Here is a 56,095-nt window from a genome sequence, read left to right as displayed (position 1 = left end):
TCGCGATTTCGATCATTTGTTGTCGGCCAACACCCAGCGTGCCCATGATGGCGTCGGTTGCAACATCGTTCAAATCAAAGCGGTCGAGAATTTGTCTCGCCCGATCGGCAAGTTGGCGTTTGCGGATCACACCGAGAACGCTTGGCATTCGCGTCAGAAAGATGTTTTCTGCAACCGTAAGTGTCGAAACTTGATTGAGTTCCTGCTGGACGATTTGCATTCCGGCGCGTTCGGCCGTCTGTTTATCGCGCGGAAGATACGCGTCGGCTGCGTTTGACTTCTCGTTTGCGATCGACATTGCCCCGCCATCGCGCGTCAGCAATCCGGCAATGATTTTGCACAGCGTGCTCTTGCCCGCGCCGTTAGCGCCAAGCAATGCATGGATTTCCCCGGCGCGCACGTTCAGCGAAACACCATCGAGCACCGTGACGCTGCCAAATCGTTTCGTGATATCCGTCACAGTGAACAGCGGCTTCATTTCGCGTCCAGGTTTTCTTTGGCGACTAGCGTTTCTTTGATGACCAAATCGACTGGTGTTTCCACATCAACGACCGCTGTGGTTTTGTCTTCGATCAATTTCAATGCCGTCTCGATTCCGTAGACTGCCAACTGGTCGCCGTGCTGGTCCGCCGTGGCAAGCACCTTGCCATCGCGAATCGCCGTTTGCACCGCGGCGATGTTGTCGAAGCCGACAATCAGCAAGTCGTCACTGCGACCGACACTTCTGGCGGCCGCGATTGCGCCCAACGCCATGCTGTCGTTGGCAGCAAGAATCGCCTTAATCTCCGTATGTTCACTTAGCATCGACGATGCAATCTCGTTGGCCTTCGACATCTCCCACTCGGCCGACTGACTGTCCACGATCGTAACTCCGGCGGCGTTCATTGCGTCCTCAAAACCGGCTTTGCGTGCGCGACCGTTCTCGGAAGTTTGCAGGCCTTCCAAAATTGCAACCGAGTCACTTTTGGCAAGCTGTGTTGCCAAATAGTCACCAACTGCTCTTGCTCCCGCTCGGTTGTCAGGTCCAACGAACGGAATTTGCAGCCCTTCCTTGGACAACATTTCCGCATCCAGCTTGTTGTCGATGTTGACGACGATGATGCCCGCCTTGATGGCACGCCTGAGCGACGGAATCAATGCCTGAGACTCGGCTGGCGCAATGACAATGGCATCGACGTTGCTGGCAACCATTTCCTGCACTAAAGCGACTTGGCGACTGACATCTCGTTCGTCCTTGATCCCGTTGACGACCAATTCGTATTCTCCGCTGTCCTGCTGGTGCATTTCAGCGCCGCTGGCCATCGTCGAAAAGAATTCGTTTGCGAGCGACTTCATGATCAACGCAACTTTTGGTTTCGTTGATGAATCCGAGTTCGGCGCGTCTGTGGTTGCCGATCCTTTGCAACCGCTTAACAAGCAGAAACAGGTCAGTCCTGCGGCGATCGATAGTTGACTTATTTGTGGCATGTTTGAATCCTTAAGGCATCGATTTCAATTCGGTTGGCAAGACTTTGCTGGGCGCCAAACTTTGTGGCCGCCAACGCTCCTGCAATGCTGGCGAACCGAGTCGCCTGCAATAAGTTTGACGTGCGCGCCCACTCAACGGCGAGGGCACTCGCGAAAGCATCGCCCGCCGCTGTGCTGTCCACGGGCTGGATGGGCGTCGGTGCGACGTGATGAAACGTTTCCCCATCAAGCAACACGGTACCTTTCTCGCCCATCGTCACGGCGACGTTCTTTGCGCCACGTGATTGCAGTTGCAGTGCTGCTGATCGGGCATCTTCGATTGTGTTGATCTCGATTCCCGTGATAGCCGCTGCCTCGGTTTCGTTGGGGCAGACCAGATCGACATCAAGCAATTCGTCCGTCCAGTCCCTAGCGACCGGCGCGGGATCGAGGATGCATCGCACATTATATTGTTTGGCGATCCGAATCGCAGCGATCACGCTTGGTGTCGGAATCTCTAACTGCAACATCAACACGTCGGCGCACGCGATCACCTCGCGATGATCCTGTACGTCAGATACCGAGACCTTTCCGTTGGCACCTGGAACCACCAAGATCGAATTTTGGCCCGAACTCTCTACTGTGATGACTGCCAGTCCGCTGGTGCAATCGGCCGTTGTCGCAACCGTACTACAGTCAACGTTATGCTTGGCAAGATTGGCATGCAGACGATCGGCAAACGCATCACTGCCGACACGACCGATCATGCGAACCTGTCCGCCGACCATTGCAGCACCGACCGCCTGATTGGCACCCTTGCCGCCACAGATTTCAGACGCCGACTCGGCAGTGATCGTTTGCCCGGGTTTCGGCATTTCCTGACAGCAAACGACCAAGTCCATGTTGATTGAACCGCAAACGACGATTCGCGGCGCGGGTGTGCTTTCGTTTTCGGATTTCAATTGCCGGACCCTGCTGCGTGGCCTGCCGGAGGCTGGCTGGAAAGTTGCACCAGTGCTTCGCGAGCCCGACCCTTTTGTTCGTCTTTCAAGATCAAGTACCGATCACGACCGCCTGTCGATTCTTCAAACGTGGTCAGCCCATCGTCGGCGACCTGCACACGTCCCGCCGCCGATAGGTCGAAGTACCCATGGTCGGGACGAACGGCCTGCAACACCGACGTCAAATCCCAGGTCGGGCGATCGTGTGGCGGAGGAATGTAGAGCGTGTAGGCCTCGGGCAGCGGATGATGCGGCACGTATCGGTAGTCCTGCAAGATGCTTTCGTGCGGATACGTCAGATTCTTGCCGATCTCAAACCCGCTCCAGATAATCGGCGTTGGCCAATCTTGCACCAAAGCTTTCGCTGCTGGGATGTCTTTGACGATGTTGTATTCCTTGTGATCGTACAACTGACCTTTCTCGTTGGCGATTTGCCGGAACGCGCCTGCCATGACCGACAGCAATTTGACCTTCTTCTTTACCAGTTGCATGCCGTTCAAATCGCTGTGTTTATCAGCGGTCGACAGAAGCAAGTTTGCCAAGTTTGTCGAGAAACCAACTTGAGCAATCACCACGCTGCCGTCTTCTTGACCGGCCAGTGTTTCTCGCAGTACCGCAACCGCATCAGGGGCGTCTTTGCCGCTGCGCAAGTCGTGTGCGTAGCGGTCCTTTCCGTCATCTTGCTTGGCTGCCAAAACGTTGAATTTCCCGGGTTCGGGCGTGACGCCGCTGCGGCATACGCCGATTGGAATGTCGCCTCGTCCGTAAAACGTATTGACGACGTCCGTGAACGGAGCCGCAAGTTCATGATCCTTCGTGATCGTGACCGCCAGCAGCTCGCACTCGCCACGTGTCTGCAGTGAATGGATGACGCCCATGGCGAGCACGTCATCGCAGTCGTTGCCAATGTCCGTGTCGAAAATCAGGGGAACGGGACGGAATTCGCCTTCGGCGGCGACAGCCGTTGTTGCGAGAATGCAGCCGGCAATCAGGGTAAATAGTTTCATCAATCTTTCACGCTAGAAATGGAGTTTCGAATAATGACTTGTGTCTTGATATCGTGTCGTTTTTTTCGCTTCCTGCCTTTGGAATTCGTTAAGGCACGCAGAACCAAGTCGGCAGCAAGCTGACCGATGCCATCAACATCCTGGCAAACGGTCGTTAGCGGTACGTTCATCAAATCCGCATACGGAGAATCATCAAACGCAACAACCGACAGGTCTTGCGGAACGTGGCGTTCCGATTTGATTGCGGCGCGCAGTGCACCCATTGCGTTCGGTGTGCTGAAAGCAAACAAGGCCGTTACGTCTGGTCGGTCAGCGAGCAATTGCATGGCGGATTCGAAACCGGATGTTTCGGTAAAGTTGTTTCCCATCACTAAAGATTGATCAAACGAAATCCCAATCTCCGCGAGTGCTTCCGCATGACCGCTCAACCGCTGCTCGTTGGGCAGCGTTCCGGGTAACCCCTGCAACACGCCAATCACGCGGTGCCCCTTCGTCGTCAGCAGGCGTGTTGCTGTAACGGCTCCCACACGATGCTCTGAAGTGACCTGCAGTAATTCGCAATCGGGAAACGTACGATCGGCCAGAACAACTGGTGTACCCCGTTCGTTGATTTGTTGTAAATGTTTGCTCTCAGTTCCCACTGGGCAAACGACAAGTGCCTCAACCTGTCGGTCTTCGAGTTGCTGCAGCAACCGAATTTCGTGTTCCGTTTGTTCGCGGCTGTCGGCAACGATGACGCTGTAGCCCTCGGCCTCTGCCGACAGCGCAATCGACTGTGATATTGAAGCAAAGAAGGGATTCGACAGGTCCGGCACCACAACTCCTACCAGTCCAGTTTTCTTTAGCCGAAGTGACCGCGCCGTTTGGCTGGGGCGAAACCCCAACATGTCGGCCGCCTCTTTCACTCGCGTCGCCGTTTCATCGCTGATTCGGTATGCCTTCGCATGGCCGTTCAGCGATCGTGATGCTACCGAAACGCTGACACCGGCCTGTTCGGCTACTTGACTAAGGGTCGTCGTCATTGCGGCTAGGCTCCTTCAAAGACTTGTGCACAAACGATTGTGCTTCGGTATCTTATCAGGCGTTTTCGGGATTGCAACTCATTCGGTCGTGGTGAACGCTGCGATCTCTCGCATGTGGTCGCGGACGTCGGGATTGCTGTACACGTGTTCGGCCATCTTGGCGTACATCGTCGTGAACCGGTCATTCGTAGCCAGGTCACCGAAGACAGGTTTGAACTTAATGAACGACAAGCGATCCTCGCTGGTCGCCTTTGCTGCTTTGTGCAATTCGGCTTTCATTGCATCGGTGACTTCAAGTGGTTCGCCGTTTCGCTGCTGCGTGCATTCGCAACTTTTGCACATCGGTCGTGAACCGTCGTCCAGTGGTAACGGATGTCTTCAGCGTCTTGTTGGTTCAATGGGTCGCACCGCGCTAGCGGCGGCTTCGTCATCCACGAACCGGGGCTTTCGCCCAAGCGGCCAAACATTGTGAATGCAAACGTTGCAAAATCGACAAGTCGTTGGCGAGTTTCGCTGGGGCTAAGAATTTTCACTGCTAAGACTTGAGCTCGTCGCAGGAACGTATCCGCGAAACTTCTCTAGTTTGGGTTGTAATCGCGGGCGAGGTCGTGATCGTGGGAGTCCACCGCCGAACTGGGATTGGCTTCCTTGTTTTTGGAATTGCTGCTCTCGGTTTTTGCTTTCCAGTTGATCGACGCGGAGCATCAATTGCACGACAAGCACTCTTAAGTCGTGGTCGTTGATTTCGACCAGTGTATTGGCCGATGTTAACTAGGCTGCCAGCATTGCCGTCGTTTCGCAGTGCTGGCCGGTGAATCCATCGAAAGATTCGAGTTGCATTTGTTGTGGACTGATAGGTCTGATGAAGTCGTGGTTCTGCTATCGCAGCGTCGCTGCCTCGCAGGTGCAGTCGACGCGTGTTAAAACTGTCCAACCGTTAGTCGTTTCGATCGGAAATGTACAGCCAAGACGGCAAGGGGAATTGGATGTGTCTGACTGCCCCGAAAATTTTGTCCTGAAGTCAGTCGAGCGACGACATATGACAAGAGTTTAGTTGCAGGAGATGGGGATGAGTTGTCCAGCCGAAGAAAGTCAGGCTCTCTTGGCCGTCAAAGGCATTGGTCCGACGGTGGTGGATCGGCTCGAGCAGATCGGCATTTCATTGCTACGAGATTTGCGGCAATGCTTTGTCGACGAGATCACGGTGTCAGTGGCAACGAAGATGGGCACAACGTGGTGGAGGAACAGCCCGCAAGCGAAGCAGGCGATTCAGAATGCGATTGACGATGCACAGAATTCAGAATGAGCATTGTGCCAATGCCTCTTCTTGTCCGAATCGTGTCGCTGGTGTTGTTGCCGTCTCGTTTGTGAAGCTGGCTAGCCAAGTGGCCGTAATCGGAGAGTAGGACCGAATGAACAATTGTATTGTTCGTCAGCAAGTGGACGAACTGTTTCGCACGCAGTCGCGGAAGGTGTTTGCGTCGCTGGTTCGACTGTTGCGTGATTTTGATTTGGCCGAGGAAGCGATGCAAGAGGCATTTGCGGCGGCGATCTTGCAATGGGATGATGACGGCATCCCAGCGAATCCTGCGGCATGGTTGGTTTCGACCGGGCGATTCAAAGCGGTCGACATCATTCGCCGTCGCGAAAAGGTTCTCGCGATCGCCCCAGAGGTTACCCGGCGCATTCACGAAGTTTGCGAAGCCAACGTCCAGCGGGCTGGGGTGGAAATCGAAGACGACCAGTTGCGATTGATTTTTGCGTGTTGTCACCCGGCGATTGATCCGAAAGTGCAAGTGCCACTGACACTGCGTGAAGTTTGCGGCTTGACCACCGAAGAAATCGCCAAAGCGTTTCTCACGCCTCCAGCGACAATGGCCCAGAGAATCGTGCGCGGCAAAGCAAAGATTCGCGACGCTGGAATTCCATTTGTTATTCCAGGCTTGATCGACCTGCCCGCACGGCTCGACGGAGTGCTTTCGGTGATCTACTTGATTTTCAATGAAGGGTACTCTGCGTCGAGCGGGGATTCCTTGCTTCGCAGCGAGTTGTCGGAGGAAGCGATTCGTTTGTGTCGGCTGTTGCTGGAGTTGCACGCCGATGCCGAAGTGCTGGGACTGCTGGCGCTGATGTTGCTGCATGAGTCGCGGCGAGCGGCGCGAACGTCAAACGATGGCGAGATCGTTCTATTGGAAGATCAAAAACGTGGTTTGTGGGACCGCGAAAAGATTTTCGAAGGCAAGCGATTGGTCGAGCAATCACTTGCAACTCGGCGCTTCGGGTTCTACACATTGCAGGCAGCGATCTCGGCAGTTCATGCTGACGCGCGGACGGCAGCCGATACAGACTGGAACCAAATCGTCGCTCTGTATTCGGTTCTGGTTCAGGTCGACCCGTCGCCGGTGGTTGAGTTGAACCGAGCGGTCGCGGTGGCGATGCGAGACGGCCCCGATGCGGGAGTCATGCTCATCGACGTGCTTCTGGAACAAGGTGAACTTGCCGGCTACCATCTCGCGCACTCGGCACGCGGCGAGCTGTTGCATCGAGCGGGGCGAACCACCGAAGCGGTTGCGGCTTTCGAGCAAGCGTTGGAATTGACGCAACAGGAGCCGGAGCGTCGTTTCCTGAAGAAGCGGTTAGCTCAGTTCGGCTGAGACGGGCAATCAAAATAAAATTGCTGCTAAATGTCGATTTGTCGGCACCCCGTTCGACTACTAGGTAAATCACGGGAGAATGCATCTGACAAACACAGATCCACACGGAGAAACCAATGAAATACGTTTGTTTGGGCTACATCGAGGAAGGAAATTGGGATTCGCTATCAGAAGCCGACGGGCAGCAGGTCTTGGATGAGTGTTTTATGTACGACGATCAATTGCGCAGCGGTGGCCATTTTCTTGGTGGCGAAGCACTCGGTTCGTCACGCGATGCAGTGACTTTGCGGATCAAGAACGGGCAAGTCGATGTTACCGATGGGCCGTACGCTGAAACGAAAGAAGTGCTCGGTGGCATTCTCTTGCTGGACGCCCGTGACATGGACCACGCCATTGCCCTGATGTCGAAGCATCCGGGAGTGAAAATGGGACCGTTTGAAATTCGTCCCGCCGACCAACAGATCAACTCGCTGATTGCCGAACGCGGGGTTGGATTTGCGAAAACGAAAGAAAAATCGATAGCGACGAAGCCAGCGAAAAACACGATTTGTCTTTGGTACGACGGCGACGCCGAGGCGGCCGCTCGATTTTACGCCGAGACCTTTCCGAACTCTTCCACCGGCGCGGTGCATCATGCGCCAGGCGACTATCCTGCTGGGAAAAAAGGAGATGTACTGACTGTCGAGTTCACGGTGATGGGCATGCCCTGCCTCGGACTTAATGGAGGCCCCGGTATCGTGCACAATATGGCGTTCTCTTTTCAGGTCGCAACTGCCGACCAAGCCGAGACGGATCGCTATTGGAACGCCATCGTGTCGGGTGGCGGCGAAGAGAGCCAGTGCGGTTGGTGCAAAGACCGATGGGGAGTGAACTGGCAGATCACGCCGATCGTGCTGACACAAGGCTATACCAATCCTAATCCAGCGGTCGCCAAACGAGTCTTCGATGCGATGATGCAGATGAAAAAGATCGACGTCGCTGCAATCGAGGCGGCGATTCGCGGTTGATCCGAAACAATTCATTCTTCATCGAGAAAAGAAATGACGAAAAAGATATTCGTGAACTTCCCCGTCCTCGACCTCAGAGCTTCGATGGCCTTTTATAAGGCGATCGGATTCGAGAACAATCCACAGTTTACCGATGATACTGCAGCATGCATGGTGTGGAGTGATGTGATTCACGTCATGTTGTTAACACACGATAAATGGCGGACGTTCACCGATCGACCGATACCGCCAACAACCTCAAGCGAAGTGGCGCTGTGCATCTCCTGCGACAGCCGGGAGGCAGTCGATGAGATAACCGCACTAGCTGGGAGCCACGGAGGATCCGCCGATATAAACCCGCCTCAAGACCACGGATTCATGTATGGGCGAAGTTTTACTGACCCCAACGGTCACGTTTGGGAACCGATGTGGATGGATCTCGTGGCGATGCAGCAGTCGTAATTCGTTTTGAAAATCAAACCTGTTTGAGTCACGGGATATCAAATGAAAGTAGTCGTCTTTGTCAAAGCAACCAAGAGTTCCGAAGCCGGCGAAATGCCGGACGAGAAGCTGTTGGCGGATATGGGAAAGTTCAATGAGGAACTAGTCCAAGCAGGAATCGTGAAGGCAGGTGAAGGGTTGAAGCCGAGTTCGGAAGGCGTTCGAGTTCATTTCAGCGGTTCCGACCGAAGTTCAACCGACGGTCCATTCGCCGAGACAAAAGAGTTGGTCGCCGGTTTCTGGTTATGGGAAGTCGCTTCGATGCAGGAAGCAATTGACTGGGTCAAGCGATGCCCCAATCCGATGCTGGAAGATTCGGACATCGAGATTCGTCCGCTGTATGCAACGGAGGATTTTGCCGACAGCGATCCTTCGGGCGTGTTGAGCGACCAAGAATACAAGCTGCGCGAGACAGTCACGATGCAACAGGCCGTGGTTCAGCCCTACCTGTTCTTTGCCGGACGCTGTGAGGAGGCGCTGGGTTTTTACGAGCAAGCAATGGGGGCAACCGTTTTGATGAAGATGCGGTTTAGCGAAAGTCCTGATCCCGTTCCCGACGGTATGCTGCAGCCTGGGTTTGAGGAAAAGGTGATGCATGCCTCTTTCAAGATCGGCAAGATGACACTGATGGCGTCGGACGGTTGCGGAGACGCGACGAGTCATCAGGGATTTCGTCTGGCAATGTCGGTCGAGAATGAGGCTGTTTGCGATCGTGTGTTCACGGCGCTTGCCGAAGATGGCAACGTCGAGATGCCGCTGGGGAAAACGTTCTGGTCACCGCGATACGGCATGGTTACCGACAAATTCGGTATTGGCTGGATGGTGATGGTTCCCGGCGAACAGCAGTAGGCAGTCAACAGCAACGATGGAGGTTGTAAAATGACTAAAGTCACGGAAAGTGGTGATTGCGGAAACTCGCCCAAGAACCATGTTGTGCAGAACATCGCCATCGCGCTCGAGACTGGCAAAGTCTCGGAAATCGGATGAGTTGAGACCGCCGTTTGGCGGTAATCAGATAGTCGGGACATTGTCGGAGACGATGCTATTCTTGACGCGATAAAGATCGTGACAACATCGGACACGGTCACCGTGGATCATGCCATTTCGCACGGAAAGGTCGGCGCCGCCAGCGGAGTTAAGGTCATGGCTAACGGGCAAAGGCGACGTTTCTGTCATGTCATCGAATTCACAAGCACCAAGGGCAACAAAGCCGCCAGCATCCAGAGTTACTGAATAACCATATTGGGAGTTTTCGATGAAATACATGCTATTGATCTATGGTGCCGAGGATGGCTGGACCGAGGATGAACGCAAAGCCTGCATGGTCAAGTCCATGTCGATCTGCGAGGAACTTGAAAGGGAAGGCAAATGGATCGCTTCCTCGCCACTGCGGTCCGTGACGACTGCAACCAGCGTCCGCGTTCGTGATGGCAAGCGTCAAATCACCGACGGCCCATTTGCCGAAACAACCGAACAGCTTGGCGGCTACTACATTATCGATGTGGACGACCTTGACGAAGCAATCGCGATCGCCGAGCGACTTCCGCCTGCGAAGAAAGGCACTGTGGAAGTTCGTCCGATCGAGACGCTGCCGGAACAGAACCAAACGCCAACCGTAAAAAACGAAAGTAATTGAGTATGTCTAAATCGAAAGTCACTGGATGGGGACTCAGCGTGTTGTTGGCTGCCTTCCTTGTATTTGCCAGTGCGAGTGGCAAGTTCACTCAGTGGGAAGGCAAGGCAGAGATGTTTAGCCATCTCGGTTGGGATGAAGGGTTGATGTTCAAAGTCGGTGTCGTTGAAGTCGTGTTGGCAGTACTTCTGCTGATTCCTCGTACGGGGTTTATTGGCGCCATTCTGTTGACGGCCTACTTTGGTGGAGCAACGGCATCGCACGTGCGTGTGGGAGATCCGTTCTTCTTTCCCATCATCATCGCCGTTGTGATGTGGATCGCGTTGGGTTTGCGCGACCCTCGCGTCTTTCAATTGGTGGTTCAAGCGTCAACGAATTTGCCGTCCATTGATGACCAACGGGAAGTCCCCCAATGACAGAGCACTCGTAATTCAAGAACGGCGTTTGGTAACGTCGTTGAACCCTAATTCAAGCAAAAGGAAATCAGAACAATGCAAAGTAATCCCGTATGTTGGTTCGAAATTTACGTCCAAGATCTTGGCCGTGCCAAGTTGTTCTATGAGACGGTACTCGGAACGGAGCTGACTGAGTTGCAGATGCCCGAAATCGAAATGTTGACCTTTCCAATGGACATGGACGGTTCAGGTGCGGCAGGTGCGCTCGTGAAAATGGACGGGTTTCCGTCAGGCGGCAACAGCACGCTGGTCTATTTTGCCTGCGAAGATTGTGCGACCGAAGCATCGCGAGTCGAATCTGCGGGAGGCAAAATCGAGAAGCCCAAGTTCTCGATCGGTGAGTATGGTTTCATCGCTTTGGCCGTCGATACCGAAGGCAACATGTTCGGTCTGCACTCGCAAAAGTAGCCATTCGCAATCGCGGTTTGGTATCCTCTCTCAATCCTATTTCGTGCTCGTAATCCTAGTTCGTCTGTGTTGTCCGGTGGTTCGTTAACACCTATGTCGGATCGATTGAATCTAGAATGAATTCAGGAATATTATGACCATCGGAAAAAAATTGCTGCCAGAGTTCGACAACGAGATGGCGGGCACGCGAAAAGTGATTGAGAGAGTGCCCGACGCCAAGCTTGCATGGAAGATTCACGAAAAGTCGAACACGATCGGCTGGGTTGGTTCTCACTTGGCCAATCTTCCGTCGTGGGCAACGATGACGATCGAAACCGATTCCTTAGATGTGATGCCGAAGGACGGCGAACCGTTTAAGGTGCCTTGTTTTGATTCGGTCGAAGAGATTGTTGCTGCCTTCGATAAGAATGTTGCTCGTGCTCGCACATTGTTGGATTCCGTTAGCGACGAGGAACTTCACAAGCCGTGGAGTCTGTTGAAGACGGGCGAAACCATATTCACCATGCCGAAGTTTGCTGTTCTGCGAACTTGGGTGATGAACCATATCGTCCACCACCGCGGCCATTTATGCGTCTACTTGCGAGTGAACGACGTTTCTGTTCCTGCACTGTACGGTCCGTCAGCGGATGAACAGTGATGGTGGCGTGCTTGGCGAATTTGCGAGATGGTTAGTCTATGTTTGAAGTCGTGGCAGCCGAAGTTGCTTTGAGTCCGATGATCGCGATGACCATCAGCAACAAGAAGAGAATTCGTGCCGGGGACGTCGATTCACCGAGTGCGAGCATTCCAAAGACGGCGGCCCCAATTGCACCGATTCCGACCCAGATCGGATAAGCGGTGCCGATCGGTAAATCTCGCACGGCAATCGCAAGCAGAATCATGCTGGCGACTAACGCAGTCACGGTCCAAACCGATGGCCAAAATCTGGTGAAGCCGTCGGTGTATTTTAGTCCTACGGCCCACCCGGTTTCCAGCAAGCCTGCAACGATCAGCAATATCCACGAAACCATGACGATCTCCTACGGGGGTTCATCTCGCAAGTGCGTCGTCTTTTCGTAACCGGGGACGGCGCATCTCGTCCGGGACCTGAGTTTTAGCGGTCAGATTAGCAGGAGCCAACGGGGCGAAATCTCTTGACGTATTATGGTTGACGCGTAAGATACTTGTTTGTGAAGTATGTGGGTTCAACAAATGCCGAGGACTGCGTGATGGCCGCTGGAAAACTACAGGACGAGTTGAAGCGGAAGCAACCGTTTGCTTCGGTAGAGCAGGAAGCAATCCTAAGTTTGCTTCGAACGGGCGATCAACTCGAAAATCGACTGGCTCGGTTCTTCCGCGAGCATGACCTGACACTATCACAGTTCAATCTGCTGCGCATCTTGCAAACCGAAGATCGCGAGATCACTTGCGGAGAAATTGCTGAACGGATGATCCAAGTTGTGCCGGCGATCACTGGTCTTGTCGATCGACTCGAGCGCCAGGGTTACGTAGTCCGTAGACGCTGTATCGAAGACCGAAGGGTCGTTTATGTCGGCATCACTACAAAGGGCATCGAAATGATTCAGTGGGCGTTTGACCCGCTGATTGAACTAGAAAAGCGAACTTTGAAACGCATGACTCGAAGCGATTTGAAAGAGTTGATCCGGCTGCTCGAGAAAACTCGTGCGTCGATGGAAGCGAGTGCCGAATGATGAGCACAAAGTCATCAACGATGGATTCCTCGATAGCAAACGAGCCTTCAACGATTCTTGCAACGGCATGTCCGGCGACCGGGAAAGAACACTTGTGGGAACAAGCGATCGGAGAATTGATTCGCACCTCACTAAGTTTTCCAGGTCATTTGGGCGCGACTGTCTTGAAGCCACATACGGCTTTGGATCGTCAATATCGTGTCATTACCAAGTTTGATAGTCACGAACATATGCAGCGTTGGTACGACTCGCCGGAACGGCAGGCCTGCGTGGTGGCACTAAGCGCGTTCGAGGCGAAGCCAGCCGATATCCAGCACCTAACTGGGTTGGAAGCCTGGTTCGAGCCGCCGCAATTGGAAGCTCACACCGAAGTCGCTAAGCAGTCGCATCCGCCAAAATACAAAATGGCGGTGATCATCTGGATTGCTGTTTACGCCACCGTGTTACCGATGATCGCAATGCTGAAGCCCATGGTTGCGGGGATACATCCATTGGTCAGCAGCGCAATGCTCGCTGCGGCTAGCGTGGTGCTGATGACGTGGATTGTGATGCCGATACTGACTCGCATCTTCCAGGCCTGGTTGTTTCCTACAGCAGTTAAGACTGACGCAGCGAATTGACGATCGGAACGGTTGCCGCTTGGATTGCCGGTGCCAAGCCAGCCACGACACCGACGACCAGTGACACGATGGTCCCTGTGATCGCTAGTCCCAGTGACGGACGAAACGCGATCGTTGCTCCTTCGGCTCCAATCGCAAAGCCACCGATCCCGAGTGCCGTCAGGGCAAGCAATGTGCCTGCGATGCCACCGACAAGACACAGAATCGTGCTTTCGGCGAGAACCAGTCGCATGGTTCGCATCGGCCGGACGCCGATCGTTTGCAGGACTGCGTATTCTTTGATTCGATCTTGAACACTCATCACCGTGGTCGTTGCAACAAGCGACAGTACCAAACCGACGCAGGCGTATCCCAGCCAGTGGGCAAACCCAATCAAATCGACCAGATCCGATAGAGTGCTGGCCTGAAAAGCACCTTTGCGGCGAGTTGTTGTTGCTACGGAACCGGCTCGCAAGGTTGCATCGATTTCGCTGGCAACGCGATCAGGGTCAGCATCGTGCTCCAGAAGCACTTCATGTTGGGTGACCAGTCCCGCAGCATCGAGCCCGCGTGTGTATTGCAGGAACGCGAGACTGGTGTAGATCAGATTCTCTTCCGACGGCACGGTTGATTCGAAGACGCCCGCGACTTTGACCGAGATGTCACCGATCGAGAATTGATCACCGGTTTCTAAGCCACGCCGTTGGGCCACGTTGCGCCCGACAATCGCAGCGTCACGTTGCGCGGCGAACTGTTGCCAGTTGCCGCTGGTTAGTTTGATGGGACGAGTTTTCTGGATCTGTGCAGGGTTCGCACCGTTGAACACCACGATATCCAAGCTGGCGCGACAGTTGTTCGTCCAAACTTGGATCGGCATCACGTCACGGACCCCCGCGACTTCGCGGATCCTACTCGCGTAGTCTTCGGGTAGACGGCTCGTCGTCGGACAAAATCGATTCTCTTGAAACACAATCAGGCTGCGATCAGCATCCGCCCCCGTTGTCAGCCGGTTCAAACCTTCCTGCACCGAGCCGACAAAGCAAAACACGAACATCGCCACCGCAGCACCGGTCACGGTCAGAAGAGTGCGCGTGCGATGACGCCAGAGTGTTTTTAGGACATAGGATGTCATGAACGAACCCTTTCCAAGAACTTGCCTCGATCCAGAACCATTTGACGCGAGGCAATGCTGGCGACGTCGCTGTCGTGCGTGACCATCAACATCGTGATGTCGAGTTCTTGATTGAGCCGTTGCAGCAAGACTTGGATTTGCTCGCTGGTTTCCACGTCAAGGCTGCCGGTTGGCTCATCCGCGACGACGACTTTGGGGTGAGCAACAATTGCTCGCGCGATTCCAACCCGCTGCTCTTGGCCGCCCGAGAGTTGTCGCGGGTAGTGGTCGGCACGATCGCTTAATCCGACCGCTTCTAACGCTAAGTTAACGCGTTGCCGGCGCTGTTGTGAGGACAGTTTCAAAAGCAGCGTCGGAAGTTCTACGTTTTCATAGGCCGTTAAAACCGGGATCAGATTGTGCGTTTGAAAAATGTAGCCAAGATTGGCCGCTCGCCAATCCGCAAGCTTGCCGCGAGATAGCTTCGTCACCTCGGTACCGTCGACCATAATCGTTCCCGAATCTGGTCGGTCGATACCGCTTACCAGATTCAGCAATGTGCTCTTGCCTGTACCACTTGGTCCCATCAAGGACATGAACTCGCCCGCTTGGATGTCCAAGTCGATGTTGTCGAGAGGCGTGATCGTCTCATCGCCTTTATGAAAGCTCCTGGAAACGCCACGCAGTTCTACTAATGCCATTTAATTGATCCCCAAAGTTTGATGGTCGCCCGTCACGACCACGGGACTGCCTGGTTTTAATCCGTCGGCGTTACTGGCGATCAGTTTGTCGGTCGCCTGCAGACCAGACCTGATCTCGATCAGTCCATCATCGCTAAGGTTGCCCGTATCAACGGCCCGGCGTTGGGCAACGTTTGCCGCGTCGACGATCCAGACAAAGGTGCCTGAATCTGCGGATTGAACCAGCTGGTTTGGAACAAACATGCGTTCGGTTTCGTTAGGTCCCTTCCCCGGACTGTCGGTGACCGGGGCCAGGAAGCTTGCCGCGACCAGCATTTCAGGGCTGACGGTTTCCGGCGGTGCGATCAATTCGACCTTCACTTCAAGCGTGTTCTTTTGAATGTTGGCCGTGCTTGTCATTTGCAGAACGCGGCCTTGGATGACACCCTTGGTCGATGCGGTTTCGATCTCGACCGACTGGCCGTGGGTAACCATTGGGACGTCCTCTAGTCGAACATCGGCACGAACTTGCAGTCGATGCGGGTCATACATTTCAATCACCGTGCTCGAGCTTTGCCCGGCGGTTGAATCGAGACCCATGACGCGAGTTCCGGGAGCCGCAATCAGCCGCAGTACGCGTCCACTGATCGGGGCGCGAACGACGTTCCGATCAAGAGTCAGTTCTGTCTGGCGCACTTGCAGTTTGGCCTCGTCGCGCATCGCCTCGGCGGATTGCAACTTGGCTTTCGCTTCTTCGACTTGACGCGTTTCTTCGACCAGCAATTTGATTTGCTGTTTGATCGCGTTCACTTTGTTCGTCAGTGCATCGATTTCGCGTTGTAAGTTTGGTTGCCGACTGAGAAGCTCTTTTAGATCGGCATCTGCGGTAGCGTGCTCGCTTTCCGATCGAGCGATAATGCGGCCAGAAATCGCTCCTTTGGCTGATCGTTTTCCTTCCATGCTGCCTCGCGCGAACTCGGCGTTGGCCTGGGCAGCCGTGATCAGGAACGGCAACTTGGAAAGCTCTGTCATCGCTTTCGCCAAGGTGCTTTCCGCGTCTGCTAATTGAACTTGCAAATGCACCGGATTCTCGACGCGAATCTTCGCGGCGTCGAGTTCCGCTATGGCTCGGTTGACTTCGCCGTCACGGATCGCGAGCGTGTTCTTTGCTTGCTCGACGATCAGTTCGGCGTCGATTGAGATTAGCCTTGCAATTGCTTCGCCCTTTTCAATCTGCTGTCCCTCGACGACCAATAGCTCTTCGATCACGCCCGGCGCGAGCGCCGCAACGCTAATCGCGGTTGGTCGAGGTTCGATCCAGCCCGGTGCTTGAAACAGCGTCGTACCGGCCTGTTGGATCTCGCTTCGTTTCACAATGACGGGAACGACTGTGACCGAAGTTGACGGCAACCATTGTCGACCTGCGGCCGCACCCAACAAGGCAACGAAGCCTGCGAAGATGCCCAGTGGCAGCACGTATCGCGTGAACCATCGTTTGCGACGACGGTTCGGCGTGGTTGTCTCGCCGTGCGGGGATCGATCGAGCGCGAGTCGGCTAAGGTCAATCGGAGGTTTTGCCATGACTATTGACCGGGCCGCACGAAGACTTGGTTCGCCGAGACCGTTAAATTGCCCTGGTCATCTCGTTTGGCTTTGCCTTTGACGACGACGGTCGACAATTCCTTGACTCCCAACAGTCCACGCGCACCATGAACCACGGGGCGCCCGGCTTCGTCAACGATCTTGACCGTCGCAATGTTGTTTTCGACTTGGTCTTGGGTACAGCAGTAGTCCCAGGGTGTCGGGCAGCCTTCGTCGTCGGCGCAGTAAGGCACCTTCGGATCAACGATCGTGAACGCCGCCAGTCCGTCAACAAACGGTTCGCTCGAACCGCCGATCAATCCGACCAGCGTCACCTCCGCACCGTCTTCGGTCGACTCGCGTGCTTCCCCGACCGGAATCGCACCAGCAGGTTCGCTGTCGACCAAGTATGGGGACTTTGCTGCCGAGTAGCCTTCGGTTGGGGCGGTTGCCACTTCGGACGATCCGCATCCGGCGGCCAACAAGCTGATACCAACTAACGTCAAACTGAAATACATCTTCATTTCAAAACTCCACGAGAAACTAAACTGCCTTTAAACTGGTTGCGACTTCTGCTCGCAACGCTTTCAGCGCCGGTGGCAACGCACCCACGACACCCAACAACAATCCAACACCGCAACCGATTAAAATTGCGACACTGTCGATGCGTAAAGTGAACGCACCCATCGTGAACCGAACCGCAATGCCGTTCAGCATCGTCAGTGCGATCACACCTGACAGCAGCGAACCAGCCGCCGCCAATAAAACTCCTTCTTGCACCAAGCTGGCCAAGATTGCGCGTCGTCGATATCCGATCGCCTGCAGCGTCGCGATTTCACGATTTCGACCTGCAACCGCGCCGTACATCATGTTCAAACCTGCGAAGATACCCGCAGCGGACACTAACGCAACGACGAACCAAGCCAGTAGTCGGACTGGTTTGTAGTGCTGCTGCAACGACGCGTAGTAGTCGGTTTCTCGGATCGCCCTTAGTTCCAAATCGTTGCGTTCTTTGCAGAACAATTGGACTTCCGCCGCAGACCCACCCGGCGACAATAGCATCGCAACCAAGCTCAGGTCCTGCCGTTTGGTGGTCGATTGAAAGTCGCCAAGCTTGCACCAAATCTCTGATTCATAGGCCGCACCCCCTGCAGCAAAACGGCCACTGATCTTCCATTCCTTTCCTTCAAACCAAATGCTTTTTCCGACCAACAATGATTCGTCTGAACTGCCAAGTTTTGCGGCAACTAACCGTCCCACGATGACTTGTCCTTCGCCAGGCCATCCGCCCTCGATCAGTTTGACGGACCGGCGAACAAGGGGTGCGGACAGCGTCACGCCACGGACCAGGCCCAGCCCACCATCGCCTTCGTCCGTCTTCACTCGTGTGCCTAAATACAGTTCCGGCGAAACGTGCGTGACTCCGAACCGTCTCACCGCTGTGTTCAAACTTGCTGTCAACAACGATGGAGTTTGGGCAAGGATCGACGAGTTCTCAATGTTCTCTTCCGACGTGACGGAATAGACCAGCACGACTTGCTTATCTCCGCTGACAGCAAGGGATTGTTCTAGTCCACGAATGAATCCGACCACAACAAACACTAGCATCACGACGGTCGCTAGTGCGACCAGCGTCAGTGCGGTTCGCACCGGCCGACGGGCCAGATTGCGAACTCCGTATTCCCAGGGAAGCAGCATGGTTGGTTGTGAGCTAAGGTTGGTATGGATTGAGGGGAGAGACAGCTTGACTTAGGCTTCCAGCATGGGCATGCATATCAACGCAGGTTGGAAGCCTACGCCACGGCACCGCGCAGCAAACACGTCGGTTGAGTCAAGCTGAGAGATCTGACAACGTTAAATTGTCAAAAGAAGAGGCTGATTTAAATCAGCAAAGATTGGTGCGCAATTCGCGCATCGCGGCCACTAAGATACCCCGATGTGTTTAGGTGATCGAAGTTCGATCCGGCGCTCTGAGTCGAGATCCGCGAGAGCGGAAATTCGATGGAGGCAAGGAAGACGCTGAATTCAACATCAGCCGTCGCGAATGCCTCGCCATCATTTTGAGTGATCGCACCCTTGCAGATGCAGTCTTGGCAATTGCACCCGTCATCAGGGAAATCGCCGGACTCTTCGCTCGCGTCCGAACCGGTGTCGCACGCATCGCAGCAGGAGCATCCCTTGGTCTGAACGTTGCCATCAGCAAGCGACGCCACCGAATGCGCAAAGCACCGCACTGGGCAAGCCAGCAACGCGGCGATCAGCAATAGATGCAGTGTCGTTCGGAACATGAAGACCATGCTACGAGACAACTGGTCGCGAAGCAACATTAGAAGTCCTAAATTCGTTCTTGCATTCAACGGCTCAATCGGCCGAGTCCTTCAGTTTTCGGTAGATCGTTTTGCGATCGAGGCCAAGGATGCGGGCGGCTTGGGTTTGGTTGCCTCCGACGGCTTCGACGACGTGCGCGATGTAGCGGCGTTCGATTTCTTCCATCGAAACAAGTTCAGTCGGGTCGAGCCCCCCGATGAAAACCGTGCCAGATTTGAAGTTGCGGATTTTCTCCGGAAGATCCTCTGCCGTGATTTTTGTGTGGCGAGTTAGTGCAACCGCTCGTTCGATCACATTGCGAAGTTCACGCACGTTGCCGGGCCAAGAGTAGCTAAGCAGTTTTTCTGCGACTCCATCGGCGAGCCCTTCGAGTGGTTTGTTTTCGCGTTCAGCGAAACGCCGCAGGAAGTGTTCGGCGAGTCTCAAAATGTCGGTGCCGCGTGAACGCAGGGGCGGAAGTTCGAGTCCGATCACGTTGATACGGTAGTAAAGGTCTTCGCGGAAACGTTCTTCGGCGACTGCGGTTTCAAGGTCGCGGTTGGTCGCGGTTAGGACTCGTACATCGAATGGTGATTCTTTGTCACTGCCAACTGGCCGGACTTTGCGTTCTTCCAGCGCTCGTAGCAATTTGACTTGCATCGACACCGGCATTTCACCCATCTCGTCTAACAGCAACGTGCCGCCGTTGGCTTCCAAGAACAATCCTCGCCGCTCGCCTCGCGCGTCCGTGAACGCTCCTTTGACGTGCCCAAACAATTCGCTCTCTAACAAGTGTTCGGACAATGCAGCACAGTTGACCGCGACGAACGGCTTTTTGCTGCGACGACTATTGGCGTGGATCGATCGGGCCACAAGTTCCTTGCCGGTACCGCTTTCGCCGGTAATCAAGACGGCGGCATCGGACTGGGCTACTTGATGAAGCTGGTCATAAAGCCTCAGCATCGTGTCGCTTTGCCCAATGACTTCGCCGAACGACTTCAGGTCCCCCGATGCTGCTTCCAGCAACCGTACTTGCTCGGTCAATCGCCGATGGGTTATCGCACGGTTGAGCGTGATCGAAAGCAAGTCCATTTCGATAGGTTTGGTGATGAAGTCGTAGGCACCCGAGCGGATGGCTGCGACGGCGGTTTCAAGTGTTCCAAAAGCCGTCATCACGATCACGGGGATGTCTGGTCGAAGTTCCGTGAGTTGTTGGCACAGTTGCAGTCCGCTGCTGCCTGGCATCCGAACATCGGTTAGCACGACGTCAAAATCCTGTTGTTGCATTGCATCGACCGCGGCTGTGGCAGACTGACACCATTGGCTGTCGATGTCACGCAGTCGCAAATCGGTTTCGATCAGCTCGCACATGCTTTGTTCATCGTCAACGATCAGGACTCGTGGGGTGGTTTGCTCGTCTTTCATCAGATGTCTTTCGTCACCGCAGTTTGGGCTGCCAGTCGGGATGGATTGAAAACGCACAAGCGGGCAGCCTGTGTCATGACGCAGTTGGAAACGTTAATCGAAAGGTCGTGCCACATCCTTCGTTGCTATCAACGTTGATTTCGCCGCCATGATCGCGAACGATCCCATAGGCGATCGACAAACCAAGTCCCGTTCCTTGGCCAACATCTTTGGTTGTGAAAAATGGCTCGAACACGTGTCCGATGTTCTCATGTTCGATGCCGGTCCCGGTGTCGGCCACGGTAAGTTTTGCTAGTTCGCCGTCTCGGTCCAGTGCGACGTTGACTGTGCCACCTTCGGGCATCGCTTGAATCGCGTTGACGATTAGGTTGGAAATAACCTGTTGCAATTGTGCCGGGTCACCGATGACGTGAATTGGTTCGTCGTCAAGGTTTAGTTGCAATTCGACGGCGGACTTTTGAGCCAGCGGCTTCATCAGTTCGCAGGTTAGGATCGCGACCTCGTTCAAGTCGACCGACGTGCGAGCCGAAGGAGCTTGCCGAGCAAAGTCGAGCAACTGTCGAATAATCGCCGTCATACGATCGGCTTCTTTCTTGATGACTTGGGCGCTCGACTCAATTTCGTCGGGGGACAGTCTACCACTCGCGATCAAACCGGCGCGGCCCGATACAACGTTCAGTGGCGTGCCCAGTTCGTGCGCCATTCCGGCGGCCAGTGTTCCGACAGTGCCCAAACGATCTGTGTGGCGAATCGCGTTCTGTTGTTCGCTTAGTCGATGGCTCATTTGACTGATTGCGACGGCTAAACGCCCGAGTTCATCGTTGGTCGAAATCGCTGGTGGCTGAGCAAGCTTGCCCTCGCCGATGGTGTTGACTTGGTCGATCAACTTGCCAAGTGGTTTGGCAACCATTTGCACTCCACCAGCATAGATCACGCCTGCTGAAAACAAAGTGACACCAAGCAACGATACGATCGACGCCAGCAATGAATCACGAGCATGTGCGTCGTGATCGATCATCGTTTGTGCCACTTCGACGGCTCCCGCGTCGTCGCCGTCGATTTTTAGTGGCACGTAGGAATAGGCCGTTCGTGTTCCGTTCTGGTCGGTGATCGAGACGCTGGAAATTTCGCGAGATGTTAGTTGTGTCCCGGTTGATGGAACTTCGCGACCGTCAACCCATCGCATCGGCGTACGATCAAGGTTACGAGTGGAGTATTCGATTGCTTTTTGAATCGTCACCGTTCCGCCATCACGATACGCGGTTTCGATGGCCGGTTTTAGAGCCGTCACCAGATCATCGGCGTGTGCCTCGCGGCTCTGGTGCTCCCACACGCGTTGACTCCGAATCGTTTGCCAGGTGAACAACGACACGATAGCAAGAACGCCAAGCATGAAGATCAGAATTAATTTTGCAGCGAGTTTCATTTTGGTTGGTTCACCGTCGTGGGCTGCCGCCGAGAAAATAGAACGGCCAGTGCTCATTATAGAACGAACACTGGCCGCGTTTAGCTCAACTTTGTCATCGCATCCTAGCGGTCGGCAAGATCATCAGTTCGTCACGACGACAAAGCGTGATCCGTTTTCGCCGCGGACTAATAGAAGAATCGATCCGTCCGCGTCTGTTTTGACGATCTTGGCAAAGTCCTCTGCGGTTGTGACGTCCTGGCGATTGACTTGCGAGATCACCATGCCGGGCGCCAAACCAGCCTCCGCAGCCGAACTGCCATCTTGCACAGCCGTGATCACGACACCCGCTTGTTTTGTCATACCAAGTTGTTTGGCAACGTCCTTGGTTAGCGGAGCGATTTCAAGCCCGAGTGTCTGCATCTTCACGCCGTCGGAATCTTTTTTGGGGCTGACGCTAACGCCAAAGTCACCGGGCACCGATTCAGCGTGATAGGTCAGCTCCATTGCCTTTCCGTCTCGGACGATGCTGATCGGTGAAGTTTGACCAACCGTCGATCGCTCGACCGCCAATTGCAATTGCTGAGGCGTTGTCACGGCATGGCCAGCCAACTTCATGATCACGTCACCTACTTTGAGACCTGATTTTTCAGCAGGCGTGCCAGTCATCACACTCGTCACCGCGACTCCGCTGCGTGGTGGAACACCAAGCTGCGTGGCCAATTCATAGCTCACCGGTTGGATCGCAACACCCAGGTACGATCGTTGGACTTTTCCGGACGTCACCAACTGGTTGCTAACCCAGTAAGCCAAATTCGATGGCACGGCAAAGCCGACGCCGTTGTTGCCGCCGCCGCGTGAGGAAATCGCTGTGTTGATTCCGATCACCTCGCCACGAAGGTTCACCAATGGTCCGCCGCTGTTACCTGGATTGATCGCCGCGTCGGTTTGGATAAAGTTCTCGCGGTCGGTAATGCCGATGCCTCGATTTTTTGCACTGACGATCCCTGCTGTAACGGTGCTTTCCAATCCAAACGGTTGACCGAGGGCCACGACCCAGTCGCCCACCGCCATCGTGTCGCTATCGCCAATCGCGGCAGCAACCAAGCTTGGGTCTCCGTTGAATTTGACAACGGCAATGTCGGTCTTGGGATCCGTTAGAACTTCGGTCGCAACGAACTCGCGTCCGTCTTGAGTTCGCACGATGACCTTGCCGCCACCTTCGACGACGTGGTTGTTGGTCAGTACGATACCGGCCGAGTCAATGATCACGCCCGAGCCGATTCCGGCTTGCGAGCGAGGTGCTTGCGGAGTCATTCCCCGCATTCCCGACTGGCCCCGAAACATGTCTTCGAACGGAGTGCCCTTGAAGGGGTTGGGCTGGCCGAGCGAGTCGTCGTTCATTGCGGGCTTCTTCGCTTGCCAAGAAGTGTCAGGCCGGTTCTCAATCGCAACAACGGATGGCAAGACGTGGGTCGCAACGTTGCGGAACGCCTCCGAAAGCGAGTTGGCTACGTTGAGTGTTTCCGGCGAAACCTCTAGCGGCCGAGCAGTAGCGATTGGCTTGACCGAGTGCGTTGCGGGAGAAGCCGCAATCAATAGTCCGGTTGCCGCGATCGTCAGCGGTGCCGCAATCAAGGCAGCAATGGTTTTGGATCGTCTACGTTTCATTTTGGATTCCTTGAAGGAGTGAATTGCAGTTGGTGTTAAGAACGGTGTCCGTTCAATTGGATTGCGATATGTTGGCCGCCACATCAGCGACATGGACCAACGGCGGAAGCCAAGCGGTGACCAGAGGGACGAGGCGTCGTTTTCGCTGTGCGTCGCTCCAGCGTTGACGGACGGCAGCTGCGCGAGTGCGAATTTGATCCGGTGTTGGATCTGACGCTGAGCCTCGGGCTGCGTCTTGGTCAACTTCTAAATCGGCAGCAAACAGATTCATGGCAACACCTCTCGTGATGGACTCTGTCAGTCGCAACCACACGTCACGAACAACCGACAGGTCACGATTAAGCACTCGCTGTGCCAATCGATTGATTGAAACTCCTTGCCTGCAATCGGATGGCGAGTTGCTCCGTAAAAGAGGGTTGTTCTCGCGTGATGCAACTTGCATCTAGCGGTTTTGCAAAACTCGATCGTCCGATGCGGCCGGGGACAAAAGTCACAGTGGGGAAAAATGCCCCGATTGAATTCGAGTCTGTGTTTCACGGCACATTCGCCTCGGCGCGTCTTCACAAGGTGTCAACGTTCGCTATGAATCACTATGTCAACGACCCCACATGATGAAAACTGATTTCGGAGTTCGACAACATTGACTTCTGACGCCGGCAACCGAACAGTCCGTTTGCAAACTGTTGTTCCCAAACGGAGATAGGAAATGTGCATTCGATTCTTAGTTGCCTGCTGTCTGCTCTCACCAGCCGCCGTGGTTTCCGCGCAGGTCAGTCCAGGCGGAGCTTGTGATGGAGACTGTCAGCACTCGCATCCGCCGACTGGTTCAGCCTTTGGCGGCGACAATCCCGATCCTTGGTCGTCCCGAATGTATGGCGATGTTTATGGTGCTCGCGCCCAAGCAGGCTACGGTGCACCGCAGCAAAGCCAGCCAATGCAAAACCAGGCGATGGGGATGCCGCCGTACGATCAATCCCGGTCTTCACAGCCTGTGCATCGTCGCCACTCGCACAGCGGATCGTGCCGTCATGGCGGAGGTCATGGCTCTTGGCCCGGCGCTCAAAATGGCGGACGGTACGGATATCAGTACAGCGAAAGTGGGAGGAATCCGGGAGTGCCGCCACTAGGTTTCGCTGCACCGGGCAATCCGTTGCAATCACCAAGCGACCGCCAGCAAATCGAACAGCCGTCGTTGCCGCCCGCCTTTCCACAAGCTTCGCCACAGGTCTATCGTCAACAACGGCAACCGACACCTGCAAATCGCTCAAGCTATTGGAATATCTGAGCACTCAGCTGGCACACACTGATTTAGACCTAATCCTAAAAGTTTTGCCTAGGACTTTAGGCGAGCGAGTTTGGATAGCACGTCTTTCAAGGTCACGATACCGATCAGGTTCTCGTATTCGTCAAGCACGAATGCCATCGGCACGCCTTCTTTTTGAAAGTGCTGCAGCACCTTGCTTACCGGAGTGCTATCGGGAATCTGGTCAGGTTTTTCCAGGATTGAATGGATATCAAATCCGTCGCTCTCGGCAACCAAGATGTCTTTGATGTGGACGACGCCCAACATTTTGTCGAGCGAATGATCACAGACGGGATAACGCGAGTGCATTGATTCTCGCACTTGTTTTCGCATCTGGTCCACCGAGTCGTTGATGTCCAGAAAAGCGATTTCGCGGCGCGGCCGAATCACTCGCCGAACGATCACGTCGTCAAAGGCAACTTTGTCGACTTCGCGAAAATCGATCGGCGTCGGACGCTCGTCGGTCGATTCACCCTGGGACGTCGATTTGGCATCACCTTTGGCCGGCAATAGATCACAGTTGCAGTTTTCGCACGTTGTCACTCCCGCGGGATAAGTCGTCCCACACTCACCACAACGTCGGGATTCCTTCGGAGGTGGTGGGACATAATCACCAAGAATCCGCATCACACCGGTCTCGCTTGCCCAGTCGCCCGGTCTTTTCAAATCCTTACCATCCGATTCCTGGGTCGGTTGAACGGCAACGACATGTGCCGCTTGAGAATCCGGGCGTCTGAAAACGAACTCTGCGTGGCAGTGCGGACATCTTACTTGGCGGTTCAGCCAGCCAAGATCGCCACGCACGCGATGACCGCTGGGACACTCGGACGTGACGAATTCAGTGGTGTTGTTGTTCATGTTATTCGCCAAACTTGTTATCGAGAGTATGGTTTAAAGCTTAGTTTAGAGCATTCGGTTTATGCAATTCTACCGCTGCTTGACTTTGTTTTGACCACTTTTGCCGATCGTGCGACAAACAGGGGTGATGTAGTCGTGGCACGTCCATGACGGTGCACCGTATATTGCAATTCTGCCGCCTATCTCGGAACCTGTTCGATAAAAAAGTTCATCGATGACATCCAATCCGACACAACATTTTTACGATCGTATTAGCCACGTCTACGATTTGATTGCCGATGGTGGCGAACATGTGGCGCGCGAAAAGGGATTGGAGTTGCTGGCTGTCCAGCCCGGTGAATCGGTGCTTGAAGTTGGCTTCGGCACGGGCCATTCGGTCGTGACATTGGCTGACGCGGTGGGCGAGCACGGCAAGGTGAGCGGCATCGACATTTCGCCTGGGATGCGAGATGTGGCGATGAAGCGAGTTCGTGAAGCCGATTGTGCAGACCGTGTGGATCTGGTTGTCCAGGCGGCCCCACCTTTGCCATTCGCCGATGATTCATTTGACGTCGTGACGATGAGCTTCACGTTAGAATTGTTTTTACTCGACACGATTCCCGCAGTGCTTGCCGAATGCAGACGAGTTTTGAAGCCTGGGGGCCGGCTTGGTGTGGTCAGCATGGCGGCGGTCGAAGATGGTGACCGCGAAAGTGCGTTGGAACGTACCTACATTTGGATGCATACGCACTTTCCTCACATCGTCGACTGCCAGCCGATACCACTTGAAAAGATGCTGCAGGACGCTGGGTTCGTGATGACAAGGCACGAACGCACTGACTTGTTCACCATGCCAGTCGCGATTGCAGTTGCCGAAGTTGCATGAACCGGTCTCTCGGGGAATGGCGTTTGTTTCGCTAGTTCTCAAATTAGCTAGCCGTCGATCCCGTCAACATCGTCAGCAAGATGACAGGCACGACCTAGCCGACTTGCGGCATCGTTGGTGGCGGGCCCGTGGGAATGTTTTTGGGCTATCTGCTTGCTCGTAGCGGAGTCGAAGTGATCGTGTCGGAGAAGCATAGCGATTTCTTACGAGGCTTCCGCGGCGACACGATTCAAAATGCGGTGGCTGCGGCTAACCTTTGGGTCAGAACGCTGTGCGATGCGGATCTTGCCGCCGTTCAAGGCCGCCGCGAATTTCTAAAGTGAAAGTTGCAGTGGCTGCAGCGGATCGCGCATCATCAGCTATTCGGTCGCGGCCGAAATCCGAGGTGACCTTTCTCGCCGCGATGGTATTTGAGGTGGAATGTGGCACCACTGGTCCCGATCCTTTGTCGGAAAGCGGAGCAGTGGATCGAAATGAGGGGCAACCCGAACTCGTCGAGACGAAACCAAAAGCGGTCTAGTTTTGCGGGCGCTGGAATCGCTTGGTCGCCGGGATTCCGACGCAGTCGACACTTTCAGCGATGTCAAACTCAGCGTTCTTCTCTGGTTTTCAGTCGCGAATCTTTGGTACTTGATCAAGATCAACTTTCAAAGGATTGAAACGATGCGACTATCTCTTGCCTTCGGTTTGTGCACGTTCGCGTTTTTGGCAGGATGCAACCCAACCACCGTGTCCGACTCAGCAGATTTCGGACGGTTCGAAGGTGACATTGTTGCGTCGTGGGCCGAAAACGGTCGCGACATGGTTTTGCGTGACACGTTTCGGTATGTGGACAGCGCAAATCGCGAGTGGACTGCGCCAGCCGGATCCGTGGTCAACGGAGCGTCGATTCCTGCTGCGTTTTGGTCGGTGATCGGTGGCCCGTTTGAAGGCAAGTATCGAAACGCCTCGGTCGTGCACGATGTGGGCTGCGATGAAATGCGGCAATCGTGGAAAGACGTCCACAAGATGTTTTATGAAGCGTGTCGTTGCGGCGGTGTTGATGATTCCCAAGCCAAAATGATGTACTACGCGGTCTATCACTTCGGACCTCGATGGGAGCCCATGGCCGAAACGATCGTCCAGAGTGTCGACGCGGGCAATGGCCAAACCGTTTTGCAGGAAGTCGCATCACAACGCATGGCTCGGATTGACCCACCGCCACCGACGGCCGAAGAAATCCAGCAGGTCGAGGCGTTTGTAGCAGAAGAAAATCCGCACCCCGAAGCGATCCGCGAGCTGGATCGGTATCAGTTGCATCGCCGAAGTGGACATGGTGATCGCAGGGATCGCATCAGCTCGACCAGCGATCGTTCGCGAGATTTTGCCAGTCGATGGGACAATCAAGAGCGCGCGGTACGTTCATACCACCGAGGCAGCAGTCGTTCCGGTTTGCAACCTGCTACGGAAGACGCAGTCATTGCCAAAGTACGCGAACACGTCGAACAACAAACCGGCGAACTACGACCCGCAGTCTACACCGTCGAGCCGGGACGGGACGCCTATCGTGTTTCAGTGCAATACGTTCACGAAGATGAGCAAGGTCAAGTCGTGGCCGACGAAGGCGGGCTAAGTACCGCACTCGTATCGGGCGAAGGAAAGCTGATCGAGTTCGTTAACGGCCGATGATCCAGGCGGTCGACAAACTGGGGAAGTAACGTTTTTTGCATGCGTGCATAACGGTAGGCGATACAATTCGGCTTCATGCAGAGTGCATGATTACCCCCGTGCTTTCCTTCTTTGGAATCGAAGTTTGACGTCACCCGAAACGATCACGGATCCCGCAAAGCCTGTTCCCCACGTCGTCATCGTGGGCGGAGGCTTCGGAGGACTTGAAACGGCCAAGCGACTGCATCAATCTCGCGTGCGGGTAACGATCGTTGATCGACACAACTATCACCTCTTCCAGCCCCTGCTTTATCAAGTCGCCACGGGCGGACTTTCGCCTGCGAACATTGCGACGCCGATACGTGCAATTGTCAGGAAGCAAGCGAACTGCGAAGTCTTGTTGGCGGAAGTCACCGGTTTTGACGTTGCGGAAAATCGGTTGTTGCTCGCCGACGGAGAACTCCGCTATGACGTGCTCGTGTTGGCCGCCGGCGCAACCCACAGTTACTTCGGTCACGACGAATGGGGGCCGCTGGCGCCTGGGTTGAAGACGGTCGCCGACGCTACGGAAATTCGCCGCCGAGTCTACATGGCTTTCGAAACAGCCGAGCGAGAGCCTGACCCCGAAGCACGAAAGGCGATGCTGACGTTTGTGATCGTGGGCGGTGGGCCAACCGGAGTGGAGCTAGCCGGTGCGTTGTCAGAGATCGCCAACCACACACTCAAGCAAGACTTTCGTCACATCAATTCGCAAGACGCTCGGATTCTGATCGTCGAAGCCGCACCGCACCTGCTCAATCACTATCCAGAAGAGCTCTGCAAGCGTGCGGCCGAGAAAGTACGGTCAATGGGAATCGAAGTTCATACGCACACAAAGGTCACGGAAATCGCACCTGGCTTTGTACGATTGGCTACCTCCGACACTGAATTTGTTGTACCGACGGAGACTGTCTTGTGGGGCGCCGGCGTGCAGGCCAGCCCGCTTGGAAAGAAGCTGGCTGCTGCATGTGGTGTTGAAACGGATCGTGCGGGGCATCTTCCGGTCACCGGCCAATTGAACATTGTCGGTCACGAGAACATTTACGCAATCGGTGACATCGCCACTTGTCTGGACAAAACCGGCAAGCCGTTGCCCGGCTTAGCTGCCGTCGCGATCCAACAGGGAGCCTACGTCGCGCGGTGTCTGTCGAATTCACCGCAACATAATCGTTCGGTCAAGCCGTTTCGATACAAAGATCGTGGCACCATGGCGACGATTGGCCGTGCCGCAGCAGTTGCCCAGATCGGTAAACGCCAGTTCTGTGGATTCTTTGCTTGGCTGCTTTGGCTGTTCGTCCATTTGATGTTGATCGTGCAGTTCCAAAACCGGGTGTTGATCTTGTTGCAATGGGGTTGGAACTACACAACCTTCAATCGCAGCAATCGGATCATCCTGGGCCAGCAGCCCACGATCGAAAAACCAAGATCCGCGTCAAGCTGATTGGCACGGAGGCCATTGGTGCTGCGGCCGACACAATCTTCGAATGAACGACGAGTCAAGTTTCGGCTTGCCGTCGGTTTTCGTCCGTGTGCCAACGAAAACACCCTCAAAAACTGGGCGTTTTTGAGGGTGTTTCGATAGAGCGGAGGACACGGGACTCGAACCCGCAATCCATTGCTGGACAACTGATTTCGAATCAGCCTGCTAGCCATTCGCTTATCCTCCGAACGACTTAAGGTATATTCCCTTGCGTTGCCGTTCTCGTCAAGTCGACCGACCAGGGGCCTGGCAAACTTGACGAACGAAGTTCGTTGACGATCGACGCGATTGCCGGGTCATTGGCCAAGGTTGCTTCGATTTTTGCGGCATTTTCGTGGTTTTCGTTGACCTGGATGGTGCCATTGGCAAGGACCGAGATTTGGTTGGGTGGGTTCGCACCGAGTCCAAATTCGGCCAGACGATCGCTGATCGCCTGGGTCAGCTTTTCCAAAATTGCCTTTGGGTCCGACACGACATTGTCGGTGAGTTGCGAAACCGCGGGTGAGTTCAGCACTTCGTCGAAGCTCAGCACTTCGCCAATTTGCTGGACAGCCTTGGTGGCAAGCACCGCAGCGCCGATGATCGCACCGGTCGATTGCAGTGGCAAACTCAATGCTTGTGCTCGGTTTGAAAGCCGTATTCTTTGAGCCAATTTTCCCACTTGTGGGCGTCGTCATGCGAATCGAGCTTCAGTTCACGCCACGCGGGACATCGGTATTTGACGTCAACGTGGCCGTCGTGTTGGCCTTTTTGCAGCTCGCAGCCGAGTTTCTTGAGTGTGGCCGCGATCGTGTCGGCTTTCTTGGTGTCGTGAACGTGCTTCGCTTTCCACTCTTTGCACTGGTAGCGGACGATTTCGTCGGCAAAGGCAAAGCCGGGCATCGCCATCATGACGGCGGCGAGAATGAGACGTCGAAACATGGAAGGGCTTCCTAGGTAGGGTTGGAGCGATGTCGGGTTTGGACCGAGCGAATGGATTGCAAGCGGCAGTGAACAGGTTACGGAAACTGATCAGGCTACGGAAATAGAGAATTGGTTGATTCGCCGTCAATACGTGACCGCGATCCGTTACAGCGACACCCATCCGGGCCGGCTGGGTTTTGAGCCGCGACGTCGGTGAGCCGCAATCAAATTGGGCATCCATAGGATTTGATCAACGACCGCGATCAGTGAGTGCGGATCGATAGGCTTGAACAAGCAGCGGGTTGCCTGGGGCATGGTCTCGGTCTTCTTTTCGAGCCCGGCCCACTGGCTGCCGGCAATCAGCACGGCTGGCAGTTCTTCATAAGAGTCAATGCTGCGGATTTTTTGTAGCGTTTTCAAGACTTCGGCAGCGTCGTCGCCAACATCGGCCACCAATAAATCTTGGCGTCCCATCGAAAGTGCTTCAACGGCCGAGGCGTTGTTGCGAGCGCAAACGCAAGCGTAACCTTGGTGATCCAGTACCCCTGCGAGGGTCAGCAGCGACACCGGGCTAGCATCCAGGACGATGATCGACGCTTGCCGCGATAGTTTTGTGGGCGGTCCGTGGCCGGGCTGGATTTCGTGCATGAACCTTGGGGTCCGAATTTCGATGGAGGTACAAGCAAAGTGTTTTTGCGCCGTGATGTGTGTCGACAAATTCTGGCCTACGCTCTGGCCAGGTTTTGTTGCAAGATCGGATGCTTTTCCGTGGCTTGCGAAAATGGCCGATGAAAACGACAATCCCGGCCTCGCACGTGATTTTGGCGTGCTGTATTTGATTGGTCCTGTAAGCGAAAACCATGAATCAAGCGGCTGCGAACACCCCCGGTGACGACTCGAATCCTGGCGATGGCACGGATCCCCGTGTGGCTCGTCGTGAAAAAATGCGTCAAATCGTCGAACGTGGCGTCGATCCATTCGGTTGTCGTTTCGACAATCGCGATCTGGTCGACCGCTGCCAAACGCTTGGCGCGGACGTCAAATGGACCAAGGCCGACGGTACCGATGTGCCGCTGCCGGACTTCACGGACGAAAGCCTGGACTATCGAAAATGGAAGACGGATAACGGACCGGGTGAAGAAACCGGGCCGACGGTTCGAGTTTCCGGCCGAATCATGTTGATGCGTGGGCAAGGCAAGCTGATCTTCTTGACGCTGAAGGACTGGACCGGTGAGATTCAAATCTTCATCGGGAAAAACCAAGTTGGCGAAGAAGGCTTTGATCTGGCCAAATTGTTCGACCTGGGTGACTTAGTCGGTGCCGAAGGACGTTTGGGCCGAACCAACACGGGTGAACTGACGGTCTTTGCCGAACAGTTGTTTTTTCACACCAAGATGCTAGAGGTCCCGCCGGAAAAGCATGCTGGTTTGACCAACCCGGAACTGCGTCAACGGATGCGGTACGCCGACTTGGCGTTCAACGATGGCGTGATCAACACGTTCATGGACCGAACCAAAATCATCAAGTCGATTCGTGCGACGCTTGACGGCGAAGGTTTCTGCGAAGTTGAAGGGCCGACCTTGCATACGATCGCAGGCGGCGCGGCGGCGCGTCCCTTCGAGACTCACCACAACACGCTGGACATGCCGTTGGTGTTGCGGATCGCTCTCGAATTGCACCTAAAACGGTTGATGGTCGGTGGCATGGAACGTGTTTATGAAATGGGACGCGTCTATCGAAACGAAGGGATTAGCCCGCGACACAACCCGGAATTCACGATGATTGAACTGTACCAAGCGTACGGCGACTATGTGTCGATGATGGAATTGACCGAGAAGATCATTGTCGAAGCGATCGACAAAATCGGTGGCGGGTATGTGCGTCCGTTTGGCGACAAGATGGTCGACTTCACGCCGCCGTTCAAACGTGCGACCTATGCCGAGTTGTTTGAAAAAGCGACCGGGGTTCAGACATCGGACGAAGATGGTGTGATGGCTCTGGCCAAGAAACTGCGGCTGAAGACCGACGGCAAGCATCCGGACGTGATTCGCAACGAGATCTTCGAAGAAACCGTCGAAGACTCGTTGGAAGGCCCGATCTTCGTGATCGATTACCCGGCCAGCATTTGTCCGTTGACGAAGCGAAAGAAAGACAATCCGGAAATTGCTGAACGATTCGAGCTGTTCATTCTGGGCATGGAGTTGGCCAATGCGTACACGGAACTGAACGATCCCGATCTTCAGGAAGAGTTGTTTCGGACTCAACTGGAAGGCCAAGACGACGAAGATTCGATGGCGAAAATGGATACCGATTTTGTTCGAGCCCTTCGCTACGCAATGCCTCCGGCAGGCGGACTTGGCATCGGAATCGATCGTTTAGTCATGTTGCTGACCAACAAAAAGTCGATTCGCGACGTCATCTTGTTCCCCTTGCTGCGGCCTGAGTGATCCGTTTGACGAGTTTCGCAACACGCGCAGCACGTTGATTCGAATGCCCGTGCGATTGGATGTCGCGTGAAACACACAGTTTCCGTTTTTTCGGGACTGACGCCGAGGCAAACCCAAAAACGCGCTAGACATGCGCTTCGTGATCTTGGTAAACGCCAAACTTCGATACCCGTGCGTCATGGATGACGCATCGGTCCGAAGTGCCTATCGCTGGGATCACTCGATGACTGCCTTGTTTAATTTGCCGTTTGTGTCCGCTGTTTTCTTTGTATTGGCGGGCGTTCTAATTGGCCATTTGATGTGGTTTCGCGACCGAACGGGCGATAACGCAAAGATCAACGGCCTCGAGAATCGTTACATCAAGGCACGCGGATCGGCAAAGCTTCGCAAGCGTGAATTCGTAAAACTGCGGAAAGACAGCGAGTCGGTTGATTCCGAATTGCAGGATCTGCGGGATCAGTACGAATCACTGCAGCAGCAAAACGAAGAGCATCGGTCAGCCGCACTGCAGGCCGGTGACGAGCTGGCACGCCTGCGTGGCGAGCGAGATCTGTCGGACGAGAAATTCGCCAGCGAATTGAAGCGAAGCGAAGCGATGGTTTCGCAGTTGCAAGAAGCGTTGAAGTTGAAGACAACTGCCGAGCATGACTTGGAACAGCGAACTACATCGTTCACCGAAATGCAGGCCAGCCATCGTGAGTTGGAAGTCGAGATAGAGAGCTTGCGGAATCGCTTGGACGCGAGCGAGAAATCCTCGTCGGGCTATCTTCAAACCATCGATGCGCTGAAACGTCAGGTTGGCGAACACGGCCAAACGATTGTTCAAGTGGAACAAATTCGTTCGCGATTGGAGAATGAATCCACGCAACTTCGCGAACAGCTTGAGGCGAAAACCAGTGATGCCGCGTCCAGCCAAGAAGCGGTCGAAGCGTTGACCGATCAGCTTGCCGACCGTGAGGAATCGATCAAGCGTTTTGAACAAACCCAGATCGCGTTGGAAACTGAAATTGAGCAACTGACAGCGACGCTCGACGCTCAGGCTCAGGCGACTGACCAAACCACCACACAAAACGCACAAACAATCGCGGCGCTTCGCAAAGAAGTAGCTGAGTTGACAACGGCAAGCGAATCATCGGCACAGTCGCTAAAGGAAACTCAGGCCGATTTGGTCGAACGATGCGAGGACTTGGATGTATTGCGGGAAGAACGGGACGCCCTGAATGTGAAAGTGGAAACGCTGTTGGATCGTATCAGTGACTTGGATGCCGAACGTGAGATCGCGGGCACTGTGAAGGCCGAGCGGGACGAATTGGCAACGGATTTGCAATCGGCGGCGAGTTCGCTGGGTGAACAACGCCAAATGCTGGAAGCCCGGGAACACGAGGTCGAGCAGCTTCGAGCACAAGTCAGCGGTTTGCACGAACAGTTGCAGAAAACAACTGAGCGGGCCAATCACGTCTCGTCCGAAAAAGAGGCGATGGTCGACGCGATTGCGAATCGCGAAGAGTTGATCGATCGCTTGCAGACGCAGGTCGACGAGTTGACGCCGCTTCGATCCGAATTGGCCGAAGTCGCGTTGGTTCTTGGCGAACAAAAGACCGTCAATCAACAACGCGTCCAGCAGATTTCAACTCAAAAGTCTGAGATCGAACGACAGGCCAAAGAAATTCATGTCCTGCGGGTCAAGCTTGAACCGATGGCGAAGATTCAAGATGAGCTGGAACAACATCGGCCACTTCGCGCTGAATTGGCAAAGGCGATCGAGCAACAATCCGCTCAGCGTCAGCGCGCCGCGGAACTGGAAGATCAGCTAACGAAGCGAACCGCTCAAGTTGACGAATTGCAGTCGCAGGTTGAACTGTTAGACGAGACGACGGCAATGCTTGCCGAGGCTAAGCAGAAAATTCAGTTGACTGCCAAGCAGGTAACTCAGGCCGCTGGACAGCGAGATTCAATCGCTCGATCACGCGACGAGTTGGAAACGCAACTGAAGAAGCGTGCCGAGCAAATCGAAGAACTGCAATCACAAGTCGCGGTACTCGATCAAACCAAACAATCGCTTGCGCAATCGCAACAGAAGCAGGCTGCGACAGATCGACAAACAGCGGTGATTGCCGCCGAGCGAGACGAGCTTGCAAAGTCGCGAAGCGAGCTGGAAAAATCGCTTGTGTCACTGCGAGGCGAGATTCAAAATCAAGCGAAAGCGATCGAGGCAGCCAAGGAGCAGTTGCAGGCAAAGGCAAAGCTGCACGATCAATCGGTCAGCGAGGTTTCAGAGTTGCAGAAGACGCTCGAATCCCAGCGGTCGAGCATCACCAAGCTTGCCAATCAATTGCAGACCGCCGAGCAATTGCGTCCTGTCAACAAAGAGCTTCAGGATCGCATCAACGAATTGATGGCTCACTTGAAACGTGTCAGTGCCGAACACGAAGACTCGTTGGATGCGAATACCAAAGCGCTCGATCGCATTCGTGATTTGGAATCCAACCTTCACGACCACGCTGCCAAAATCCGCGACCTTCGCCGCGAACGCGCGTCGATCGCCGGACTCGATGGCCGCGACGATGGTCAATCGATTCGTAAGGCCGCTTGATCAATCGGTCTTGCCGCATCGCCAGGAAGAATCCCGGTGATGGTTTTAAGTCTTGCTGCGAAATAACGCCCGTATTCACAAGCTGATTGTGAAACCCTCTCCGGCCGCTACTGCGTCCGACTCTCCCAGAGGGAGAGTCAAATCCCGAACTAATTTTCGACGATCGCTTAACGAGACGCAGGGCTAACGACGAAATTACGACGACGCTTCGATCTTGCCAGCCTTTAGCATCAGAAAGGCGTCCAGAAAACCTTGCAGTTCGCTGCCGTCCATGACGCTGTTGAAGCTGCCGACGTAGTGGCCTGTTCGCGCGTCCTTGACCCGCTGATCGGGGTGCAAGAAGTAGTTGCGAATTTGGCTTCCGAAACCTGTACGAGCCTGAGTTTCGTACTTGCGAGCTTCTTCGGCTTCACGTCGATCTTCTTCGATCCGAGCGATCTTGGCTCGCAACATCTTGAAGGCAGTTTCCTTGTTTTGATGTTGGCTACGTTCGTTTTGGCACTGCACCACCGTGTTGGTGGGGACGTGCGTCAAGCGAACGGCGCTGTCGGTCTTATTGACGTGTTGACCGCCGGCACCACTGGCACGGTAGGTATCGATGCGGACGTCTTTGTCTTCGATATTGACGACGATCGAGTCATCGATTTCCGGTGCCACGCTGACGGCGGCAAAGCTTGTTTGCCGTTTACCTTCGCTGTTGAAGGGGCTGATTCGAACGAGCCGGTGCATTCCTTCTTCGCCTTTGAGATACCCGTACGCCATCGGTCCACGGATCGCGATGGATGCGTGGTTGATACCGGCTTCGTCGTTGTCTTGTCGGTCGAGAAGTTCAATCTTGTAGTCTTCGCCGACCGCCCAAGCCGAGTACATTCGCAGTAGCATATCGGCCCAGTCGTTGGCGTCGGTGCCTCCGTCGCGCGCGTTGATCGACAGGATCGCTCCGGCTGAATCGTTGGGGCCGTTTAGCAGCGCCTTCAATTCCAGATCGTCGATGATCTTTTCGAGTCGCTGAATTTCGGCGGCAACTTCGGCGGCGATCGAATCGTCTTCTTCGGCCATTTCAAGCATCGCCGACATGTCTTCGGCCGACCCCGTCAGCTCGTTCATCGGGCCGACGATCGCTTTGAGACCTTTCAGGTCCATGACCGTTTTCTGGGCTGACTCGTTATCATTCCAGAAGTCAGGCTCGCCCATCTTCAGCTCGATGACTTTGATTTCCTGCTGTTTGGCAGAGTAGTCAAAGAGAGTCTCCGAGCTGTTTGAGTCGTTTGGCGATCTCTTTGCTGCGATTGGTAAGGTCTGCATCCATGGTCGTACTTGATTCTTGCAGTAGGATAGGCGCGTAGTTGTGGGCCAGGGAGTTTCCTGGCGACTGAACTGCCAGGGCACTACCTGGCCTACATTCGAAGAGAAATATACATGGCTCGGATCGTTCTAGCGATGAGTGGCGGCGTTGATTCGAGTGTTGCTGCGCATTTGCTGTTGGACGCTGGGCACGAAGTCATCGGTGTGTTCATGCGGCATGGTGAAGAGTCCAGTGCTGTTTGCAAGGTCGATGATCAAGCCGCTGCGACGAGCTTGCCAGTGTTGGGGGGGATGGCGTCCGGACGCGCCGATCACAAGCAAGGGTGTTGCACGGCGTCGGATGCTGCGGATGCGCGGCGCGTGGCCTCGAAAATGGGGATCCCGTTTTATGCGCTCGACTTGACCGAGGATTTTGGCCGGATCGTCGACTATTTCGTGGACGACTATCTCAGTGGCCGGACGCCCAATCCGTGTGTGCGGTGTAACCAGTGGATCAAATTCGGTCGGTTGTTCGACTATGCCGATGGCGTCAACGCCGAATTTGTGGCGACCGGTCACTACGCCCGGATGCTAAATATTGGCGGCGTGAATCAGTTGCACCGTGGACTGGATTCTAACAAAGACCAATCTTATGCTCTGTTCGGAATTCGCCGCGATCGGCTGGACCGGATGCTGTTGCCGGTCGGCGGTTTCGAAAAACCGCGGATTCGCGAAATCGCTGAGAGTCTGATGATGGGCGTGGCGGGTAAGAAAGATAGCCAGGAAATCTGTTTCGTGACTCAGGGGCACCACAGCGACTTTGTTCGGGCTCGCGATCCGCAGCGATCGTCCGACACCGACGGCGAGATCGTCACGGCGGAAGGAAAAGTTGTCGGCCAGCATCACGGATTCGAGGCCTTTACCGTGGGGCAGCGTAAAAAGTTAGGCGTTGCGATGGGCGAGCCGTACTTTGTCATCCGGATCGAACCGGATACTCGGCGGGTGGTGATCGGCAAAAAAGAGGCGCTTGCCAAAGAGAGCTTGGTCGCCGGCGAAGCAAATTGGTTGGTCGACGCGGCGGACGTTCCCGAGCGGGTTTCGGTCCAGATCCGGTACAACGGGGCACCCGTTCCGGGGTCGCTTGCGTTGATGCCCGACGATCCCAGTCGGTTTACAGTGCGGTTTGACGAGCCCGAGTTGGCGGTTGCCCCAGGCCAGGCCGCGGTGGTCTACGACGGGACCCGTGTGATCGGTGGCGGCTGGATCGAGTGAGCTTGTAGGCAAGCTTTAGCCAAAATTGTTAGCATCGCAAGGTCGCCTCGATCGACGCGAACTCCCGTGTTCGGGGGGAAGCTAGCTGACTTCGGTGGAAAAAGTTTGCTGCATCCCTAACCCACGATTACAGTTTGGTGGACTAAAAGTACGCTCGGGGAAAACTTTTTTGACTGACGGGCAAGCATTCGTTCACCTATCTCGGGAAGCAAATTTTTACCATTTGGCTCCCACAGCATCATCTAAACCGAAAGGTTTAGGAGAGGATCGCATCCATGAATAAGTTAATTTTGAGCGTCATCGCAGGTGCTCTGTTGTCGAGCGTCAGCGGCATCCCATCGGCTCAGGCTCAAGGCGAAAGTGCCGTATTGGCCGAGTTTTACGGTCAAGGTGTCCACGCCTACAACGCCGGAAAGACATCCGAAGCCTACGAGTTGTTGTCGATGGCAATCAACAACGGCAGCAAAGATCCTCGGGCATATTACTTCCGTGGAATCGTCGCAAGTGCTTCAGGACGCGGCTACGAGGCCGATTCGGATTGGCAACAAGGTGCCGATTTAGAAGCACGTGGCGAAGGGAGCGGCTCGATCGGAGCTGCTTTGTCGAGGTTTCAGGGCTCTGGCAGAATCAAGTTAGAAGAAATTCGTCGCAAGGCGCGTATGCAGTTCGCGGCCGAGTCAGCCGCTCGTTCGCGTCAACGTTATGGTTCCGACGTCGGTTTGTCAGGTGCCGTGCCAAGTCCCGCGCCAGCACCGCGACAAGTGCCTGCGGCAGGTGTAACGCCTCCGCCGGCGCCACCCGTAGTTGACGACAATCCGTTTCCTGCTGACATGGGGGAACCAAAGCTTGAGTCAGACGATGCGTTGGCCGATGCGATGGACGATCCTTTCGCGAATGATGCTGTTGCCGGCGACAGCAGTGCGCCGGCCGATGCTCCCGCAGCCGATCCCTTTGGTGGTGACGCGGGTGCTGGTGCCGATCCGTTCGGCGGCAACGCCGGTGGCGGTGCTGATCCGTTTGGTGGCGACGCCGGTGGTGCCGCGGACCCGTTCGGTGACGATCCGTTTGGGAACTAGTCGATCACCGACATTGATCGAAGCAATTGCCATTGAATTGGCTAGTTAGAGACATCGATAAGCGGCTGGATTTGTCCAGCCGCTTTTTTATTTGACGTTGGAACGTTTTCCCGACTGCTAAACACGTCCAAGCGAGAAGACTACACTGATCGGCCGCTGTGCTTCGTAAGCCGCGGCCGGCAAACCGTGGCGGAACCTTTGTCGCGACCGAAATTGATACTGCAGTCGACCTTCCCACCAAACCTATCCCACCAAGAGTGCCGTTGATGAAGAAAGTAATTTGGGGACTCATTCTCCTGCTGGTAGTGTTGCACCAAGATATTTGGAATTGGGATAACGATCGGCTTGTGTTCGGTATCATCCCGGTCACGCTGGCCTATCATGCCTGCATCTCGATCGCGGCGTCGGCGGTCTGGTTGACCGCGGCGCTGACTGCATGGCCCGACCATTTGGAAGACGAATCAGAATCATCGGAGGCGGCACAATGACACCTGGAATGATCAAAGTCGTCATCATTGGCGTCTATTTGGGGCTGCTGCTTTGTCTCGGCTTATTCTCGTCGCGTCTGTTCAAAGGCACCTCGAAAGACTACTTGCTTGCGAGTCACTCGATTGGCCCTTTCCTGTTGCTGATGTCTTTGTTCGGCACCACCATGACCGGTTTCGCGTTGGTCGGTTCGACGGGCGAGGCGTTTGCCGAGGGCGTCGGAGTCTACGGTCTGCTGGCATCGTCGTCGGGGATCATCCACTCCCTTTGCTTCTTTGTCCTTGGCGTCAAGCTTTGGTCATGGGGTAAAAAATATGGTTACACGACTCAGGCTGGGTTCTTTCGTGATCGACTGGACAGCGACAAGATCGGTTTGGTGTTGTTCCCGATCTTGGTCGGGTTGGTCGTGCCCTACTTGCTAGTCGGAGTGATCTCGGCTGGAAAAGCGATCGAAGGCGCGACTCGAGGCGACTTTCCTGGTTTGACCGAAAACGGTGCGATTCCGCCTTGGCTGACCGAGTTGGTGATTTGTGTCGTTGTCTTGGTTTACGTTTTCTTCGGCGGCATGCGAGGCACAGCCTGGGCCAACACTTTCCAAACCATCGTGTTCATGGTTTTGGGTGTGGTTGCGTTTTACTTGATCGCAACCGGATTGGCGGAAAAGTCGGTTGCCGACGGACGTGCCCACCAACTGGTCGACGGACAAAGAGTAGTTCGTACTGAACCACCAACTGGGTTTTGGGACTCGATGCAAATCGTGTCTCAGGAAATCCCCAAGGCTCGCCGGGTACGAGCTGAGGTGACTGCCGAAGACCAAATTGAATCAGTCGAAGCGCCGGCGCAGTTTCGGACTCGCGAGGGAATGGATCCGTGGATGTTCTTCACCTACATGTTGATTCCATTTTCCGTCGGCATGTTTCCGCACCTATTTCAGCACTGGTTAACCGCGAAAAGCGCATCGGCATTCAAGTTGCCAGTCGTCGTGCACCCGGTCTTCATTTTGATTGTGTGGATTCCGTGCGTCTTGATCGGCGTTTGGGCGACCACGGGCCTGATCAACATTCCGCCGCCGATTGCCGGAGACCCCAACAAGGTCTTGGGCTTCATGGTCAAGTCGCTGTCGGGCGATGTGCTAGGTGGGTTTCTGCTAGCCGGTATTTTGGCGGCAATCATGTCCTCATTGGACAGCCAGTTTTTGTGCATCGGCACGATGTTCACCACTGACATTGTTGTTCACTACGGCGGGAAGGATCGGTTCAATGACAAGCAGATCATCACGATCTCGCGAGTGTTCATCATTGCGATTGTGGCCGTCACCTACGCTCTCAGCCTGACCGACATTGCTCAAACACGCGTGTTCCAGCTAGGAATTTGGTGCTTCAGTGGGTTCAGCAGTCTGTTCCCATTGGCGCTGTTGGCGGTGTACTGGCGCGGCCTTTCAAAGTGGGGCGCCTACGCTGGCGTTTTGACTTCGGCGGGCGTTTGGTACGCATTGTTTTCAGCGTCTGGTTTTGGTGCGATTGATAACTGGTCCGTCGACTTTACGATTGGCGAGCGAACGATTCACACGATGCCAGTCGCAACCATTTTTATCGCGTCTTTGGTCGCAACGGTCGTCGTATCATTGGTCACGCCGAAGCCAAACGAAGCGACGTTGGCGAAGTTCTTTCCAGCTAAGGGTTCATGATCCAATGTTGAGTCTTTGATGGGAACTTGGGAATCTTGGCTTGCCATCGCGGTCGCGCTGACGTTGCTTTTGACGTTGGCGTTTCGCGTTGCCGCAACTGATTTGTTGGCGCTGGGGTGCTTGGCGATCCTAGTGGTCGCCCAAGCCATCAGCGGAACAACCCTGTTGCCAACAGCCGAGCAAGCTTTTGCCGGTTACGGCAACTCGGGTTTGGTGACGGTCGCGTTTCTATTTGCGGTGGTGACGGGGCTTGAATTTACCGGGGGCACTGAGCTCGCGACCGGATGGTTTTTGAACCGAGCCAAGACACTTACCGGAGCCCAAACGAGGCTGTTTGTTCCGGTCGCTGTGATGAGCGGTTTTTTGAACAACACGCCGGTGGTGGTGGCGCTGATGCCAGTGGTGGGTGACCTGGCAAAACGAATCAACACCAGCACAAGTCGGTTGCTCTTGCCGCTCAGTTACGCCGCGATTCTGGGCGGCATGTGCACGTTGATGGGAACTAGCACCAACCTGTTGATCGCCGACTTGAACGCGGAAAAAATTGCCGCTGGCGCCACGCATCGTCAGTTGGGTTTCTTTGACCCGGCGTGGGTCGGCGTTCCCGCGACGATCCTCGGTGTGATTTACATGATCATTGCGTCGCGTTGGTTGCTGCCAGATCGTCGAGGTGCGATCAGTGTGTCGGATGACCCAAGGCAGTACACGGTCGAAGTCCAGGTCGAACCGGGTGGTCCGTTGGCCGGTCGGACGATCGAGGACGCGGGGCTGCGTCATTTGCCAGGTTTGTACATTGCCGAAATTCAGCGTGAGGATGGCACGATCGCCGCCGCCAAGCCGCAAGAGTATTTGAAAGACAACGATGTGCTGATCTTGGTCGGCGCGCTTGACAGCGTGGTGGACCTGCGAAAAATTCGTGGACTAACAACCTCGGACGATCAAGCGAGAAAGCTGAAAGTGCCAGCTTGGCAACGGACATTGGTCGAAGCCGTTGTCAGTCCGCGATGCGGGCTGCTGGGGAAGACGATCCGCGAGGGACGATTTCGTTCGCATTACAACGCTGCCGTCGTTGCGGTAGCTCGAGGCGACAAGCGATTGACCGGGAAGCTAGGTGATGTGCGATTGGAAACGGGCGACGTTCTTTTGCTCGAAGCCTCGCCGTCGTTTTTGCATCGCCAGGGCGAGTCGCGAGACTTCTTTTTGGTCAGCAAGGTCAAGCAGGCCGAGATTCGTCGTCCTGAACAGGCTTGGTATGCGATTGCGATCGTGTTGTTGATGGTGCTGTTTGCTGCCACGACTCAAAAGATTCTTTGCGCTTCCTTGGTCGCCGCGATTGCGATGATCCTATTTCGCTGCTGCACCGCGTCCGAAGCACGTCGCAGCATCGATTGGTCGATCTTGATCGTGATCGGTGCGGCGATCGGCATTGGTTCAGCGATGGGGCAAAGCGGCGCTGCAGCGGGGATCGCAAACGTGTTGCTGGGCGTGGCGGGTTCCGATCCGATTTTAACGCTGGCCGCTGTTTACTTGGCAACAATGCTTTGCACCGAACTGATCACCAATAACGCGGCGGCCATGTTGATGTTCCCGATTGCGATGGGCGCGGCCGAGGGTTTGGGATGTGCACCCGAACCGATGATCATCGCGGTGATGATCGCAGCGTCGGCAAGCTTTCTAACGCCGTTCGGTTACCAAACCAACATGATGGTGTATGGCGTCGGTGGTTACCGGGTCAGCGACTATGTGAAGTTTGGGTTGCCGCTAAGCATCATTGTGTTTGTCGTCTCGATGACGGTCATTCCGCTGGTTTGGTCGTTCTAGGTAAGCCTTTTGGGCAGTGGCCTGCAAACGAATCGTTAATTCTTGGCAAGGCGATTTGACCAGAGACTCATTCGGGTTTCACACAACGGACTGGTGCGATCTTCAGTACAAATGTCACCTCGGACGCCAATACAATCTGGTCGGACGTTCTGTTGACCTAGCCAGTCGACGTCACCGATTCGGATCGAACCGGCCAGCGCCCACCAAAGTCGTAATTGACTGGCTAATTTATGGATAGCACTGAGTCGTTCGGGGCAAAGATGATCGAGTGTCGATTTTCCATTCTTTGAATAGGTGTCGATCAGGCATCGCCCCAGTCCGGCTTGCTTGGCTAATTCGAACACGGATTCGGGAGCCAGTGAATTCGCTGCGCCGTGATCCGCATAGGCGACCGCGACCAATTCGGTGGTTGCGGGAAGGCGGTCGCGAACGTCGTCCCACATTTGCACCAGCTTTGCGGCCGAATCGCATCCGCTTGGGCCTGCCTTGGCGAAGTCAAATCGCGTCGGCAAGTCGCCTGAGACGGTTCTGGCTTCGTCTGGTTCACCGAGCGCCGCCGACAATTTAGGAGCTCTTTCGCCTAGGGAGGCGACGCTTTGAGCGGCGGCGAGCCACAGTTCGGCACTGGCGGGGGCTAGCGGGCCGTGCTGCGGCTCCTTCAAATCCAGAATATCGATCGGGTATTTGGCTGCGATTTCGACTTCTTCGATGCTTCTCAAGCTGACCAGCCACTGAGTCGGGCGGATTTTACCTGGGGGGCTAAAGCCTGCCGGATCAATAAAAGTATCCTGGATTGCCATGTTTGGGAATCGCCAAGGGGCATTTGATGTCAAAGTGGATAGGCGAGTGCCACGGCGGCAGTTAAAGTCGGGGGCTGTCAGCAAGATAACGCCGGCATCGGCGTTTTCCCTCGCGAACGATTCTCTTCTGACATCCCTTTTGACTTCAAGCGTAACGTTGAATTACCAGTCCATAAATACGGTCGCCCAACTCGAACAATTCTGCGACGAGATCGCAGCATGCGATCGGATTGGATTCGACACCGAATTTGTCTCCGAAGACACCTATCGTCCCCTGCTAAGTCTGATCCAAGTCGTCGCCGGTGACCGGTTGGCGATCATCGATCCGTTGACCGTCGAGGACACCACGCCTTTTTGGAATCTGCTGGTCGAGCCCGGCCGAACCGTCATCGCCCATGCGGCTCGTGAAGAGGCTCGTTTCTGCATCCGCTTCACCGGCAAGCCGATCGCAGGACTGTTCGATACTCAACTGGCCGCAGGTTTCGTCGGGATGGAGTACCCGTCGTCGCTGGGCACGTTGGTTCAGCGGATGGTCGGCAAGACGTTGCCCAAGGGGGAGACACGGACAAATTGGATGCGCCGGCCGCTGACCGAGGATCAGATCACTTACGCACTGCAGGACGTGACCGATCTGTTTGCGATGCATGATCAATTGTCGGCAATGGCCAAGAAGCTCAATCGCGAAAGTTGGCTGGAAGAAGAGACCGGCATCTTTCAGCAGAAAGTGATCGACGGCGAGACTCGTGAGAACTGGCGCCGCGTCAGTGGTGCTTCAGGATTGAACCCGCGCAAATTGGAAACAGTGCGTCAGATTTGGCTGTGGCGTGAAGCCCGTGCCAAGGAACTGGACCGGCTGCCCAAGCGAATTCTGCGAGACGACCTGTTGGTTGAATTGGCCAGGAAGGGGTCAAGCGACGTCCAGAAGATTCGCGGGATCCGGGGCATGGAACGACGCGGTTTCAACGATCAATACGAAGCGATTGCGGCTGCGATCCAAGTGGCCAACGACACGCCGGACGAAGACTTGCCGCGACGTCCACGTGGGACTCGGCGGGCGGTTTCGCCAATGTTGAGCCAATTCTTGTCGACTTCGATCGCGTGCATCAGTCGCCAACACAAGCTCGCACCGTCGATCGTCGGAAACGCAGATGACGTGCGAGAGTTGCTGGGATACGAACTGGATCGACGCGATGTCGACAACGAGCCATCGTTGTTGAAGGGATGGCGGGGCGAGATCGTTGGCAAGACGTTCCGGCGAATCTTGGCCGGCGAATTGGCGATCCGAGTGGCCGACGTCACCGAGACTCAGCCGCTTGAGTTCATCGAAGCAGAAAACAGCTAGCGACTGTCGTCCGATCAGCGTTCAGGTGACGAAACTCGTCAAGAGTTTCGGTCGCCGACAATTGGCGAAAGTCTTGGCGACTTTCGCTGCGACTTCTCGCGGTTTACAGAGCCAGCAACAATCGGCTGGGGGCTTCTAAGAATCCGATCACGTCGTTCAAGAATCGTGCTGCGGTTCCGCCGTCGACCAAGCGGTGGTCATAGGACAGGCTTAGCGGCATCATCAGGCGTGGCTGGATTGAATCGTCCGACATCACGACGGGCAGCTTGCGGCTGCGGCCAACAAGCAGGATCGCGACTTCGGGAACGTTGACGATCGGCGTCGAGTACTGGCCACCGATCGCGCCCAGATTGCTGATCGTGAACGAGCCGCCTTTCAGATCGTTCATGCCAAAATTGCCACCACGAACTTTGCCAGCCATTTCGGCTAGCGAGCGAGTGATCGCGGGCACGCCCATACGATCGGTATCCGACATCACTGGCACGACCAAGCCGCGGTCAGTGTCGACGGCGATTCCGACGTTGACGTAATCCTTGTAGATGATTTGCTCGTTCGCTTCATCAATGACGGCATTCATCGACGGGTGATGACGCAGCGCCGTCGCGACCGCTTTGATCAGGAACGGCATCGTTGTCAGTTTCAAACCTTGTGCGGCGTAGTCATCCTTGCTGGATTGGCGAAGCCGTTCCAGATCGGTGATGTCGGCATCGTCAAAGTTGGTGACGCGTGGGACTTGCGACCATGAAGCGTGCATCTGACGCGAGATCGTTTTTCGAATCTTGCTCATCCGCTCGACGCGAACCGGGCCAAAATCGTCGTTTTCGGCGGTGCCGGGAAGCCCAGGCGTGACCGGTCTGGCGTCAGCCGACTTGGGTGTCGATGCACTTTGTTTCGGTGACTGGCTGCCCGAACGGACGACGGCCAGGATGTCTTCGCGGATGATGCGCCCGCCATCGCCGCTGCCTTGTACGGTCGACAAGTCGACGCCGACTTCGCGAGCAAACAATCGGACCGCAGGACCAGCGGGGATTGAACCCGCGTTCGAAACTGCTTTGGCTGTAGGCGGTGCTGGTGCAGCGGGTGCCGGCGTGGCGACTGGTGCTGGGGCAGCGGCAGGAGCTGGGGCAGCGGCAGGAGCTGGGGCAGCGGCAGGCGCGGGAGCCGGTGGAGGAGCTGCTGCAGCGGGTGGCGCTGGTTTGGGAGCCGGTGCTGCGGCCGGGGCAGGCTTGGCAGGTGCCGGCGCCGGTGCGGCGGATCCTGCGGCTGCTTCGACTTCGATCAGCACGCCACCGATCGGCACGGTATCGCCCTCCTTGACCAAAATCTTCAAGACTTTGCCGCCGTGTGACGCCGGAACGGGCACGGTCGCCTTGTCGGTTTCCATTTCGACGATGTCGTCGCCTTCGTTGATGACGTCACCGACAGCGACAAAAATTTCAAGGACGTCGCCGGATTCGATGCCGTCGCCGAGTTCGGGAAGTTTGACTTCGGTCATGGGGAAGATCGGTGTTAGGTGCTAGGAATTAGGTTTTAGGAAAGTCGATCGAACGCCGGTGGGTTAGGCAAAGTACGGGTCGACTTTTTCAGGGTCGTAATCAAAGTCTTTGATCGCCTGGGCGACGTCAGCCATTTTGAATGTTCCGGCTTTTGCGAGTCGGTACAGCGTGGCGATTACGATCGATTCAGCATCAACTTCGAAGTGGCGACGCAAGGCTTCGCGAGTTTCGCTGCGACCCATGCCATCAGTACCCAGGACGAAGTAGTCGCCCGGAATGAACGGAGTCAATTGCTCGCCGAGTGCTCGCACATAGTCGCTGGCCGAGATGAACGGACCTTCGACGCCTTCGAGCGTTTCTTCGAGGTAGCTCTTGCGAGGTGTTTCGGTCGGGTGCAATCGGTTCCAGCGTTCACAGGCACCCGCTTCGCGGCGAAGTTGCGTGTAGCTGGTAACGCTCCACACATCACTGGAGATGTTGAACTTTTCAGCCAAGATTTCTTGAGCCTTCAAAGCCGAGTTCAGGATCGCACCGCTGCCAAACAATTGCACGCGAGCCTTCTCGCCATCAGCGTCTTGGCTCTTGAACTTGTACATTCCCTTGATGATGCCTTCTTCGCATCCTTCGGGCATCGGCGGATGAACGTACTCGTCGTTTTCCGCGGTGATGTAATAGATGCACTGTTCGCCATCGGCGTACATTCGTTGCAAACCTTCTTGCACGATCACGACGACTTCATAAGCGAACGCCGGATCGTAAGCGCGAACGGTTGGGAACGCGATCGCGTTGAGCAGGCTGTGCCCGTCTTGGTGTTGCAAACCTTCGCCGTTTAGTGTCGTGCGACCTGCGGTGCCACCGACCAAGAAACCCTTCGCTCGCATGTCGGCCGCCGCCCAGATCGAGTCACCGATCCGTTGGAAGCCAAACATGCTGTAATAGATGTAGAACGGAATCATGTTGACGCCGTGGCAACTGTAAGCGGTACCGGCGGCATTGAAGCTGCTGATCGAACCGCATTCGGTGATGCCTTCCTCAAGGATTTGGCCGTCCTGCGCTTCCTTGTAGTACGAGACAATTCCCGAGTCGGCGGGTTCGTAAAGTTGGCCGGCGTGAGCGTAGATCCCGAACTGGCGAAACATACCTTCCATACCAAAGGTGCGTGATTCGTCAGGCACGATCGGCACAACGTTCTTGCCAATCTTCTTGTCACGGCACATCGCGATCAATGTTTGCACACACGCAAACGTCGTCGAGATGCTTTTGTTTTCCATCTTACTGATGACCTTTTGGAATTCTTCCAGCGAAGGAACTTCCATGGTCGGATGGACGGTCGGGCGACTAGGAACCGAGCCACCAAGCACCTTGCGTCGTTCCTTCAAGTACTTGATTTCAGTACTGGAATCCGATGGCTTATAGAACGGTGTGTTGCCGACTTCCGAGTCGCTGATTGGGATGCCGAAACGAGTTCGGAATTCTAGCAGTTCGGCCTCGTTCATCTTCTTTTGGTTGTGCGCGACGTTGCGTCCTTCGCCGGCTTCGCCCAGGCCGTAACCTTTGATCGTTTTCGCCAAAATCACCGTTGGCTTACCGTTGTTCAGGTCCATTGCTCGTTTGTAAGCGGCATAAACCTTTTCGGGATCGTGGCCGCCCCGGCGGATCTTTTCAATCTTTTCGTCCGACAGATGTGCGACCAATTCCAGTAGTTCGGGGTATTTGCCGAAGAAGTGTTCGCGAACGTAACTGCCCGGCATCGACGTGTACTTTTGGTACTGGCCGTCGACGACTTCGTTCATTCGCTTTGCCAGCAGACCGGTTTTGTCGCGGGCCAGCAGATCGTCCCACTCGCTACCCCAGATGACTTTGATCACGTTCCAGCCAGCACCGTGGAAGATCGATTCCAATTCTTGAATGATCTTGCCGTTGCCGCGAACAGGACCGTCGAGTCGTTGCAGATTGCAATTGACGACGAAGATCAAGTTGTCCAGTTTTTCGCGAGATGCCAGTCCGATCGCACCGAGAGTTTCAGGCTCGTCGCATTCGCCGTCACCCAAAAACGCCCAGACTTTTTGGCCCTTGGTGTCCTTCATTCCGCGGTCGTTCATGTATTCATTGAACCGCGCTTGGTAAATCGCCATGATCGGCCCCAAGCCCATCGAAACGGTTGGATATTCCCAGAAATCGGGCATCAACCACGGGTGGGGATAGCTGCTCAGTCCGCCGCCATCGGCCAATTCACGGCGGAAGTTTTCGAGTTTCTCTTCGGACAAACGTCCTTCGACGAATGCACGCGAATACATGCCAGGCGAGGCGTGCCCCTGGAAGTAGATCGAGTCGCCCGAGTAACCGTCTTCGCCGCGACCTTTGAAGAAGTGGTTGAAAGCGACTTCGTATAGCGTCGCGCTCGATGCGAAAGTGCTGATGTGACCGCCGACGCCGCCGCCTCGCTTGTTGGCTCGGACCACCATCGCCATTGCATTCCAGCGAATGATCGACTTGATTCGTCGTTCAAGTTCGCGGTTGCCTGGGTAGGCAGGCTGTTCGTGAGGGGCGATCGTGTTGACGTAGGGTGTCGATGTGTCGGACGACAATGGCACGCCTTCTTCGGCGGCACGGTCGCGAAGCTGGTCGATTAGAAACTTGACGCGCTCGGGGCCTTTGCTCTGCAACACGTAGTCGAGCGACGCGAGCCACTCTTGGGTCTCTGCCGAGTCGACATCGACATCCGCGTTACGTTGCAATTCGCCTAAGTTTTGGGCGATTTCGGCTTTCGCGACAGTTTCAGATTCAGACATGTTTCGTTTTATTCCCTCAGATCAGGCAAGCTTGCTCGCCCCGAATTGGCTTGACTCAAATTTGCGTAGCTATGGCGTAGACCGTATTCTCCCCGAATCCCGGCAAGGCGGAAACCTCGGGACCGGTCGGTTGGGCATAAAAACGCCCAGATTGCGACGAAAACGTGAAAAAATCGTTCGTCGCCACCATTTGGAATGTGCAGATTAGTCACACGGGCGTGAAGGCGGCAAGGGTAAGCGTCAAAACGGCGCTGTGGCTGTTTGGCTTTCCAAGCCAGTTGGGCCTGCCAGTGGATTATCAGGTTCCCTCGGCTGCCTGTACCGCGTCCAAACTTCACCCTCCCGAAAACAGATGGTCGCCGCTAGGATGCGGCGACTCTGGCTGGTTCTACTTATTCGTTCCGAGGTTTCTGCGTTTGTCTGGCTCATTTGAATCTACGGCGGCTGTCGTCACTGGTGCCTCCAGCGGAATCGGTCGGGCCATCGCCATTGGTCTGGCCCACGCCGGAGTCAGCCGAATCGCGGTTCATTATCGCAAGAATTTGCTCGGTGCTCAGCAGACGGCTTTTGCCATCGAAGAAACCGGAGCCACCGCGGTTGCGATTCCTGCGGACTTGGCCGATCCCGAGCACGGACGCCGATTGATAGACCGGGCGTTCGACGAACTTGGGCCGATTCAAACCTGGGTCAACAATGCCGGTGCGGACGTTTTGACCGGCGACGCGGGAGCTTGGAATTTCGAACGGAAGTTAAAACACTTGATGGACGTCGACGTGATCGGCACGATCGGCTTGTCGCGGCAAGTGGCCGAGCGTTTGGCGGCACAGAATAGCTTATCACAGGACAGTTCATCGCCGCCGTCGATGGTATTTCTGGGCTGGGACCAATCGTCCGCCGGGATGGAAGGCGACGCCGGTCAGATGTTCGGTCCCGTCAAGGCGGCCGTCACGGCATTCGCCAAAAGCCTGGCCCAATCGATGGCACCAAAAGTGCGAATCAACACGGTCGCGCCGGGGTGGATCCAAACATCATGGGGCGAAAAAACGAGTGAGTATTGGGACAGCCGAGCCAAGGACCAGTCGTTGATGGGTCGCTGGGGATCACCCGACGATATCGCCAAAGCCGTCTGCTATCTCGCCGATCCGGCTAACTCGTTCTTGACCGGGCAAACCTTGGAAGTCAACGGCGGTTGGAGTCGCCGATACGATGCCGACCGATGAAGCCGCCTTATTTCGATGGACGGCCAACTCGGGTCACGGTTAGCTCGACCGCTGAAATCAATGCCCGAGCCTTGTTGACCGTTTCTTCGTATTCCGCCGACGGATCGCTGTCGGCGACAACGCCACAGCCCGCTTGGACGTAGACGATGCCGTCCTTGATCACCATCGTTCGCAGTGCAATGCAGGTGTCCATGTTGCCGCGATAGTCGATGTAGCCGACCGCTCCACCATAGGGGCCACGGCGATGAGGCTCGATCGAATCGATCACTTCCATCGCTCGCACTTTGGGGGCGCCCGACACAGTGCCGGCTGGCAAGCAGGCCTTTAGGGCATCAAAGGCGTCCAGATCGTCTCGCAATTTGCCCTGCACTTCGCTGCTGATGTGCATGACGTGGCTGTACCGTTCGACGACCATGATTTCGGTCAACTCGACGCTGCCGAACTTGGCGATGCGTCCGATGTCGTTGCGTCCCAGGTCGACCAGCATCACATGTTCGGCGCGTTCCTTGGGGTCGGCGAGCAGTTCTCTTTCGAGTTGGCGATCTTCTTTTTCGTCTTTGCCCCGTTTGCGAGTTCCAGCAAGTGGTCGCACCGTGACAGTACGATCGGCCACCCGGCACATGATCTCTGGCGAACAGCCGACCAGCACGCAGTCTGGGGTGCGAACGAAGAACATGAACGGGCTGGGGTTCACCACTCGCAGGGAACGATAGATTTCCAGCGGATCGACATCCGTTTTCAACGACCAGCGTTGGCTAGGTACAACTTGGAAAATGTCACCGGCGCGGATGAACTCGGCACAGGTCCGCACGGCGGCTTCGAACGCTTCTTTGGTGAAGTTCGATACGGCTTCGAGAGGCCGCTTGGCGATCGATTGCTGCCAGGATTTGGGATTCCATTCGTCGGGCGTGTGGCCGCTGGATCCGACGGAAAGCTTGGCAATCGTCTCGTCAACTCGCTGGCAAGTGTCGCGATAGGCCTGGTCGGCGGTTGCCGCGTCTTTGACTTCGCGGCAATCGGCCAACGACACGATCGTGATGGTCTTGTCGACGTGATCGAACACGCAAAGCGTGTGGTAGAAACCAAAATCCAAGTCAGGGATTTCGCGGTCATCGGCCGGTGCGTTGGGCAAGTGTTCGACGTAACGGACCACGTCGTAGCCGGCATACCCGATCGCGCCGCCAACGAACGGTGGCAGCCCATCCAGCGCCGCGACCGAGAAATGAAAGTGTCGACGAAATTCGTCTAGCGGATCTTTGGCGGTCGATTGCTCCGGCGGCGACCCATCGCTCTCGGTCAACGTGATCTGCTGGCCGCGGGCGACGAAGCGGCGGATTGGTTGGGCCGCAAGAAAGCTGTATCGACCGACTTTCTCGCCGCCGATCACGCTCTCGAACAAGCAGGCAGGGCCGCCGTCGTCGAGCAACCGGAACGCCGTCACCGGCGTCAGCGTGTCGCTGAGCAAACGCCGATAGACCGGAACAAAGTCATGTTTGACGGCCAGCCCGGCAAAATCATTTGCGGCTGGTGTGTGAAGCACCAAAGCGTGCGTGGCGTCAGGCGTGTGCATCGAAAGTGTGTTGGTCAGTGTGGCGGCCAGGGATCGAAGAGAACGAGTGCGACAAGAACTGCGGTTCGGCAAGAGGCATGGTGTGATCTTAGACGCTCTATCAGTGTCGTGCCCGCCCCGCTTCGCGTGTAGGGGACTGTGCACTAATCAAACGGTTCGTCAATGAAAATGGTGTAGCAAGAAAACCGTGTCGCCGGAAAACGGAAGCCGGACGGCGGCTTTGGTTGGCGAAAGCACCCGTCATTGCCCTCATGTCAGGGGCGCTTGCGCCCGCAGCCCCTTCGTTGACAGTATCCAGGGCAGCGATAGAATCCATGCTCAGGTCGGAGGGGCGTTTTCAGCGAACGCAGTAACGGCGGCCGCGGCCCATCGGAGTCCATCATGAAGTGCCAATACTGCGAAAAACCGGCGACTTTTCACATCACCGAACTGACCGAGCCCAACGGGCCTCAGGTGATGCACCTCTGCGAAGAACACGCACGCGGTTTCTTGCAAAAAGACAATGCTAGCCCCGCTGTCTCGGTTGCTGGGGCACTGGCCAAGCAACTGAATCTGGGTCAGACCAAGAAGGAATTGGCCGAGCTTGATCGCAAAGAGTGCCCGGTTTGCGGGATTAGTTTCTTTGAATTTCGTAGCACCGGTCGGTTGGGGTGCCCGTACGATTACACCCACTTCGAATCCGATCTTGAACCGCTGCTGATCAATATCCACGATTCGCTCGAACACACCGGCAAACGACCGCGACGGGCGGCTGCTTCGGCGGACTCGCAAGCGATCATGATCCAGTTGCGACGCGAGATGGAGGAAGCGATCGAGCGGGAAGACTATGAACGAGCGTCCGAAATTCGAGACGAGCTTCGAAAAATTGAAAACGCCGGAATCGAAGCTGGCGAAGACGACGCCAAATCGGCTGCCAAAAAAACAAAAGGCGATTCCAAGAAGTCGTCGGGAGACCGGTCCTAGTGAAACGCGACACTGACTTCAGCAAACTTGCCTTGCACTCTGGCGAATGGCTTCGCGGTACCGGCCCGGAATCCGACATCGTCATCAGCAGCCGGATTCGATTGGCACGCAATCTAGCCGACTTCCCTTTCATCCGTCGTTGCAGCGACGAAGACCGTGTGAGCATCGAACGGACCGTTCGTGCTCGGATGGAAGCGATCGAGGGCTGGGAAGACATTCGCTATGTCGACATCGAACAGTTGTCGGAAATCGATCGGCAGTTTTTGGTCGAGCGACAATTGATCAGCCGCGAAATCGCCGATGCCGAAGGGTCTCGCGCCGTCGCGATCGACCCTAACGAACAGTACAGCGTGATGGTCAATGAAGAAGACCATTTGCGAATTCAGGTCATGCACAGTGGCTTGGATCTGAAAAGTGCCTGGGACCAAATCAACTCGCTGGATGACCAGCTGGAAGGATCCATCCTTTACGCTTACAACCAAAAATATGGTTACCTGACGGCTTGCCCAACGAACGTGGGAACCGGACTGCGCGTAAGCGTGATGTTGCACTTGCCTGCCTTGGTGATCACCCAGCAGATCGAAAAAGTGTTCCGCAGCATGCAACGGATCAACGTCACTGTGCGAGGTTTGTACGGCGAAGGATCCCAGTACACCGGCGATTTTTATCAGGTCAGTAACCAGATCACGCTCGGCCATAGCGAGGAAGATCTGGTGGCGCTGGTCGGCGAGAACGTTGTGCCGCGTATCATTGAATACGAACGAAAAGCACGCGACTTCCTGGTCAATCAAGGCCAGAAAGATCTGCACGATGACGTCAGCCGAGCGCTTGGAATCCTAAGCACAGCCAAGAAAATCAGCAGCGAAGAAACGATGCATTACCTGTCAAAGGTGCGAATGGGCGTCAATTTGGGGCTGATCAGCGATGTTCCGGTTGGCACTATCAACAAGCTGTTTATCGATACGCAGCCCGCTCACTTGCAAAAATTGCACGGCCGGCTATTGGGGTCGTCTGACCGAAATGTCGAGCGAGCGACCTATCTTCAGCGACACTTAAGCGGGTCTCTGGGCACCGGCGAACTGAACTAGCAGACGAATTTGTCGGAAGTGCATGTCGCCTTGGCCGAGAAAAGATCGTGATCTTCAGGTTTTCATTGGCGACGGTTGATAAACTAGAGGACCATCGTAGAAGTCGTGGTGTCCTTTAGTTTGCGAAAGACGTCGAGTGGCGGAAGAGTCTTATCTGATCGACCGAGCCCTTGAAGGTGACCGTATTGCGTTCACATCATTGGTTCAATTGCATCAAGACCGGCTCTTTTCGTCCATGTTGCAAGTCACCGGCTCGCCCGAAGATGCCGAAGACGTTGTGCAAGAGGCGTTCATTAGTGCATTCGTCAAGCTAGATACCTTTCAACGCAACAGCCAATTTTTTACGTGGCTGTACCGGATCGCCTTCAACAGTGCTCTGTCGAAACGCCGTCGCAAGCGTGCCAAGATATCGCTGGATTACTGGCGCGAGATCAACGGACTCGAAGTTGTCGACGAGACGGTGCCCGTCGATGAACCGATGCTGCGCCGCGAGCGTGTTGCATCGGTTCGCCAAGCCATGCTGACGCTGACCGAGGAACATCGCGGCATTCTGGTGCTGCGAGAAATGGAAGAGCACTCGTACGAAGACATCGCCGAAATTCTGGAAATTTCAATCGGCACCGTCCGTAGCCGATTGAGCCGTGCTCGAAACCAATTGAAAGTTTCACTCGAGGCGATGCATCGAGCGGAAGAATCAGCGGGCAGTTAACACGGGCGCTGCTTGATTGACTTAGGCCAGTAAGGTCTTCTTGTCGTTTTTAACCACGCTGTTTTTTTTGATTTTCGTGGTCGTTTAGTAAACGGGCTTCATACCAACGGTTTCTGCACTTCCGCTGACCACGCCGTTTCCACCATTAGCCAGTGACTCGATATCAACGATTCGGCTGACCGCTGGAATTTTGGATCCTTCGTAAAGAAAGACTTGGATCATCGTGGTCGTCGAAGTCAGCGGACGTAGTTCGATGCGTTGTTCAGGATGCTTTGAATACTTGTCACGAATCTCGCCGCTTAGTTTCGGATCGACTCGCAACATTGCCAGCGAACGCTGCAACAAACCATCGGCGAAAAGCCGGCCCTGAATCGCCGTTCGGTTCGCATCAACGCGAGCGACGCTGCGCTGATTGCTGCGAATGATCGCGATGGTTGCCATTGACAATACGGTGGCAGCGAGCGTGCAAATCAAGAGCGCGGATCCGCGACGATTGCGTTTTCGTGGGTGTTTTGACATCAGTCTATTCTTTGTCGCAAGACGCGGATCATGAAGATTGGGGAGCGGTCGCGATCAGCGACTCAAGTTTGAACGCAGTTCCGGTGCTGGGGTCTTTGCCTTCGATTCGGATCGCGACTCCGATCATGCTGGTCGGTTTTTCGGATCGCATAATCGCTTCGCATTCAAATCGCCCAATATTTTCTAGCACGACCGTTTTGGTGCGACCGTCGCTGAAAATCAGATTGTTCGAATCTAAAACCAGTTCGCCCT

Annotated in this window: 58 protein-coding genes, 1 tRNA gene and 1 riboswitch (2 of these 60 cut by a window edge); of the genes, 28 read left to right on the top strand and 31 right to left on the bottom strand. The window is 55.2% G+C overall.

Annotated features, from left to right (window positions below; translation table 11 throughout):
- The 7 genes from Poly59_RS10355 to Poly59_RS10325 all read right to left on the bottom strand — a co-directional run.
- Positions 1-478: the beginning of a sugar ABC transporter ATP-binding protein gene (locus Poly59_RS10355; protein WP_146533976.1), read on the bottom strand. Its footprint begins 1,052 nt before the window's first position; 478 of the gene's 1,530 nt are visible here — the first part of the coding sequence; its start codon is at positions 476-478; its stop codon lies off the left edge, out of view.
- Positions 475-1,467 carry a sugar ABC transporter substrate-binding protein gene (locus Poly59_RS10350; RefSeq protein WP_146533975.1) on the bottom strand — a complete coding sequence of 331 codons (993 nt, stop codon included), beginning with the start codon at positions 1,465-1,467 and terminating at the stop codon, positions 475-477. Before Poly59_RS10350 ends, Poly59_RS10355 begins: the two co-directional genes overlap by 4 nt.
- Complete coding sequence (rbsK, locus tag Poly59_RS10345) at positions 1,455-2,408, bottom strand: ribokinase (RefSeq protein WP_246151532.1); 954 nt, start codon at positions 2,406-2,408, stop codon at positions 1,455-1,457. The genes Poly59_RS10350 and rbsK overlap by 13 nt, the downstream gene beginning before the upstream one ends.
- Complete coding sequence (locus Poly59_RS10340) at positions 2,405-3,454, bottom strand: nucleoside hydrolase (protein ID WP_146533974.1); 1,050 nt, start codon at positions 3,452-3,454, stop codon at positions 2,405-2,407. The genes rbsK and Poly59_RS10340 overlap by 4 nt, the downstream gene beginning before the upstream one ends.
- Positions 3,454-4,476, bottom strand: coding sequence for a LacI family DNA-binding transcriptional regulator (locus Poly59_RS10335; RefSeq protein WP_146533973.1), 1,023 nt, complete (start codon positions 4,474-4,476; stop codon positions 3,454-3,456). Before Poly59_RS10335 ends, Poly59_RS10340 begins: the two co-directional genes overlap by 1 nt.
- Positions 4,477-4,554: 78 nt before the next feature.
- The gene (locus Poly59_RS10330) at positions 4,555-4,755 is read right to left on the bottom strand and encodes a hypothetical protein (RefSeq protein ID WP_146533972.1); all 201 of its coding nucleotides are present in this window, start codon (positions 4,753-4,755) and stop codon (positions 4,555-4,557) included.
- Positions 4,752-5,009 carry a hypothetical protein gene (locus tag Poly59_RS10325; RefSeq protein WP_146533971.1) on the bottom strand — a complete coding sequence of 86 codons (258 nt, stop codon included), beginning with the start codon at positions 5,007-5,009 and terminating at the stop codon, positions 4,752-4,754. Before Poly59_RS10325 ends, Poly59_RS10330 begins: the two co-directional genes overlap by 4 nt.
- 536 nt (positions 5,010-5,545) lie before the next feature.
- Here Poly59_RS10325 and Poly59_RS10320 point away from each other — a divergent pair.
- The 5 genes from Poly59_RS10320 to Poly59_RS10300 all read left to right on the top strand — a co-directional run bounded on the left by Poly59_RS10320 (position 5,546) and on the right by Poly59_RS10300 (position 9,466).
- A complete protein-coding gene (locus Poly59_RS10320) occupies positions 5,546-5,782 on the top strand; it encodes a helix-hairpin-helix domain-containing protein (RefSeq protein WP_146533970.1) in 237 nt (78 codons plus the stop codon).
- Between the two features lie 106 nt (positions 5,783-5,888).
- Positions 5,889-7,130, top strand: a complete 1,242-nt coding sequence (locus tag Poly59_RS10315; protein ID WP_146533969.1) for an RNA polymerase sigma factor — start codon at positions 5,889-5,891, stop codon at positions 7,128-7,130.
- A 116-nt stretch (positions 7,131-7,246) separates the two neighbouring features.
- Positions 7,247-8,137 carry a VOC family protein gene (locus Poly59_RS10310; protein WP_186776144.1) on the top strand — a complete coding sequence of 297 codons (891 nt, stop codon included), beginning with the start codon at positions 7,247-7,249 and terminating at the stop codon, positions 8,135-8,137.
- Positions 8,138-8,170: 33 nt separating this feature from the next.
- Positions 8,171-8,578, top strand: a complete 408-nt coding sequence (locus tag Poly59_RS10305) for a VOC family protein (protein ID WP_146533968.1) — start codon at positions 8,171-8,173, stop codon at positions 8,576-8,578.
- Positions 8,579-8,620: 42 nt separating this feature from the next.
- Complete coding sequence (locus tag Poly59_RS10300; protein ID WP_146533967.1) at positions 8,621-9,466, top strand: YciI family protein; 846 nt, start codon at positions 8,621-8,623, stop codon at positions 9,464-9,466.
- Positions 9,467-9,628: 162 nt separating this feature from the next.
- Here Poly59_RS10300 and Poly59_RS29340 read toward each other — a convergent pair whose 3' ends face one another.
- Positions 9,629-9,883 (bottom strand): hypothetical protein, encoded by a 255-nt coding sequence (locus tag Poly59_RS29340; protein WP_186776143.1) that lies wholly within the window; start codon positions 9,881-9,883, stop codon positions 9,629-9,631.
- Between Poly59_RS29340 and Poly59_RS10295 the strand changes: the two genes are divergently transcribed.
- The 4 genes from Poly59_RS10295 to Poly59_RS10280 all read left to right on the top strand — a co-directional run bounded on the left by Poly59_RS10295 (position 9,873) and on the right by Poly59_RS10280 (position 11,750).
- Complete coding sequence (locus Poly59_RS10295) at positions 9,873-10,253, top strand: YciI family protein (RefSeq protein ID WP_146533966.1); 381 nt, start codon at positions 9,873-9,875, stop codon at positions 10,251-10,253. The genes Poly59_RS29340 and Poly59_RS10295 overlap by 11 nt on opposite strands.
- Before the next feature lie 2 nt (positions 10,254-10,255).
- On the top strand, positions 10,256-10,666 hold the full coding sequence (locus Poly59_RS10290; protein ID WP_146533965.1) for a DoxX family protein: 411 nt from the start codon (positions 10,256-10,258) through the stop codon (positions 10,664-10,666).
- Positions 10,667-10,741: 75 nt separating this feature from the next.
- Positions 10,742-11,113: a VOC family protein gene (locus Poly59_RS10285; RefSeq protein ID WP_146533964.1), complete on the top strand. Its 372-nt coding sequence runs from the start codon at positions 10,742-10,744 to the stop codon at positions 11,111-11,113.
- Between the two features lie 133 nt (positions 11,114-11,246).
- The gene (locus Poly59_RS10280; protein ID WP_146533963.1) at positions 11,247-11,750 is read left to right on the top strand and encodes a DinB family protein; all 504 of its coding nucleotides are present in this window, start codon (positions 11,247-11,249) and stop codon (positions 11,748-11,750) included.
- A 31-nt stretch (positions 11,751-11,781) separates the two neighbouring features.
- Here Poly59_RS10280 and sugE read toward each other — a convergent pair whose 3' ends face one another.
- Positions 11,782-12,123: a quaternary ammonium compound efflux SMR transporter SugE gene (sugE, locus tag Poly59_RS10275; RefSeq protein WP_146533962.1), complete on the bottom strand. Its 342-nt coding sequence runs from the start codon at positions 12,121-12,123 to the stop codon at positions 11,782-11,784.
- Between the two features lie 29 nt (positions 12,124-12,152).
- A riboswitch (guanidine-III (ykkC-III) riboswitch) is annotated at positions 12,153-12,218 on the bottom strand.
- 103 nt (positions 12,219-12,321) lie between these two features.
- On the opposite strand from sugE, the gene Poly59_RS10270 reads away from it, so the two are divergent.
- Entirely contained in the window at positions 12,322-12,804 is a 483-nt protein-coding gene (locus Poly59_RS10270) for a MarR family winged helix-turn-helix transcriptional regulator (protein ID WP_146533961.1), read from the top strand.
- Positions 12,805-12,824: 20 nt separating this feature from the next.
- Positions 12,825-13,424: an antibiotic biosynthesis monooxygenase gene (locus Poly59_RS10265; protein WP_186776142.1), complete on the top strand. Its 600-nt coding sequence runs from the start codon at positions 12,825-12,827 to the stop codon at positions 13,422-13,424.
- Here Poly59_RS10265 and Poly59_RS10260 read toward each other — a convergent pair.
- From Poly59_RS10260 to Poly59_RS29335, 10 genes are all read right to left on the bottom strand, one after another.
- Positions 13,402-14,535: an ABC transporter permease gene (locus Poly59_RS10260; protein WP_146533959.1), complete on the bottom strand. Its 1,134-nt coding sequence runs from the start codon at positions 14,533-14,535 to the stop codon at positions 13,402-13,404. The genes Poly59_RS10265 and Poly59_RS10260 overlap by 23 nt on opposite strands.
- A complete protein-coding gene (locus tag Poly59_RS10255) occupies positions 14,532-15,215 on the bottom strand; it encodes an ABC transporter ATP-binding protein (RefSeq protein WP_146533958.1) in 684 nt (227 codons plus the stop codon). Before Poly59_RS10255 ends, Poly59_RS10260 begins: the two co-directional genes overlap by 4 nt.
- The gene (locus Poly59_RS10250) at positions 15,216-16,775 is read right to left on the bottom strand and encodes an efflux RND transporter periplasmic adaptor subunit (protein WP_146533957.1); all 1,560 of its coding nucleotides are present in this window, start codon (positions 16,773-16,775) and stop codon (positions 15,216-15,218) included.
- Positions 16,776-16,777: 2 nt separating this feature from the next.
- The gene (locus Poly59_RS10245; protein ID WP_146533956.1) at positions 16,778-17,299 is read right to left on the bottom strand and encodes a hypothetical protein; all 522 of its coding nucleotides are present in this window, start codon (positions 17,297-17,299) and stop codon (positions 16,778-16,780) included.
- 19 nt (positions 17,300-17,318) lie between these two features.
- The gene (locus Poly59_RS10240; protein WP_146533955.1) at positions 17,319-18,473 is read right to left on the bottom strand and encodes an ABC transporter permease; all 1,155 of its coding nucleotides are present in this window, start codon (positions 18,471-18,473) and stop codon (positions 17,319-17,321) included.
- Between the two features lie 182 nt (positions 18,474-18,655).
- Complete coding sequence (locus Poly59_RS10235) at positions 18,656-19,102, bottom strand: hypothetical protein (protein WP_146533954.1); 447 nt, start codon at positions 19,100-19,102, stop codon at positions 18,656-18,658.
- 34 nt (positions 19,103-19,136) lie between these two features.
- Positions 19,137-20,507, bottom strand: coding sequence for a sigma-54-dependent transcriptional regulator (locus Poly59_RS10230; protein WP_146533953.1), 1,371 nt, complete (start codon positions 20,505-20,507; stop codon positions 19,137-19,139).
- 73 nt (positions 20,508-20,580) lie between these two features.
- A complete protein-coding gene (locus Poly59_RS10225; RefSeq protein WP_186776141.1) occupies positions 20,581-21,933 on the bottom strand; it encodes a sensor histidine kinase in 1,353 nt (450 codons plus the stop codon).
- Positions 21,934-22,056: 123 nt separating this feature from the next.
- Positions 22,057-23,583, bottom strand: coding sequence for a Do family serine endopeptidase (locus Poly59_RS10220; RefSeq protein ID WP_186776140.1), 1,527 nt, complete (start codon positions 23,581-23,583; stop codon positions 22,057-22,059).
- A gap of 52 nt (positions 23,584-23,635) precedes the next feature.
- Complete coding sequence (locus tag Poly59_RS29335) at positions 23,636-23,854, bottom strand: hypothetical protein (RefSeq protein ID WP_186776139.1); 219 nt, start codon at positions 23,852-23,854, stop codon at positions 23,636-23,638.
- A gap of 435 nt (positions 23,855-24,289) precedes the next feature.
- Here Poly59_RS29335 and Poly59_RS10215 point away from each other — a divergent pair, with 435 nt between their 5' ends.
- Positions 24,290-24,868: a hypothetical protein gene (locus Poly59_RS10215; RefSeq protein WP_146533950.1), complete on the top strand. Its 579-nt coding sequence runs from the start codon at positions 24,290-24,292 to the stop codon at positions 24,866-24,868.
- A gap of 48 nt (positions 24,869-24,916) precedes the next feature.
- On the opposite strand, the gene Poly59_RS10210 is transcribed toward Poly59_RS10215, so the two are convergent.
- Positions 24,917-25,744 (bottom strand): CBS domain-containing protein, encoded by an 828-nt coding sequence (locus Poly59_RS10210; RefSeq protein ID WP_146533949.1) that lies wholly within the window; start codon positions 25,742-25,744, stop codon positions 24,917-24,919.
- 214 nt (positions 25,745-25,958) lie between these two features.
- Here Poly59_RS10210 and Poly59_RS10205 point away from each other — a divergent pair, with 214 nt between their 5' ends.
- From Poly59_RS10205 to Poly59_RS10190, 4 genes are all read left to right on the top strand, one after another.
- Positions 25,959-26,609: a class I SAM-dependent methyltransferase gene (locus Poly59_RS10205; protein WP_146533948.1), complete on the top strand. Its 651-nt coding sequence runs from the start codon at positions 25,959-25,961 to the stop codon at positions 26,607-26,609.
- Positions 26,610-26,719: 110 nt separating this feature from the next.
- Positions 26,720-26,932 (top strand): FAD-dependent monooxygenase, encoded by a 213-nt coding sequence (locus Poly59_RS10200; RefSeq protein WP_261343492.1) that lies wholly within the window; start codon positions 26,720-26,722, stop codon positions 26,930-26,932.
- Between the two features lie 340 nt (positions 26,933-27,272).
- Positions 27,273-28,277 (top strand): DUF1353 domain-containing protein, encoded by a 1,005-nt coding sequence (locus tag Poly59_RS10195; RefSeq protein WP_146533947.1) that lies wholly within the window; start codon positions 27,273-27,275, stop codon positions 28,275-28,277.
- A 124-nt stretch (positions 28,278-28,401) separates the two neighbouring features.
- Entirely contained in the window at positions 28,402-29,736 is a 1,335-nt protein-coding gene (locus tag Poly59_RS10190) for an NAD(P)/FAD-dependent oxidoreductase (RefSeq protein WP_246151531.1), read from the top strand.
- A 143-nt stretch (positions 29,737-29,879) separates the two neighbouring features.
- On the opposite strand, the gene Poly59_RS10185 is transcribed toward Poly59_RS10190, so the two are convergent.
- The 4 genes from Poly59_RS10185 to Poly59_RS29330 form a co-directional block, all read right to left on the bottom strand.
- Positions 29,880-29,961 (bottom strand) — tRNA-Ser (locus Poly59_RS10185).
- Between the two features lie 7 nt (positions 29,962-29,968).
- Positions 29,969-30,388, bottom strand: a complete 420-nt coding sequence (locus Poly59_RS10180) for a hypothetical protein (RefSeq protein WP_146533946.1) — start codon at positions 30,386-30,388, stop codon at positions 29,969-29,971.
- Complete coding sequence (locus Poly59_RS10175) at positions 30,385-30,696, bottom strand: hypothetical protein (RefSeq protein ID WP_146533945.1); 312 nt, start codon at positions 30,694-30,696, stop codon at positions 30,385-30,387. The genes Poly59_RS10180 and Poly59_RS10175 overlap by 4 nt, the downstream gene beginning before the upstream one ends.
- 147 nt (positions 30,697-30,843) lie before the next feature.
- Positions 30,844-31,326, bottom strand: a complete 483-nt coding sequence (locus Poly59_RS29330) for a response regulator (RefSeq protein ID WP_186776138.1) — start codon at positions 31,324-31,326, stop codon at positions 30,844-30,846.
- A gap of 212 nt (positions 31,327-31,538) precedes the next feature.
- On the opposite strand from Poly59_RS29330, the gene lysS reads away from it, so the two are divergent.
- A complete protein-coding gene (gene lysS / locus Poly59_RS10165; protein ID WP_146533943.1) occupies positions 31,539-33,125 on the top strand; it encodes a lysine--tRNA ligase in 1,587 nt (528 codons plus the stop codon).
- 178 nt (positions 33,126-33,303) lie between these two features.
- Positions 33,304-35,718 (top strand): coiled-coil domain-containing protein, encoded by a 2,415-nt coding sequence (locus Poly59_RS10160; RefSeq protein ID WP_146533942.1) that lies wholly within the window; start codon positions 33,304-33,306, stop codon positions 35,716-35,718.
- A 195-nt stretch (positions 35,719-35,913) separates the two neighbouring features.
- Here Poly59_RS10160 and prfB read toward each other — a convergent pair.
- A protein-coding gene (prfB, locus tag Poly59_RS10155; RefSeq protein ID WP_390621454.1) for a peptide chain release factor 2 occupies positions 35,914-37,027 on the bottom strand; the annotation gives its coding sequence in 2 pieces (ribosomal slippage) (positions 35,914-36,957 and positions 36,959-37,027; 1,113 coding nt in all).
- A gap of 110 nt (positions 37,028-37,137) precedes the next feature.
- On the opposite strand from prfB, the gene mnmA reads away from it, so the two are divergent.
- From mnmA to Poly59_RS10130, 5 genes are all read left to right on the top strand, one after another.
- Entirely contained in the window at positions 37,138-38,274 is a 1,137-nt protein-coding gene (mnmA, locus tag Poly59_RS10150; RefSeq protein WP_146533940.1) for a tRNA 2-thiouridine(34) synthase MnmA, read from the top strand.
- A gap of 275 nt (positions 38,275-38,549) precedes the next feature.
- Entirely contained in the window at positions 38,550-39,350 is an 801-nt protein-coding gene (locus Poly59_RS10145) for a hypothetical protein (RefSeq protein ID WP_146533939.1), read from the top strand.
- Between the two features lie 266 nt (positions 39,351-39,616).
- Complete coding sequence (locus Poly59_RS10140) at positions 39,617-39,838, top strand: DUF3311 domain-containing protein (protein WP_146533938.1); 222 nt, start codon at positions 39,617-39,619, stop codon at positions 39,836-39,838.
- The gene (locus tag Poly59_RS10135) at positions 39,835-41,523 is read left to right on the top strand and encodes a sodium:solute symporter family protein (protein WP_246151530.1); all 1,689 of its coding nucleotides are present in this window, start codon (positions 39,835-39,837) and stop codon (positions 41,521-41,523) included. Before Poly59_RS10140 ends, Poly59_RS10135 begins: the two co-directional genes overlap by 4 nt.
- A gap of 18 nt (positions 41,524-41,541) precedes the next feature.
- Positions 41,542-43,344: an SLC13 family permease gene (locus Poly59_RS10130; RefSeq protein ID WP_146533937.1), complete on the top strand. Its 1,803-nt coding sequence runs from the start codon at positions 41,542-41,544 to the stop codon at positions 43,342-43,344.
- Positions 43,345-43,379: 35 nt separating this feature from the next.
- On the opposite strand, the gene Poly59_RS10125 is transcribed toward Poly59_RS10130, so the two are convergent.
- Positions 43,380-44,144 (bottom strand): (5-formylfuran-3-yl)methyl phosphate synthase, encoded by a 765-nt coding sequence (locus tag Poly59_RS10125; protein WP_146533936.1) that lies wholly within the window; start codon positions 44,142-44,144, stop codon positions 43,380-43,382.
- 139 nt (positions 44,145-44,283) lie between these two features.
- On the opposite strand from Poly59_RS10125, the gene Poly59_RS10120 reads away from it, so the two are divergent.
- Positions 44,284-45,486 carry a ribonuclease D gene (locus tag Poly59_RS10120; RefSeq protein WP_390621453.1) on the top strand — a complete coding sequence of 401 codons (1,203 nt, stop codon included), beginning with the start codon at positions 44,284-44,286 and terminating at the stop codon, positions 45,484-45,486.
- Between the two features lie 103 nt (positions 45,487-45,589).
- Here the strand turns inward: Poly59_RS10120 and Poly59_RS10115 are convergent, their stop codons facing one another.
- Together Poly59_RS10115 and aceE are read right to left on the bottom strand one after the other, a co-directional pair.
- Positions 45,590-46,981 (bottom strand): 2-oxo acid dehydrogenase subunit E2, encoded by a 1,392-nt coding sequence (locus Poly59_RS10115; RefSeq protein WP_146533934.1) that lies wholly within the window; start codon positions 46,979-46,981, stop codon positions 45,590-45,592.
- A 63-nt stretch (positions 46,982-47,044) separates the two neighbouring features.
- A complete protein-coding gene (gene aceE / locus Poly59_RS10110; protein WP_146533933.1) occupies positions 47,045-49,774 on the bottom strand; it encodes a pyruvate dehydrogenase (acetyl-transferring), homodimeric type in 2,730 nt (909 codons plus the stop codon).
- A gap of 164 nt (positions 49,775-49,938) precedes the next feature.
- Between aceE and Poly59_RS10105 the strand changes: the two genes are divergently transcribed.
- A complete protein-coding gene (locus tag Poly59_RS10105; protein ID WP_246151529.1) occupies positions 49,939-50,994 on the top strand; it encodes an SDR family NAD(P)-dependent oxidoreductase in 1,056 nt (351 codons plus the stop codon).
- Positions 50,995-51,001: 7 nt separating this feature from the next.
- On the opposite strand, the gene trpE is transcribed toward Poly59_RS10105, so the two are convergent.
- Positions 51,002-52,564 carry an anthranilate synthase component I gene (gene trpE, locus Poly59_RS10100; protein ID WP_146533932.1) on the bottom strand — a complete coding sequence of 521 codons (1,563 nt, stop codon included), beginning with the start codon at positions 52,562-52,564 and terminating at the stop codon, positions 51,002-51,004.
- 381 nt (positions 52,565-52,945) lie between these two features.
- Between trpE and Poly59_RS10095 the strand changes: the two genes are divergently transcribed.
- The 3 genes from Poly59_RS10095 to Poly59_RS10085 all read left to right on the top strand — a co-directional run bounded on the left by Poly59_RS10095 (position 52,946) and on the right by Poly59_RS10085 (position 55,324).
- Positions 52,946-53,527 carry a UvrB/UvrC motif-containing protein gene (locus Poly59_RS10095; RefSeq protein WP_146533931.1) on the top strand — a complete coding sequence of 194 codons (582 nt, stop codon included), beginning with the start codon at positions 52,946-52,948 and terminating at the stop codon, positions 53,525-53,527.
- Positions 53,527-54,615, top strand: coding sequence for a protein arginine kinase (locus Poly59_RS10090; protein ID WP_146533930.1), 1,089 nt, complete (start codon positions 53,527-53,529; stop codon positions 54,613-54,615). Before Poly59_RS10095 ends, Poly59_RS10090 begins: the two co-directional genes overlap by 1 nt.
- A 136-nt stretch (positions 54,616-54,751) precedes the next feature.
- Positions 54,752-55,324, top strand: a complete 573-nt coding sequence (locus Poly59_RS10085; RefSeq protein WP_146533929.1) for an RNA polymerase sigma factor — start codon at positions 54,752-54,754, stop codon at positions 55,322-55,324.
- A gap of 84 nt (positions 55,325-55,408) precedes the next feature.
- Here Poly59_RS10085 and Poly59_RS10080 read toward each other — a convergent pair whose 3' ends face one another.
- Together Poly59_RS10080 and Poly59_RS10075 are read right to left on the bottom strand one after the other, a co-directional pair.
- A complete protein-coding gene (locus Poly59_RS10080) occupies positions 55,409-55,843 on the bottom strand; it encodes a hypothetical protein (RefSeq protein ID WP_146533928.1) in 435 nt (144 codons plus the stop codon).
- Between the two features lie 28 nt (positions 55,844-55,871).
- A protein-coding gene (locus Poly59_RS10075) for a hypothetical protein (protein ID WP_146533927.1) crosses the window boundary here: on the bottom strand, positions 55,872-56,095 show its end. The gene runs 280 nt beyond the window's last position; the window shows 224 of its 504 coding nt (coding positions 281-504); the start codon falls outside the window, past its right edge; it ends in the stop codon at positions 55,872-55,874.

Source organism: Rubripirellula reticaptiva, from assembly GCF_007860175.1.
Lineage (GTDB): Bacteria > Planctomycetota > Planctomycetia > Pirellulales > Pirellulaceae > Rubripirellula > Rubripirellula reticaptiva.
This window is presented reverse-complemented; position numbering and strand designations above follow the sequence as displayed.

Coding starts and splice junctions, on each gene's coding strand:
- Poly59_RS10350 (WP_146533975.1), bottom strand. CDS start 1,467: ATGCCACAAATAAGTCAACTATCGATCGCCGCAGGACTGACCTGTTTC.
- Poly59_RS10340 (WP_146533974.1), bottom strand. CDS start 3,454: ATGAAACTATTTACCCTGATTGCCGGCTGCATTCTCGCAACAACGGCT.
- Poly59_RS10335 (WP_146533973.1), bottom strand. CDS start 4,476: ATGACGACGACCCTTAGTCAAGTAGCCGAACAGGCCGGTGTCAGCGTT.
- Poly59_RS10330 (WP_146533972.1), bottom strand. CDS start 4,755: ATGAAAGCCGAATTGCACAAAGCAGCAAAGGCGACCAGCGAGGATCGC.
- Poly59_RS10320 (WP_146533970.1), top strand. CDS start 5,546: ATGAGTTGTCCAGCCGAAGAAAGTCAGGCTCTCTTGGCCGTCAAAGGC.
- Poly59_RS10315 (WP_146533969.1), top strand. CDS start 5,889: ATGAACAATTGTATTGTTCGTCAGCAAGTGGACGAACTGTTTCGCACG.
- Poly59_RS10310 (WP_186776144.1), top strand. CDS start 7,247: ATGAAATACGTTTGTTTGGGCTACATCGAGGAAGGAAATTGGGATTCG.
- Poly59_RS10305 (WP_146533968.1), top strand. CDS start 8,171: ATGACGAAAAAGATATTCGTGAACTTCCCCGTCCTCGACCTCAGAGCT.
- Poly59_RS10300 (WP_146533967.1), top strand. CDS start 8,621: ATGAAAGTAGTCGTCTTTGTCAAAGCAACCAAGAGTTCCGAAGCCGGC.
- Poly59_RS10295 (WP_146533966.1), top strand. CDS start 9,873: ATGAAATACATGCTATTGATCTATGGTGCCGAGGATGGCTGGACCGAG.
- Poly59_RS29340 (WP_186776143.1), bottom strand. CDS start 9,883: ATGTATTTCATCGAAAACTCCCAATATGGTTATTCAGTAACTCTGGAT.
- Poly59_RS10290 (WP_146533965.1), top strand. CDS start 10,256: ATGTCTAAATCGAAAGTCACTGGATGGGGACTCAGCGTGTTGTTGGCT.
- Poly59_RS10285 (WP_146533964.1), top strand. CDS start 10,742: ATGCAAAGTAATCCCGTATGTTGGTTCGAAATTTACGTCCAAGATCTT.
- Poly59_RS10280 (WP_146533963.1), top strand. CDS start 11,247: ATGACCATCGGAAAAAAATTGCTGCCAGAGTTCGACAACGAGATGGCG.
- sugE (WP_146533962.1), bottom strand. CDS start 12,123: ATGGTTTCGTGGATATTGCTGATCGTTGCAGGCTTGCTGGAAACCGGG.
- Poly59_RS10270 (WP_146533961.1), top strand. CDS start 12,322: ATGGCCGCTGGAAAACTACAGGACGAGTTGAAGCGGAAGCAACCGTTT.
- Poly59_RS10265 (WP_186776142.1), top strand. CDS start 12,825: ATGGATTCCTCGATAGCAAACGAGCCTTCAACGATTCTTGCAACGGCA.
- Poly59_RS10260 (WP_146533959.1), bottom strand. CDS start 14,535: ATGACATCCTATGTCCTAAAAACACTCTGGCGTCATCGCACGCGCACT.
- Poly59_RS10255 (WP_146533958.1), bottom strand. CDS start 15,215: ATGGCATTAGTAGAACTGCGTGGCGTTTCCAGGAGCTTTCATAAAGGC.
- Poly59_RS10250 (WP_146533957.1), bottom strand. CDS start 16,775: ATGGCAAAACCTCCGATTGACCTTAGCCGACTCGCGCTCGATCGATCC.
- Poly59_RS10245 (WP_146533956.1), bottom strand. CDS start 17,299: ATGAAGATGTATTTCAGTTTGACGTTAGTTGGTATCAGCTTGTTGGCC.
- Poly59_RS10240 (WP_146533955.1), bottom strand. CDS start 18,473: ATGCTGCTTCCCTGGGAATACGGAGTTCGCAATCTGGCCCGTCGGCCG.
- Poly59_RS10235 (WP_146533954.1), bottom strand. CDS start 19,102: ATGTTGCTTCGCGACCAGTTGTCTCGTAGCATGGTCTTCATGTTCCGA.
- Poly59_RS10230 (WP_146533953.1), bottom strand. CDS start 20,507: ATGAAAGACGAGCAAACCACCCCACGAGTCCTGATCGTTGACGATGAA.
- Poly59_RS10225 (WP_186776141.1), bottom strand. CDS start 21,933: ATGAAACTCGCTGCAAAATTAATTCTGATCTTCATGCTTGGCGTTCTT.
- Poly59_RS10220 (WP_186776140.1), bottom strand. CDS start 23,583: ATGAAACGTAGACGATCCAAAACCATTGCTGCCTTGATTGCGGCACCG.
- Poly59_RS29335 (WP_186776139.1), bottom strand. CDS start 23,854: ATGAATCTGTTTGCTGCCGATTTAGAAGTTGACCAAGACGCAGCCCGA.
- Poly59_RS10215 (WP_146533950.1), top strand. CDS start 24,290: ATGTGCATTCGATTCTTAGTTGCCTGCTGTCTGCTCTCACCAGCCGCC.
- Poly59_RS10210 (WP_146533949.1), bottom strand. CDS start 25,744: ATGAACAACAACACCACTGAATTCGTCACGTCCGAGTGTCCCAGCGGT.
- Poly59_RS10205 (WP_146533948.1), top strand. CDS start 25,959: ATGACATCCAATCCGACACAACATTTTTACGATCGTATTAGCCACGTC.
- Poly59_RS10195 (WP_146533947.1), top strand. CDS start 27,273: ATGCGACTATCTCTTGCCTTCGGTTTGTGCACGTTCGCGTTTTTGGCA.
- Poly59_RS10175 (WP_146533945.1), bottom strand. CDS start 30,696: ATGTTTCGACGTCTCATTCTCGCCGCCGTCATGATGGCGATGCCCGGC.
- Poly59_RS29330 (WP_186776138.1), bottom strand. CDS start 31,326: ATGCACGAAATCCAGCCCGGCCACGGACCGCCCACAAAACTATCGCGG.
- lysS (WP_146533943.1), top strand. CDS start 31,539: ATGAATCAAGCGGCTGCGAACACCCCCGGTGACGACTCGAATCCTGGC.
- Poly59_RS10160 (WP_146533942.1), top strand. CDS start 33,304: ATGGATGACGCATCGGTCCGAAGTGCCTATCGCTGGGATCACTCGATG.
- mnmA (WP_146533940.1), top strand. CDS start 37,138: ATGGCTCGGATCGTTCTAGCGATGAGTGGCGGCGTTGATTCGAGTGTT.
- Poly59_RS10145 (WP_146533939.1), top strand. CDS start 38,550: ATGAATAAGTTAATTTTGAGCGTCATCGCAGGTGCTCTGTTGTCGAGC.
- Poly59_RS10140 (WP_146533938.1), top strand. CDS start 39,617: ATGAAGAAAGTAATTTGGGGACTCATTCTCCTGCTGGTAGTGTTGCAC.
- Poly59_RS10135 (WP_246151530.1), top strand. CDS start 39,835: ATGACACCTGGAATGATCAAAGTCGTCATCATTGGCGTCTATTTGGGG.
- Poly59_RS10130 (WP_146533937.1), top strand. CDS start 41,542: ATGGGAACTTGGGAATCTTGGCTTGCCATCGCGGTCGCGCTGACGTTG.
- Poly59_RS10125 (WP_146533936.1), bottom strand. CDS start 44,144: ATGGCAATCCAGGATACTTTTATTGATCCGGCAGGCTTTAGCCCCCCA.
- Poly59_RS10115 (WP_146533934.1), bottom strand. CDS start 46,981: ATGACCGAAGTCAAACTTCCCGAACTCGGCGACGGCATCGAATCCGGC.
- aceE (WP_146533933.1), bottom strand. CDS start 49,774: ATGTCTGAATCTGAAACTGTCGCGAAAGCCGAAATCGCCCAAAACTTA.
- trpE (WP_146533932.1), bottom strand. CDS start 52,564: ATGCACACGCCTGACGCCACGCACGCTTTGGTGCTTCACACACCAGCC.
- Poly59_RS10095 (WP_146533931.1), top strand. CDS start 52,946: ATGAAGTGCCAATACTGCGAAAAACCGGCGACTTTTCACATCACCGAA.
- Poly59_RS10080 (WP_146533928.1), bottom strand. CDS start 55,843: ATGTCAAAACACCCACGAAAACGCAATCGTCGCGGATCCGCGCTCTTG.